The following is a 57671-nucleotide window of genomic DNA, read 5'->3' on the forward strand; positions in this document are numbered from 1 at the left end:
CGTAGACAACAGGAAGACAGGAAGCTGCGAAGGCGCGGCCTCACCAGTCGCTCGACAGACCGCCGGCTCACGCGTTTTTACACGGCCTCGGCCAGAACACGGCAAATACCCGAGTTGTTCGAGCGGGTTATGGTCGCGCACTACGATCCCGCCTATGCACGTTCGACACGGCGCAGTTATCCCGCACTTGCAGACGCACCAGTCGTTGACTTGCAGGAACTGTCGCCAGACAGTCTCCGCGCCGTGGCGCTTGCACTCATTCAGCGCTTCGGCTAAACGACCCTTATCTCAATCTCACTAAAACCGTGTCATTGCCCATCGCCCCAGCGATACGGGTGGAATAGGGCATATTTGCCATGTCGTCTATGCGAGAAGCATATGGACGCAGAGAAATTTCGCCTTGTAGCAGTGGGTACCTTTCTTCGTGTTTCCGTTTGTAACTGAATTGGCGGAGGGGAAGGGAGGGCGGGTATGGTCATATCTTATGAATTGATCTAATCGGGACAGATTGACTGATTGGGATTGCTTCAAATATGACCACGACGATCGAAGACCGCATGATCTTGCTCCTGAATGAGCAGGCACGCCTCGCGCCAAGTGAAGACGAAAGGCCAAAGGGCGCACTTCGCAGGGCGTTCGGTACTCTGCTCCCGAGGCCCGAGTCTGGCCGGGGTTACTTGGAGCGGCTGACGGAATACACCCGTATTTCCATTCAGCGCTGGCGTAAGGTGTTTCATCGTCGACAACGACCCGCGCCAGACATGATCGAGGCGCTGGCACGTCTTTTCCCGCACTATGCTTTCTGGCTTGTCACGGGCATTACAGACGCGGCCAATGGCCATGTTGCACCGGATAACGCGCAAACATTTCCGGAGCGCCTGTATGCGCAGTCAGATGGCGCATCCCAGTATTTCCGCAAATCACTGGTTCTATTTCGTCGCCTGTTCGAGGAGTCGGGCGTCAATCTGCAAGATGACCATCAGCGCATGTATGCAGCGGAACGCACCAGGCCGCTCGCTCACTGGCACGACAGCCCGCTTGTCGATGCGGCTTACCGGATTTCTCAATCAAGGGAGTACCGCGAGCTGCATGAGATCTGGGAATCCCGCGAGAAGTACCGGGTTGATGACCTGAAACGCATCTGGCCAACATCCCCTGACGATCGCCCGTGGGTGCAGCGTGCGAAGGAAGCAAAGGAGCAGGGGCATTCGTTTCCTATACTGGGCGTCGATCCCCGCACATCGCACCAGGACCACTGCGATCTTTACTACGTCCCGCGAGCGCCCTGCCCAACGCGCTTCGCATTGAGCGTTCTGAACACATCGCCGGCGGATCTGACTGACGAGGAGTTGAAGCGCCTGCGAACATGGTTGGAGCAGTTGCAGGACGATGACCTGTTCGTGTTCTTTCAGTATCTCGAGCATCACGGCATCGACCGTGAGTTAATTTTCCCGTTGGAGCCCGGAACCATACGATTCGCATGGCTCGGGATGGCCGACTCCGAGATAGAACAGTTCGTTAATTACGTGCAAAGCCAGCGTTCGAGTCGATCGCGCGACAAGTGTCCAGCGCGGATGGGCAGAAGGCTGGCGTAGCACCCGGGTGCATGAGGTGGCCCGGCGATTCGCCGGAGCGAAGATGATTGTTGGATTGGAAACTATGAGCGACTGTATCAGCATTGTGTGCCCTTCTTGTGGGGCCGATCACGGTGATGATGGATGGGAAGTCTTGCAGGAAAACGAAGTCCATCAAATGAAGTGCGAATTCTGCCGCGCGGAATTTTTCGTATCGATCTTCGAGTGCGAAAGATGCGTGGCAGACAATGTGATTTCGTCTCTGTCTGAGCATGAAGTCAAGAATCGGACGTGTCGTGCGTGCGGGCATCGCCCCGAGATCGAAGGCGAGGATTATGAAGAACCTTGTCTATGAACGAGCCGTTAGTGCCGATGTCGAGCAGGTGGGCATTCGCCTCTATCAGGTGCCAGGCGGTTTCATTGCGGAAAGGTATCTGATTCAGGGGGACGAACTTATGCTGGTTCAGATTATGCCGATTTCATCAAAAGGCGAGTTTGAAAAGTTCGCGCTTTCGGACCCACATCATTCGGCGATGCGGGCAATTTATATGGAAGTGCGAAACATTGTCTGGGCGGATGGGGTTGGTGAAGTAATCTAGATGGATCGACCGTAATGGAACTGAGCTTTGATGCCGTTATAAATGCAGCGGATGAATTGGAGTTGACGCCGCTTGTTAGCGACGCAATTCGATCGAAGGGAGCGGAATGGTTTGTGTTCGTTTCGTTGCATCCTACCGATCATTCAGCCAGCCGCTCTACCCATCGATTCTTGATCGGTTGTCGCCCTGAATGGTGTCAACTGTACAACGCGAATCGATGGTATCTGACGGACCCTTGTCTCGATTACGCACGATCGAACACTGCGCCAGTGTTGGGCTCGGAGTTGCCAGTCCGGACTGCCGGGCAAAAGCGGATGCTTGAGGTTGCCGCGGAATACGGGTTTCTCAGCACGTTCCTCATTCCTGCGCACGCTAGCGAGAAAGGCCGGATTGGAGCTCTCTACCTTGGCTCGAGCGTGAAGCCCGAGGAAGGTGAGCCGAAACTCAGAGAGGGGCGGGCATTTTTCCGGGCCCTGGCGTTGGAGCTCCTCGATTGGTCATCGCGGGGAGTGCGCGAAGATGCGATCAGAAAGTGTGGCCTTTCACAACAGGACGTGCAGTTGATTGGACTCGTAAGATCTGGCTTCAATGCAGGTGCGATCGCCGATGAGCTGAAGGTGTCTTCGACGACTGTCTACAGGCAGTTCCAACGGATCAACGAAAAGATTGGCGTTTCGCACATTACCGCGGCGGTGTGGTTTGCGGAAGAAAATGACATCTTTGCGCAGCAATAAGGGCGGGTTCTGGCTGTCGACGCTATTACCAGCGACCGCGACGGCATTCTTCTTTTACCGGCATCCCTGGCTGTTTTTGCTATTCCTGGTTGCGGTGGTTCCTGCCGCTGACGCGCTTATCGGGCAGGACGTGGAGGTCACGAACCAGAGGGCGAGCCAAGCGCCGAGCGGTCCTGTAGTCCCGGTCACTTATATTTGCGTGTGGAGCGCTGCGGTGCTTGTTGCCCTCGAAAGAGCGATGATCGCGAGGCCACTGGAGTTTGCCGGGCTCGTTGTTGCCTCCGGGGTGGTGAGTGCATTCGCGATGGCGCATATTCACGAGGTAATGCACCGCGGCGGCCGTGCATCCAGGTTGATCTCCGACGTAGCGCTAGCAGTCGCTGGATACCCTCACTACCGAGTCGTGCATCAACTCCATCACGGGCATGTCGGCGATCCACGATTTGGCTCAACGGCCCATGTTGGCCTGTCGGTTTGGCGTCACGTCGGCCGCTCCTTCTTCTCGGCGCTGAGATCCGCTATTGCTTACGAGCTAAGTCAGACCCGCAGTTGGAGGGGAAGCCGGCTCCTGCAGATCGTCCTGGTCAGCGTAGTGGTCGTGGGTCTTTTCGCGTGGTTTGGTGGGTGGCGTGGGGCGGTCTTCTACGCGGGGCAGGGCATAGTCTCTGTCTTCGTCGTAGAGGCGGTTGGCTACCTACAGCACTATGGCCTGTGTGGTAGTCCTGACGACCTGGGCAATCAAATTGCGTGGGACGTTAATTTCTGGTTGTCCAATCGCCTATTCGTAAATAACGGGCTTCACACCCACCATCATCTTGAGCAAACGCAGACCTATGATCGTCTGGTTCACGCCGGGAGAGCGCTTCCTGGCGGCTATCTGCACATGTTTGGCCTGGCGTTAATTCCACCGCTATGGTTCTCAGTCATGAACCATAGGCTACCAAAGACAAACGACTAGCATAAAACACTGGCGGCTGCAAGGCTAAGTGGGCCTCTTGAATTCGTCACATCATCTGTTGGAAAGTGTCACTACGGTGTTGTCTTGGTAGTGCGCTTGCGTGTGGCAAGAGCGAGCATGCGTTCGGCGAACATCGTTATCTCGTCTGGGGTCATGAGCTCGGCGAGAGACATCGTAGTGACGGTTTCGCGTAATTCGTCGACTTCGGTATCGTCGCGGACCCTGAGTTGGGGATAGGTCGACTCCAAACGCGCGACCAGCTCAGCGTTGAGTGAGCGCTGATTCTTCGTGGCGGATTCGTTCAGCTGGTGGTAGAGGGGCCACGGTAGCCGGAATTGTGAGCGGTAGCTGTCTTTCATAGTGACATTTGACACTACGTTGGCGCTGGAATATAGTGACATTGTGTCACTGCATCGTAGTGACTATAAAGCACCAGAGGAGAGAGAATGGGTGACATCGTTCGCTCGCAGTGTCGACTCCCCCGAGAGCTAAATGAGTGGCTCATCGATCGGGCAAAGCAGGAGGCACGGTCAAAAAATGCGCAGCTGATTGTTGAGCTTCGTACTCGTCGGGCCGAACTGGAAGATGAGGCGGTCAGCAACGAGTGCGCGTCGGATGCGCTCCCCGCGTCGCCCACGTCGCGACAGGAGGCGGTGTCAGAAGGAGATTTAATTGGCTCGCATCGCGCGGGCCGGATCTTGGCGAGGTAACGCCAGACAGGGAAGGGCAGGCGTGGAGGTACGGGTAGTAGAAGCGGTCAGCGTCGATGTTGCGAGCATTGGCGCCGACCTGACCGGTTGTTGAAACCTGAGAGGTCGACAATGGCTAAAGCCATTATATCGTTCCGGCGCAGCCAACGATTGAGCGTTGGTGAAGGGGAAAGTCATGCTTGATTTCAACTCCCTGGCCCAGCAATGCGCGCCGAACGTCCACCCCATGACACTTCAGGCGGTCGTGAGGACTGAGTCCGGCTTCAATCCCTACGCGATCGGCGTCGTTGGTGGCCACCTTGTTCGCCAGCCGCGCGATCGCGCTGAAGCGGAGACGACGGCAAAGGCGCTCAGTGCACAAGGCATCAATTTCAGCATGGGGCTTGGACAGGTGAACAAGGCCAATCTTGCCCGCTACGGATTGACCTACGAAACGGCCTTCGATCCGTGTGAGAACCTGCGCGCGGGCAGCGCGATACTGCGCGACTGTTATGAGCGGGCGACTGCGGCAATGGGGCAGGGTGCGCCGGCATTGCGTGCTGCGATCAGCTGCTACTACAGCGGCAATTTCACGCGCGGCGAGTCAGCCGACGCTGGCGGCACCAGTTATGTACAGCGCGTCGTTGCCAACGCCCAGATGGCGGCAGGTTCAAGCGCCGTCGTTCCTGCGATTCCTGTTGTGATGGACAGTCAGTCCGGCAGACCAGCACACGCTGCAGCGCCCGATGCCAAAACATCTTCCGCGCGCCGCAGTGGCCCAAAACAACGGCAGGACGTACCGCATCCGCCATGGGACGCATTCGGCGATTCCGCTTGTGACAACGACTGCAACTGACCTGAGCCGCGACGACGCGGCCTGATCTCAACCACGTGAAAGGAGAAGACATGTATTGCAATACGAAGCTCGCGACCATGATATTAGTACAACTGAAAGATTATTCATATCGCATATCAATGCGGCGAATCGCAACCCATATGCGCCAGACGATAGCACTCGGCACCGCAATCGGTCCGGAACTTGCATTCGCGGGTGGTGGGCTCGATTCGGCGACGCAGGGCGCGACCACCTTCAAGATCTGGCTTTATTCGTTCCTTGGCGTCGTCGCGGCCTGCGTGCTGATGTGGAAAGGGGCGGAGTGCTGGGCCGATCGCGCGCACTGGAGCGAGTTTGTGACGATGTGCGGCAAGGTGGCGGCGGTGGGCTCGGTGGTCGGTGTGCTCGCACCGTATCTGTGGAACATGTTCAGCTGAGCACGCCATGTCGGACGAAAAAACCCGCTATCCCGGATTCAACGGCCTTGGCCGCACGGCGGCCATCTGGGGCGTTCCTTATATGGCGATGCTGGTTGTCGTCGTCGCGTCGATGTTTGTCGGCGTGCTGATTTCGTTCTTCGTCGGACCAGGCGGTCTGCTGTTTGTCTTCCTGGGCTTTCCGGTGCTGCTGTATTTCAAGCACATCTGCGAAACCGATGACCAGGGCCTGCGGATCATGTGGCTCGAACTGCGCTGCCGCTTCTACTTCTGGCAGTTGCGGGTCCGCGCGCGGCTAAATGCCGGGCGAGCCGCCCCGCGCTTCGGCAATACCGCTACGCTCGCGCCGCTGAGATACGGACGGCAACGCCGCGTCTACCGCGATTTCCTCAAACCGTTGTCCAGGGGTGAGCGCCGGCTGCGTGAACTCGATCCGGAGGCCTGATGCAAAGCAGACCCGCCGTCACCAGCGAAATCCTCGGCGCGATCGGCGCCGTGGAAGACTGGATTCCGAAGTACGGGCATCCGGTCACAAAACACGTACAGCACCTTGAGGGCAACCGGTTCATGGTGACGCTGGCCATGCGCGGCGTGCCATTCGAGGTGCACGAGAACGTCGCGATGGAGCGCATGTTCGATCGTGATACGGAAGCGTACAGCAAGCTGGGTCGCGACCTGGGTGGCCGCCTTGGCTATCACGCAACGTTCGTGCGCCAGCGCGTGAGTTTCGATCGCGTGTACCGGTTCAAACAACGCTTCCTGCAGTGGTTCGTACGCGAGTACATCGGGCGACGTTTCGGAGACGAAAAGTTCTTCGAGAACCGCTACTACCTGTCGCTGATTCTGAAATACGAGGAGTTCGATGACGGCCTGAAAGAAATCGGGTCTCTCGCCCAACAGGCACTGCTGCAGTTCGCCGAGTATGAAGCCGAGTTGCTTGAAGTGTACCAACGCAAGCACATGAACGGCACGAAGATGCTGTTCTCGCCTTTGTATGGGCTCGTCAGCTATCTCATCAATGGGAAGACCGGCGATCTGCCGGTCGCGGCGGAACCCGGCACCGATGTCATCCCGTCGAGCCATCTGCACTTTGGGTACAACACGCTCGAGATCGGGGCGAGCGACGTGCCGGCGTACCGGCGCGTTGCAACCTGCCTCGACCTTCGCAGTTGCCCGGAGAAGCCTGGCTGGGGCCAGCTCGACCCGCTGATCACGTTGAACATGGAATTCACGATTACGCATACGTTCAACTGCATGACGGGCTTCGAGTCAAACCGGACTATCGATTCGGCAATCAACAAGCTGGAGTCGGCCGGTGACAAGGCGAAGCATCAGGTTAAGGAATTGCGCGACGCACAGGGTTACGTGAACACGGGTGAACTGTCGTTCGGCGAGTATCACGGCGCGGCGGTTATCTACGGCGAAACAGCGAAAGAAGCGCTGGAGAACGCCGACAGGTTTGCGTCCCGTTCGCGCAACGAGTGTGGCGTTGAATGGTCGCCCGCGACGGGGTCTGCTCCGTTCACGTACTTCTCACAAGTCCCGGGCGCGCGGCGCAAACCGCGACCGAAAGTGCAGTCCTCGCGCAATTTTGCGGCGATGTACACCTGCCATGACTACTCGTCAGGCAAGGCGGAGGGCAACCCGATCGGTGACGGGTCGGCCGTCATCCCGTTTCGCTCGGATTCCGGCGTGTACAACTACAGTTCGCACGCCAGCCGGCTCGGGGACGTCAATGTCTCCGAGAAGGTGGCCGGCCATTTTGAAGGGAAAGGCACGACGGGCAGCGGGAAATCTACGGTCGTCACCGCGATGACAGGCATGCTGTACCGCTTCGATCCGATGCTGTACGTGCTGGACAAGGGCCGGGGCTGGGAAGTGTTCATTCGTGCGATGGGTGGCGCCTATGTCTATCTGGAGAAAGGCAAGCCGACAGGATGGGCGCCGTTCGAGCTCGCCGACACGCCAGACAATCGCGAATTCCTGTACGGGCTTGTCGAACTGTGCGGCCGCAAGAACGGTGTCGACCATCAGGGCAAGCCAATCAGGATTGACCTGACGGCCGCCGAGAAGATTCACTGCCGCAACGCAGTCGATGCGGTCATGGGGGTCGATGACGTTCGGCTGCGCCGCTTCAGCCTGCTACTGGACAGCATTCCGGACGAAGGCGACGACGGCCTGCGCGCACGTCTGTCGATCTGGTGCAAGTCGGAGGGCGGCCGGTTCTGGTGGGTGTTCGATAACCCGCCCAATCTTTCCCTGAACATGAGCGAGCAACGCTGGATCGGTTTCGACGTTGAGGCATTTCTTGTCGAGAACTATGAGCCGTCGGAGCCTGCATTCGCCTGGCTCTTCCATCTCAAGAAACTGATGCGTCGGGAGGGCACCCTGATGCAGACCGTGATCGAGGAGTACTGGCTGCCGCTGCGCTTTCGCACGATCCGCGAGCAGATTGAGGAAACGCTCGCCAGCGGGCGTAAGGAAGGGGAGTTCATGGGACTGATCACGCAACAGCCGGAACAGGCGCAGCGTGCGGCAGACCTGTTTCCCGCGTTGCGCAGTCTGGTCGCGACGAAGCTCTGGCTGGCCGATCCGGCGGCCGAAGAAGAAGCCTATCTGCGCGACGGCATGACCCGCAAGGAGTTCAGGGAATTCAAAAAACTCACGCCACAGTCGCGTCGATTCCTGATCAAGCAGGGCAACCAGTCGGCCTTCGCCAGCTTTGACCTGAGCGGCCTGGACGATGCGATTGCGGTGTTCTCTGGCGATCGCGAGAACGCACTGATCTGCGACGGGGTGCGCGCCGAGTTTGGCGACGATCCGGACGTCTGGCTGCCGGTCTATCTGGAGCGCGTGTTCGAACGCAAGCTGCGCACGCGGCTCGCGGCGAAGCACGGCGCAGATGAGCGGCTGTGGTCCGCCGAACTGCAGCGCGGCCTCGAGCGCAAGCGTGCCGAGCTTGCGCAGATTTATCCGCCGGCACATCAGCCGGTGGACGACGAAGTTTTTGCCTGATGTGTTGCAACCCATGGAGGGAATAATGAACAGCACCGATGTCTATCCGGCCGTAGCCCGTGCTGCCGATCCGGCGCTCGCCGAGCTTCGCCTCACGCTACGCGAACGCTCAACGCGTGGCGGTATGAGTCTCACATTCCGACCGCAGTGGCTGCGGCCGCGAAGCTCTCTCATCGCACTTCTGTGTGCGTGCGCGTTTTCGCAGGCACGGGCGCAGGGTGTGCCGACCATCTCACCGGCGGAGCTCGCGCAACAGATGATGCAGGTCGAGCAGCTGGGGCAGCAGATCCAGAATCAGGAAGACCAGTACCGTGCGCTCACAGGCAACAGCAGCTTCGGCAACATCATGAACGATGCGTCGCTGCGTAACTACCTTCCGGAACAGTGGCAAAACATTTACGACCAGGCGAAAAACGGCGGGCTCTCGGGTATCAGTTCGTCGATGCGTTCGATCGAGCAGCAGGAAAGCATGACCGGCGCGAGCACGCCCGGTCAGCAGCGCTATTACGACACGCTCGCGGCCAACAAGGCGATGAATGAGCAGGCGTACAGCGCGACGATGGCGCGCCTGAACAACATCCATGCGCTGATGCAGCAGTCCAACATGACGCAGGATCCGGCGCAAAAGGCTGATCTGCAGAACCGGATGGCCGCGGAAGAGGCGATGGTCACAAATGACCAGACGCGCCTGCAGCTCACCGCGCAGTTGCAGAAAACAGAGCTGCAGCTTGCCGAACAGCAGCGCGACCGTGAATTCGACAACGCATTTCTGGGGAAAACCAATGGTCAATAAGACACTTCTCGGCTCAATCATCGCTTTGCTGGTCGCGATCGCTGGCTATCTCGGATACCTCGCGTGGGATCGTCACCAGCACAACGTGCAGGAAGAGCAGCAGCGGCAGCAGGATCTGAAGTTCGATGCGGCGTTTCTCGGCACGACTCCCGAGAAGCTGGCCGCCGAGCGTAAGGCCAAGGGTATCAACGCTGCAAGCGACGATGCCGAAGCGCGCGCGGCCGGGCTGAAGTAATCCGGCTCGTCCATCAATCACTGACCGAAGCAGGAGCTATCCGTGGCAGACGTCCAGCTTTTCACCTCAATGACCAATTCGTTCGACAAGAACGTCTTGAACACGATCTCGACCGGATCGAGCAACATCATTGCGCTGATATCGCCATTGATGGCCACCTGCTTCAGTATCTATGTCCTGTTGATTCTCTGGACGTACTGGCAGGGGCGCAATGACGAGCCGATCAACGATTTCCTGATGCGCATGGCGACGTGGGCTCTGATCCTGACCTGCGGGATGAACATCCAGTTTTACAGTGAGTACGTCGTTCCATTCTTCAATGGTTTTGGCGAACAGGTTGCCGGCGCGTTGACCAACGGTAGCAACCCGGTGTCCGGCCTCGACAACCTGCTCAATGCATACATCAACGCAGCGCAGGCGATCTATGCACAAGCGTCCGGCCTGAAGGTTATTGCGGCCATCTGGACGATCGCGCTGATGATCATTTTCGGTGGCCCGTTCATGGCGATAGCCATTGCGTACATCATTCTGGCGAAGTTTGCGCTTGGGCTTCTGCTCGCACTCGGTCCGTTGTTCATCTCAGCGGCGCTCTTCCCACCATCGAGACAGTTCTTCTGGAACTGGGTCGGTCAATGCATGAACTACACCCTGCTGGTCGCGCTCTTCGCGGCTGCATGTGCACTCGAAGTCAATTTCGCGATGGGCGTGGTACCGCTGAACGGATCCCCCTCTATAGCGCAGGTTATTGACCTTGACATCATGGGCCTGGCCTTTTGGGTTATCTCGCTTAACCTGCCGGGTTTGGCTTCGTCTCTCGCGGGCGGTGTCGGTATCTCGACGATGGTGGGCAAGCTGGGCAGCGTCGCGAAATTTACCGGCTTGCTGGGAAAAATGGGCGGCGGATCGCCGAAGACCGGCGGTAGCTTGAGTGAGGCGTAAAAAATGATCAGGTTATTCAGGACAATCGCACGTTGGTGGCTGATCGCGGCGGTGGTGGCAACGATCGGCACGATGGTATCGATCACGCTGTTTTACTAGATGCCACGCAATACGCCTGTTTTGCTCAATCCAAAGGAGAAACGGAGACCATGAAATCTCCTGTCGCTATTTTACTGATGGTCTTCGCGCTGCAGGCGTGCAGCTCGGCGCCGAAGCCACCCGAGCCGACTGGCCAGTGGGTACCCGTCAATCAACCGTTGGCCCAGCAGTCGGGCCATACGGAACCGAAGTGAGGACCAGGATGGCATCGACTATCAGGCAGTGGTTTGCGTCGGGAGCGAACGCGCGCAAACGTAAAGGAAGCCCGGCCGGGTCGACCACGCGCGCGGAGGCGCCGGTGAGCGGTGTTGAGTCAGGTGAGCGCGATGCGGTCAGCTGGTACCTGAAACAGGCGCAGGCCTTCGAGAAGTCGAAGGTCGAAGCAGCGGAAGAGAAGGCCCGTATCGCCGACCGCCGCTCAGTATTATCGGGCGTTGTCGCGCTCGCCGCTGTTTCTGGCATGGGGGCTTTAGGACTCCTAAAGCGGCCGACCCCCCCCGCTGTGCTGCGCGTGAACGACACGACAGGGAAGGTGGATGTGTTGCCGACAACCGCGAACGGACACGTTACGTTTTCGGAGAAGACCGATCGGGCGGATCTGCACCGTTACGTCGAACTGCGGGAGAGCTACGACTGGGAGACGATTTCGGACACGCATGCCGCGGTGATGTTCATGAGCGACGACCACGAGAAGGAAGCCTATGACGGGCTGGTGCGCGGCCCGGTGGGCCCGCTCAAGCTGCTGAAGGATCAGGCGCGGGTCATCGCGCACGTCGGCTCGATCACGTTCGTGGGAACGACGGCTCAGGTGTTCTTCTCGCGTCAGCTGGTGCCGCTGAATCCCGCAGCGAAACGGCCGGATCCGACGTACTGGATTGCGACGGTCGCCTTCGAGCGTGTGAACGTGCCGGAAAAGCAGGACCAGCAGGATCTCAACGCGGACGGTTTTCGCTGCACGAGCTACGAGGTCACGCGAGACTGGACCCGGGCGCCCGCCGATGCCGGGGCGACGTCGGGACCGGCGTCGGCCCCGGCTGCAGCCGGAGGTGGAGCATGAAAGGACGAACGATCCGGATGTCCGCAGGCGCGGTCGCACTGGGCTTCGCGTTGGGGCCGATCCACGCGCGAGCGCTCGAAACGCCGCGCAGCTGCGGTTCAGACCCGCACATCCAGTGCGCGACCTACGACCCAGACCAGGCCTATCGTGTGGCCACCATGCCGGGGCGTGCGGTAATGATCCAGTTCGAGCCAGGCGAGCACATCATCAACAGCGGCGAGGGGATAGGCGACGGCAAGGCCTGGCACGTGGCCATCAACGACAGTGGCGCGATGCTCAAACCGGGTGCGCCGCAACCGGAAACCAATCTCCTGCTGGTCACCAACCGGCGCACCTATCCGCTGTCTCTTGTCGATGTGTCGGCTGCACAGCCGGCGACATGGATCCTGCGGTTCGACTATCCGGACACGCGCGCCAGAGCGGCGAGCGCACAGCTGCGCCGCCAGCAGGCGGTAAGCGCTGCGCTGGGCAGTCAACAGGGCAATGGGCCGGCCATTCCCGCCTCGATTGTGAACAGCGTGGGCACTGCGAAATCCACGCCTGTGGCGTCGGTTCCCGCAGCAGCCAATATCCAGTACATGATGCGCGGCGATCGCGCACTCGCGCCGACCGCGCTGTGGGACGACGGCCGTTTCACGTACTTCAAGTATTCAACCGCGCGTGACCTGCCGACGATCTTCACGAAGCTTCCCGACGGTGGCGAGGCGACGGCGAACTTCCATATGGAAGGCGATACGGTCGTCGTGCACGAAGTGTCGAAGTCGTTTGTCATCCGCTACGGCCAGTCGGTGCTGGGTATCCGCAACGACGGCTATTCGCCTGATGGTCATTACAACCGTGCGGGCTCGTCGGTACCGGGCAGCGTGCGCATCGCGCGTGACCATACCGATGCATCGACGAATTGATCAAGGGAGCGAACAGGGTATGACTGAACGAAACGAAATGGAACCTGCGGCGTCGACCGACGTCGGCCCGCAGCCATCGCTCGACCTGCCTGGTCGCCGGAAAACGCGTGTGGGCAAGCTGCGTCTGGTACTGGTCGCGCTCGCCGTTATTGCGCTGGGTGCGTCGGGCGTCACGATCTATCTGCAGCGCCTGTTCCAGCAGCATCAGGATGCAAAGCAGGCGGTGCTGAACAAGCCGAAGGACAGCGGCGCGAGTGATGCCGGTGCGGATCTGGAGACGCAGAAGGATCGTATCAAGCACGCAGAGGACGAGCAGGCCCGTGCAGCGTCGGAGGCTGCGGCCGCGGCGGCTGCGTATTCCCACCTCGCGACGCCGTCCGGCGCGGCATCGCAGACGAACGGACAGGCTGCGGCCGTGAGCAACCAGCCGCGGCCGCTTACGCCGGCCGAGCGCCGCCTGCAGGGCAGCGTGCTCGTCGCGGGTAGGGGCAATGAGGGGAACGACGATTCTGGCCAGAGCAACGATGGCCCCGTGGCCGCCAATGAAGCTGCTGGTGACAGCGGTGGCAACACCGGCAGCGGCAACGCCGGGGTCAGTGGCCACGATGCGTCAGGTCTGGCAGGTCTGGCGAAGTCGATGGGGCTGTCGGCGCTGCGCGGCCGCAATGCAGGCGGCACGTCCAGCCCGCCGGGCAGGACGGACAGCGGCGACGGCAACGGTTCGTCGATCGACCAGTCCTTGCAGCCGTCAAAGCTGCAGCCGATGCAGGCCTCGTTCCGGCCGAACCGGCATTACCTGCTCAGTCGCAACACGATGATCCGCTGTGGTCAGTCGACGGCGATCCGCACCGACCGGCCGGGCCTGATCGGGTGCCCGATCGCGCAGGACGTGTGGTCCGACGATGGCACGACGCTGCTTGTTCGCAAGGGTGCGATGGCAAAGGGCGAGCAGCGCGATGCGGTGATCCAGGGGCAGGGCGTGATCGGCGCGATCTGGGACGAGATCGACGACGGCGACGTACACATTCCACTGAACTCGCCGGCTACCGATCCGTTGGGTGCCGCGGGCATTCCGGCCTACGTCGACGAGCATTTCTGGCAGCGCTTCAAGGGCGCGTTGATGGTCAGCCTGATTGGCGACTTCGGCCAGGCGCTGGCGAACAAGGCAACCGGGTCCGGCCAGCAGATCACGTTCTCCAACAGTTCGAACGCCACGCAGGATGTGGCTGCGGAGACGCTGCGTAACACCATCAACATCCCGCCGACAGCGTATTCGAACCAGGGCTCGGTCATCAATATCTTTGTGGCGCGCGACATTGACCTGAGCGGCGTGTACGAGAACGTCGACGCGCAGGGCGAGCCGGTTGGCCAGAGCGGACAGCAATGAGGAACGGATCCATGAACCTGAAAGTCACCTACCCCGACGACTTCCCCCTGCACGGCCTCGATCGCGACATGTTCGAAACAAAACTACGGAGCGCACTGCGCTTCTGTTTCTACGGCAACACGGTCCGGCAACTGGCCGAGCGGGTCGATGCGCGGCGTGTGCAGATGGTTCCCGATGCCTTGCCACTGCGTCAGATCGCCGACGAGCACGCGTTCGAGGATTGCATGGCGCTCGATGGGTGCCGGATCGACGACATGTCAGCGCCGCTGCGACGCAACCTGCTGCGTAGTGTCGGGGCGCGTATGGGGCTGACGATCTCGGAATGGAGCGACAACGCCTTGCCGTCGCTCGATGACGAGGTCAATCCCGCAGCCGCTCACGCAACGGACGTGCACGCAACTAACCGTCAACCCATCGAGACACCACCAATTCACGATCGCCAGGCGCCACTCACATCGCGCATCTGGCTTGCAGCGGGGCTGTGCGCGGCTGCGGCAATCGGCGGTGCGGGCTGGAAATTGACCCGACCGGCCGCGCCCCTGAGCGCAACCGTCGTTTCCACGTCGCCGGCGCAAACGCTCCGCGAGCTTGCCAGCAGCGTGCCAGACGACCGACGCCCGTATCGCGTGTCAGTGCTGATCGAGCCGCAGGATCCGGGCACCATGCCGCGCTGAACCTGTGAGGCACTTTGATTAATGAATGTGACCCTAAAACAGGAAGGAGTGCGAATGAGCGCAGTCGTAATCGATGTGATCGAGAAGGGTACGATCGCCCGCAGTTTCCTCAAGCAGATGGGCATCTCGAACTTCTTCGACGGTAGCCTCACCGAGGTCGCGATCAACCGTCCCGGTGAGATCTGGACAAAGGGCGGTGGTGGGTGGAAACGGCACGACGCACCGGCCTGCTCACTCGATGCGTGCTTCAAGCTCGCGAACGCCCTGACGGTGATGAAGGGCGGCAAGTTCTCGACGAAGGAGCCGATTCACCCGGTCGTCCTGCCCGATGGACAGCGCGGGCACGTGCTGATGCAGCCGGCCTGCGAGCAGGACACGATCTCCATCACGATCCGCATCCCGTCAGACCTACGCTTTTCGGTTGCCGAGTACGAGCGCAACGGCTGGTTTGAGGGATATCGCGACGTCTCACCGCGCCGTGAGATGCCAGCGGGGCTCGACCTGCAACCGTTTGAGCTCGGGATGCTCGAGGCGGAAGGTCAGCGCAACGTCACGCGCATGCTCGAGCTTGCGGTCGCCAACCGGTTGAACATTGCTCTCGCCGGCGGTACCGACTCAGGCAAGACGACACTGAACAAGGCGCTCTCCGACCTCGTGCCGGCCGATGAACGGATTGGCACGATCGAGGACACGCCGGAGCTGTCGCTGCCGAATCACCCGAACCGCGTGCACATGTTCTTCAGCGACACGCTGCCGGCGAAGGATCTGGTGCGCTCTACGCTACGCATGACGTTCGATCGTGTGTTTCTTGCCGAACTGCGCGGTGACGAGACATGGGACTACCTGACGCTGCTGAACACGGGCAAGCCCGGCGGCATCACGACTGTGCATTGCAACGATGCGCGTTCGGCCCATTCGCGCATCGCGACGCTGGTCAAGCAGAGCGTGGTCGGCCAGACGCTCGACTGGCAATTCATCATGGACCAGGTGCGGGTAACGGTCGATCTCGTCCTGTTCATGCGCAACAGGCGACTGGCCGAGATCTGGTACGACCCGATTGGCAAGGCGCAACTGCTGGGGTGTGTCTCATGAGCGCCGATGCCGCGGCGCAGATCATCGAACAGATCGTGATCGGCCTGTGCGGTGCGCTCGCCGTTTTCCTGTCGCAGGACCGGCGTGTGCACTGGCGGCGCTGGGCCTGCATCTTCGGGCTGGCCGCGCAGCCGTTCTGGTTCGACATGGCGTGGCGAGCGCATCAGTACGGCGTGCTCGCGCTGTGCCTTGTCTACGCGGCGTCGTGGGCCCGCGGTTTCACGGCGCACTGGCTCGTACGCAGGGAGGACCATGTATGAACTTCACAATCAGCGATATCGAGGCGGCGATCGAGGGGTGGCGCATGCGTTCGCCGTCGGACGAAGCATTTGCTGCCAGCACAGAAGCCCGCGCGCTGGCTCGGCTCTACGGCGCCGTGATCGTGCACGGCTGCGAGGGTGTCCCCGACGCCGGGCTGGACGACGCGCAGCGCGACGCCTTGCGGATCCTGTCCGCCGCTCCACTCGGAGAGTTCCCGCAATGAAGGCAGATCATCCTGTTCCGGCGACTGCCGATGCCGCGGACTCGCACGATGACAGCCAGTGCAAATGGCGACCGTCCGGCGACTTTGCGCTGGTCCACCCGTCGGGCTGGACGATCGCGCGGTACTCAGTCTATGACGAGTGGCACTACCTGCTGTGGGAGCCGATCAATCGCTGTACGGCGGACAACAGCAAACAGTTCCACGGACCCTTCGGTAACGTGCGCCACGCGATGCGCCTGCATCGCGACCTGAGCGCGCATCTGCAACAACGGGAGATGGCCGCATGACAACGCATCTGATATTCCAGGCCGCTATCGACGCGGCCGCGCACTGAGGACCGACCATGCCAAAACCCCTTCGAATTCTGATCCCCGTCGTGGTCTTCCTGCTGATCCTGTGCGGCTTCGCGTTCCTCGGCCAGTTCGCCGGCGGCCAGCTTTTCGCGAAGATGCAGAAGCTGCCGCAGGGCAGCGTGGGCGTGTTCACGCTGTACGACTACTGGCGTGCCTACGGCGATGTGCCTGCGGTGGTGCGAGCGCTCAAGGTGTGCTCGCTGCTGTCGGTCGTCATCACCGGCCTGCCAGTGGTCGTGATCACGATGGCGCTCGTGTCGGGCCGCAAGCGCCTCGCGCAGTTTGGCGAGGCCCGCTTCGCAACCCGAAACGACATTGTGAAAGCCGGCCTGCTGGAGAGGAAATCACCATGACCACTTCACAACACCTGTATCCGCCGTTCATTGTCGGCAAGTACAAGGGTGAATACCTGAAATATTACGGCCAGGATTTCCTGATGGCGGCCGCCGGCACCCGCTCCGGCAAAGGCACGTCGCTCGTGATCCCGAATCTTCTCACCTATCCCGATTCGGCCGTGGTCGAGGACATCAAGGAAGAGAACTACCTGTATACGTCCGGCTACCGGCGGGCGTGCGGTCACGAAACCTATCTGTGGGCGCCGTTCTCGGAAGACGGCCGCTCGCACGCGTACAACCCGCTCGAATACATCCAGCGCCGTGCGCCCTACACGCGCGTGGGCGACGTGATGACGATCGGCGAACACCTGTATCCGTCGAACGTCGACGCGCGCCTGAAGTACTGGAACGACAACGCACGCAACCTGTTCATCGGGATCGTGCTGTATCTGCTGGAAACGCCCTCGCTGCCGTGCACGTTCGGCGAGGTGCTGAGGCAGGCTTCAGGCAAGGGCAGGGCGATCCGTGAACACATCTCGTCGATCGTCAGCACGCGCGCCGATGCAGCGCATGCGACTGAGGGGCTGCCGGCGCTCACGTTCGAATGTCTCGACGCGCTGAACCGCTTCCTGTCGCAGTCGAAGGAAGCCTTCGCGAACATCGTATCGACGATGACCGCGCCGCTGAACGTCTTCAGCAATCCGGTGATCGACGCGGCAACCAGCCGCTCGGACTTCGATCTGGCCGATGTGCGCAAAAAGCGCATGTCGATCTATGTGGGCATCAAGCCGGGCGACCTGAAGGCCGGCGCGCTGCTGGTCAATCTTTTTTTCTCGCAGCTGATCGACCTGAACACGCGCGAGCTGCCTGCCGAGAATCCTGCACTCAAATACCAGTGCGCACTGATCCTGGACGAGTTTGCAGCGCCCGGCAAGATCGACATCATCGATACGGCCAACCCGTTCATCGCGGGCTACAACCTCAGACTGATGCTGATCTTCCAGGGCATGTCCCAGATCGAGGATCCGAAGCTGTACGGCAAGCACGGCGCCGAAACGCTGGCGATCAACTGCAAGATGCGCAGCCTGTATGCGCCGCGTACGGTCAAGGAATCGGAAGAGTACTCGAAGATGCTGGGGACCTTCACGTACATGGCGCGCTCGCGTAACCGCAGTCGCGGGCGGAGTTCGTCGACGAGCACCAATGAGTCGGAGCACGGCAGGGCACTGATGATGCCGCAGGAGCTGCGGGCGCTGAAGCACAACAAACAGATCATCACGATGGAGGGGTGCGAGCCGATCCTGTGCGAGAAGGCATTTTTCTATGAAGACGCCGAACTCGTCGACCGGCTCGTGCAGCAGAGCCCCTATCTGCAGGCGGTGATGGCGAAGCTGGAGAAGACCAATCGCCGGCGCGCCTGGTTCGGTTTCGGTCCGAAGTTTCCCAATGAAGTACAGATGAAACACGCCGCGTTCGTCGCGCGTGAACTGTGTGCACCAGTGCCAAAGATCGACGTCGAGCAGTGGTGGCAGACGCAGAACGCGGCCCGACGTGCGCAGCAGGCCGCCGAGATAGCACGCCAGTCCGCCGGCGCGGCACGCGACGTCCGCGAGCACGAGATCGGCGTCCTGAAGCCCTATCACCTGGACAACCGCAACAGCATCCGTGCATCGCTCTTCCAGCTGATGCCCTATCTGCGCGAAGTCCTGCCCGAAGCAGCCGCTGCGGCCCAAACCGCAGCCCCTCAATCACAGCCTGAGCCGCAAGGAGTGACCGTATGAACGAGATCAAATTCCCCGCCGACCGGATCGACTACCGCGAGCGCGGTGCGGCCAACGCTGACGATGCGTCGACCATCCGCGCGCGCGTCACGCCGCCGGCGAACGAGCCGGATGCGGGCGCCGTGCCAGGCAACCCGGAAACGCCGGTCGATGACGCAACCGACGAGCGCCTGAAGAAGATTCGCGCAGCCGATCGGGGGAAGGTCGAGAAGCTGCTCAGGCGTGACCCGTCGACAGACGCAGCGAACAGCACAGCCACCGACGAGTCGGTGAAGCCGGCCGCCGGCACCGGCAAGCCGCTCGGGATGAAGGGCGGTGAACCGGAGAACACTATCCGCCCGAAGCCGGTTTTCGAGAAGACCGGCTATGACGTGCCGAAGTCGGTCAGTAACCGCTATGTGGCGCATGAGGGCAAGTTTCTCGATCGCAAAAGCGAGACGGTGCACTTCGAGGACAGGGGCCGCTCGCTGTCGACGGCCAGTGAAGACCGCGAGGTAATCGCGCACATGGTCGAAGTGGCGAAGGCGAAGAACTGGGATGAGCTGCAGCTCAAGGGTAGCGAGGAATTCCGGCGGCAGGCGTGGATTGCGGCCGAGCTCGCCGGCGTGCCGACGCGTGGCTTCAAACCTGGGGCGCAGGACCGGGCGGCTCTGACCGCCGCGCGCGAGGCGATGCGTATCGGGGCTGGCGAGAGATCGAATGATGAGGACAAGGCGCGCACGAATGAGATGGGGGCCGCAGACGCCGCAGGGCAAAAGCAGCCCGCTGCGCCGGAGCCAGCGAAAACGGCCACAACAGGGCGGGAAAACGCCGCGCCCGGCGGCCGGGCGAACGCCGCGCTGCCGTCTGCGGCTGCGCCGGCGAGTCCCGTTCAGGGCACGCCAACGCCGGCCAGTGTCACAGCGGGGGTACTGGTGGCACACGGGCCCGCTCCGTTCAACCACGACGACAAGCAGAACGCCAGCTACTACGCGACCGTGCGGACAGAGGATGGCGAGCGCATCGTGTGGGGGCTGGACCTCGAACGCGCGATCGGCGAAAGCGGTGTGCAGCCCGGTCAGCGGATCGAGCTGGAAAAGGGCGGCAGCAAGACGGTAACAGCGCAGCAGCGCCAGTTCGACGAGAAGGGTACCGAACTCGCTCCGAAGACGGTGACGAGCCGGCGCAACGAGTGGCTGGTGTTTTCGCCCGATGTGTCGGGCCTGCCCACGCGCGAGCAGCGCGAAGCGCTGGCCAGTGTGCGCCGCGAAGTCGATGAGCGCCATAGGATCGATGAGGCGCGGGAGCGGTTCCTGAACGGAGACTGGAAATACTCGAAGGAACAGCAGAAGACGCTCGAGGAGGCACGCGAACGCATCAAGGCGCAGGCCGCGCGCGAGGTGTTGCGCGACGAGATCAAGGGTTTGCCGGAGCAGCAGCAGGAGAAGCTGATGGGGGAGTTCGAAAGCGCCGTGGCCGAGGCGCGCGCAGCTAGCCGGCCACTGGACGTGCCCATGCCTCAGGTAAGCGAAGCAACGATCGAGGCCGTGCGCGAGCAGATCGAGCGGGAGCAGCGCAGCCAGGCTCACGCAGCCCAGCAGGCCACCCAACAGGCGACGGCGGAGCGCGGACAGGACCCGCAGTCGCAGACCGCCGAACACGATGGACCGACGCTCGAATTGGAACCATAAGGCGGCGGGCAACGCCGGGCGGCCGCGATCGCCTCGCGACCGTATCGTCAAATCGAACAACAGGAGTAAACCATCATGAAGATCGCTGTAATCAACTTCTCGGGTAACGTTGGCAAGAGCACCGTTGCACATCACCTTCTCGCGCCACGGCTCGAGGGTGCCCAGGTGATTCCGGTCGAGTCGATCAACTCGGACGACAGCGAAAAAGGATCGGCGATGCGTGGGAAGGAGTTTGGGGAACTGCAGGACAAACTCATGACCTTGCGGCATGCCGTGGTCGATATCGGGGCATCGAATGTCGAAGACTTTGTCTCGCTGATGCGTGACTATCAAGGTTCTCATGAAGACTTCGATGCCTTTGTGGTACCGACCGTTCCTGCGCTTAAACAACAGGTCGACACAATTTCGACATTGCGCGCACTCACCGGAGAAATCGGTGTACCGGCAAACCGCATTCGCGTCGTGTTTAACACAGTCACCCCGAAAGACGACGTGTCAAAGATTTTCTCTAAAATTTTCGACTACTACGCGGAAAACCGCAATTTCGTCCTGAATCGCGACGCGGTGATGTATGAGAACCCCATCTACGAAAAGATCAAGGCTTTCGATCGCACCATCATCGATATTCGCAACGATCCGACCGACTATGTCGCGATGAATGCCGAAGCAATGGAGAGCGGGGAGCCCGAGGAACATCTTGCACAGATTCGCCAACTGGTTGCAATCAAACGTCTGGCCACACGGGTAATCACCGAACTGGACGCAGTCTTCAAACTCGTGGTGCATTGATGGGTGCATCGGACGATTCGATCCGCGAGGAACTGATCGGCGCAGTACTGGGTGAGCTATCGCTGCTGCGACGGGACGTGAAGGATCTGTCCCAGCTGCTCGATACCACGGGCAAGCAGTTCAAGGACGACGGTGAACTTACGCTGCTGCGCTTCACGTCCCGCTACGAGCAGTTCCTCAACCAGTTCGCAGCATCGAGCACCGATGTGCTGGCCGAAGCAGGACGGTTTTCGGAGGCCCGCGATCAACTGCTTGGCGAGATCTCGCTCAGGCAGTACGACGAAGCCAACGGCCGAAGCCGCGATCTGCTGCGCGACGTCCTGCGCGAAGAGCGCGGCCGCGGTCGTGGTATCGGCCGAATCGAACTGGCTGCATGGACCGTGTGCGCCATGCTTGCCTCAGCGGCGCTCACGGTCGGAGCCCTTGCGGCGCTGCGACTGCTGTCCATCTGACAGGAGATCTCATGAAACGATTCCTCGCTGCATTGATCTGCTGTGCGGCGGCCGTCCCGACGATGGCGGCAGCCGACGACGACAACAACTCGGCCTGCGGTGCGGTGCTGTGCCTGGCAGGGCTCATGGACGGTGGCAATGGCGGCGGCCAATGCAATCAGTATGAGCGTGACTATTTTTCGATTGTGCGCTATCACCACGGGCATTTCGATCTGAGTGGCACGTCGAGCGCCCGGGGCGATTTTTTGAATCAATGCAAATCCGTTGGGAGTGACCAGAAGGGTTCCGTGAATTCGAAATACGGCGGTGTCGAGAACGGCCCCTGAAGTGCGCCTCTCAGCCCGGCACGTGTGTCCTCGTGGGTGCCGGGATTTCACCGTCGTCGGCAAGCTGACCTAGCGCAATCGAACTCAGTGCCATCGACACAGGGTGGACCCTGGCGCGTTTTCGAAAGGCTGGGAGCGCCAGTTTGAGCCACTTGCAAAAGATTCGTGGATTCCCGCTCGCGGGCCGACAAGAGACCTTCTTCGGCAATGCAGAATTGACCTGTGATCGAGCGGCATACGGTGGGAACCTATGCGCTCCCACCGTATGCCGTTATCTTGTCGCGCAACTCCAGCGTCAACGCTTCGACACGTTCGCTCATCTGCTTTGTGAGAGCAGTGAGCTGGGTGCTCCGTTCAAGCAATGCAACCAGCGGATCGGTCTGCTTCGCCGCCAGTGCTTGCCGTTGTTCGCTTGCATTCGCAAGGTCTTCGCGGTGGCGAGCATCGGCGTCAGAATGAACCTTGTCGCGATCCGCCTAACGTGTTTGTCCGAGCAGAATTAGCGGCGCAGCGTAAGCTGCCTGAAGACTGAAGGCAAGGTTCAGAAGGATGAAAGGATAAACGTCGAACTCCGTAAAACCAAGCATGTTCACAGCAATCCAGACCGCAACAATCACTGTCTGTGCAATCAGAAAGGTTGGCGTTCCAAAGAAACGCGCGAATCTTTCGGCCTTGAGCGCGAACCAATCGTCGCCGAAAACCGAGTTGAGATGGAAGTACGGCATGTGGAACCGATAATGATGATCGGGATGTCCATTGGGTTCGCGGAGCGGGGCCTGGTTGTGATTCGCATCGCTCATGATGGTGACTGTTCATGAAAGGTGATTTTGGCGCCCGTCCTGACCGACCTCTTGGATGGGCTGGCCCGATGCCGTGGATGTCACGTTTGGCGGTTACCGCGGTGTCGGGATATCGGGTAGGTCGTCTGACGCCCGCAGCGCCGCGTTGGCCGTGACAAGCAACCTCGCATCGTGTTCGCGCAACACCGCATCAACCGTGTCGAACGCCTTCTTCAACTCCTTCCAGTCTGACTTCGTCGCATTGTCAGCTTCTAAAATCGCTTCGGCCTCTTTCTTCATGCGTTTCACGAGCTTCGCGGCGAACCGGCTGTCGAGGGTCCCTTCGCGGACAAACCCAATGATCTGCGTTGTCAGGGCCGTCAGCGTTGCCGGGGTCGTCTCGTTTGGGTCGCGGGTAGAGTCGGAAAAGGATTTCTTGCTCATCAGGGTTCTCCAAGGTGAGCTTGCTTGCGTGGACATGAATTACTTAACGTCGAGCGTAGCATGGCTCCGTAGTTGCTAAATGACGGTCGCTCGCGCCAGAGACAGCAACTGGAGGAGCAAGGGTTGCTGATGCGGGCGGCGATGCGGACATCCCGGCGCGTGAGCACTTTGAGCTATTTAGCGCCCACGGGTTGGCAGGACCTTTGGCTGTCGCTTCTGACGGGGCGCGATCGGCCATCAAGCGACCGTCGCGGCCTTCAACTGAACGGCCGCTGTTTCGACCTCACCAGCCATTCGTGACAGGCAAATGACGCCTGATCCGTGTGGCGTCGCGACAGGCGAGTTACTGCAGATTTTTCGAGAGCTGTCCGCGCAACGTATCTGTCAGCTTCTGCAAGATATCCGGCAGGAGAACCTGCGCGTCAAGTGGACCCACAACTGAATAGCCCGATCCCGACTCGCCGTCGATCACTATCACGGCTACGCAGCGCGCCTTCGTAATCTCACGAAGCCGATTGCATGCGGAATCGAATAGTCCGGCCGACTCCCCGCCTGGCATGACCGTTGGCTCGAAGTTTGATGTCATTTTGTCCTCGCAAAAACAAAAAATCCGGCGATGAGGCAGGTTTGCCGCGCAGTTGGCCCGACGCCGCACTTTCGAAAAGCTTTCGATCGGATCTAACAGTATGGCCTTCGCGTCGCCCCGGCGTGAAATTTGTATTGAATCGTGTATAAATACGGAGACCACAATACGACATAAACAGCCAATTTAATTGCGCACAGGACGATGGGCAAACCGATTGACGATATCCCTCTCGCACAACGTAGGGCTCTTGCCGCCAGGCTTCTGTTAAATGGTGAGGGTATTAGCGAAGTGTCCCGGAAGGCCCGGCTGAGTCTTCCGACCGTGAGCAAATACAAGGAACTGGTTGAAAGGGGTGGAGCTGACGCCCTTGCTCGCCTTCGCATCCACGGGGGCCCCTCGCAACTGGATGATGCTTCGCAAAGCTGGCTCGTTAGCGCGATCAAGCATTCACCTGGGCTCCACGGCTATCCAGGGCCAACCTGGACCATAAGCCAACTGCGCGAACTGATCTTTCGGCGTTTCGGCGTCCAGTTTTCAGCTTCGCACGTTGGTTACCTGGTTCGGGGTTATGGCCTCGCATACCGGCTCACCTATTCAACGTCAGAAAAAACGTCGCCGGCTACTTCCCAGAAATCGCAGAGCGACGTCTATGCCGCGCGCCGGAAGATTGCTGCGAAAATGCTGCTGGACGGGGACAGCGTCGAGCAGGTCTCGAAAGCGCTCAACATCAGCGTGCGCACCGTTAAGAAATACAGATCGTTGGTAATTGCTGATGGAGTCCAGGCCGTTGAACAGTTCAAGTCATCCGGGCGCAAGGCGACGCTCGGCCCCGAAGCTCTTGAGTGGTTGCGGGCGACATTGGAGGGTAGCCCCATGGCTCACGGCTACGAAACCGAGCTCTGGCGAAACGGGGATGTTCAGAAGCTGATCAAGAAGAAGTTCGGCGTTTCACATTCCGCTGGACACGTGAGAACCGTCGTCGGGAAGCTTGGACTGGGCCATCGGATGCGATCGCCGAAGCAGCGCACGGACAAGAAGCCGTCCGCGATGAATGACGAAACGCTGGCATGGGTTGCCGCGACGCTCAGACAGTCGCCTCGAGCGCATGGCATAGAGTCTGATCACTGGACCAATGCACGTTTGCGCACCGTGCTTCATCAGCGGACAGGCGTTGATTATTCTCGCGGATATATCTGGGAAATTGCCGCCCGCGCCGGGGTGGCGGACCTGCTTACAAGGCGCCGTAGCTGATCAATTCAGGGCAGCAGGCGACAGATGGACGATTCAAGCAATCTTGGCCGAACTCGAAACGTCGACTTCGGCTGACGAAGCACTTCTCTCGTGGTTTCGAGATTTGGTGGAATTCGCCCAGAGCTATAGGAGCGTCGTCGCCATGATGCCGGCGGCCCACACGAACCAGGACTCCGCTCTTTATGCTTCATGCGCGGCGGTGCGCTCGTAAGCGTCATGGCAGTACCGTCTAGACAGGGTGCCGGGGGATACGGAGCAGTCGCGCTCGTTCTATCGCACGCGGCGATTGCGACGGCGTATCGTCGCGCGAAGGCATGGATCGACCTCACATGTGGAGGGCTCATGATTGCGCTGGGAATCCGGCATCGCGAATGGCGAGTTGACAAGACCCTCAACAGACCTAAACGCTTCCTTGAAGAGATATTTCTCTGTCGAATACACCTGGTTCTGTCCAATTTTCCCAGCCTAATTTTTCAGCTCGAACACCGCGTATCGAGCGCGGCACTCCTTCAGCACGAAGTCCCAGAATGCCGTTCCTCCTCTTACTCGGCAATCCACTGCATAAAAGTTACAGCAGGCAGACTTGACTAAAGTCTACAGTCCGACGGTAGACGTTCCTGTTCAGCCAGGGCACAAACGTGTATTCGTCGTATGCGTTGCTGCCGACAAAAATCCAATTGCTGAGAATGTTGAACATCACCGTCTCCCACTCCATTTGCCGTTAACAGGCACCGCCCCAGCTTCGCTGCGAAAGCCGCTCCCAGCCACCTCACGCCTTCCGATGCCATGGAGCCCGGCTGCTGCTCGATCGTCTGCAGCACGTCGTTACCAAAAGCCAGGACCACTCATTGCATCCATGTCCCATTTTGCTCAAAGCCCACGCGAAGCTGGTGCTCGCGGCCGTTATCCGCCTCGTGGATGTATGCAGGTGAGCGCTTTTGACGCGACACCGCACGTGCGCCACCACTAGCAAGGTGCAGGTATACGAAATGGCTGGCCATGTAGTACATAAAGACTAAGATAGGTATGTTTACAAATTAAATCAAGAGGATTCGAGCGCCGTGCCCATTGCCATCTGTCCCTGAAGACGGGCCTCGATCGTCCGGCCTTCTTGCAGGCACAGGGGCCGCGTTCCGCTTCGGACCATAGCTGGGAAACCCTGGTGTCGACTTTGCGGAGGCAGGGAATTCCCTCTCTTTTTTCTTTTTTTATTTTTGTATCATGACCTAACTTTGGTAATATTTTCTACGAAAGCGTGTCTGGAGGTGTTTTAACCAGATCGCCGATTGACGATTCAGGAGTTCGGTCATGGATGAATCCACGCGCAAGGCTTTTGCCGAGGACGGCGCCGTTCTGGTCAAAGGTCTTCTCAGCGAACAACAGTTGGCTCGGTGCCGGCAGGTCTTCGACTGGGGCATAGAGAATCCCGGGCCTATGGCCTGCAGCCTGTTCGAAGGGACGGTACACAAGACCCACAACGACAACGCCAATCCGTATGCGAAGGGGCGTCTGGACGAGCTGGTTGGCGAACTGCCGTTCGGCCGACTGTTCGCGGACCTGTGGGCCTCGGATCACGTCTGGTATTTCGCAGAGGAGCTGTTCCTCAAAAGTGGAGGCAGGAGCGGTCGCTCGCCGTGGCATCAGGACACGTCCTACTTGCCATGGGAGGGAATGCACTTCGGCAACGCGTGGATCAGCTTTGAGGCCGTCCCCAAACAAAATGCGCTTGAGATCGTGCGGGGATCTCATCGAGGACCGCGTCACGACGGCACAACCTTTCAGAATGCTGAAGACCCAACAGATCCTCTGCATGGCGGAGACATCTGGCCACGCCTGCCGGATATCGAAGCCGAGCGCCGCGCCAACCCGGCTGCCTACGACATCATCTCGTGGGCGACGGAGCCAGGCGACGTCCTGCTACTGCATCCGGGTGTGCTGCATGGCGGCGGAGCGGTAGACGCCGCCTTTGCTGATCGCCACACGCTCGTGCTGCGCTTCTTCGGTGACGACGCGGTTTTCAGTCCGCTGCCGCAACCGAGCGTCTCGGGGTTCACGCCGGCCGGTGTTCTGTTTCTCGATGAACTTGCCGCGTTGAAACAAGGTGATCCGTTTCGTGCGCAGTGTTTCCGTCAACTCATTTAAGCAAAGGAATCCACATCGTGACCCAAGCGACTACGCGGCAATCAATCGTCCCGCCGCCGTTCCAGGCGTTCTATGACGCTTACCATTTTTCGCCCGCGACCCGCGTAGGGGACATGATCTGGGTCTCCGGACAGGTCGGCATCGGCCCGGATATGAAAACCGGCGAGGGCATGCAGGCGCAGGCCCGTATCGCCTTCGAGTCCCTGAAGGCCGTCCTCGAGATGGCGGGCGCGAGGCTCGCCGATGTAGTGGAGCTGACCACTTTCCATACGGACCTGCGCGGTGAAATGGAGGCTTTTTCTGCGGTGAAAGATACGTATTTCCCGGCGCGCTATCCGTCGTGGACGGCGGTCGGCGTAACACAACTGGCACTGCCCGAGTTGTGCATCGAGATCCGGGCGGTGGCGGTGGCAGGGTGCGGCGAGGGCTGAGTGGTTCAACTCCAGTGCGCCAGCATCGAATCCAACAATACGTACTACGAATCAGAGTCGAATAGGAAGGAGAGTCATGATGAGGAAGCACACCATCGGAGCGCTGTCGGGCATTGCGGCCGCTTTGTTGCTCGTGGCCGGGGCGGCCGTTGCCGACGACCTCACGCCGGTAGGCGCCGAGCGCGCGGCCAGCAAGGACGGGCTCGTGCCGGCGTTTGCCGGCAGGGAAGCGACGCCCGCTGGCTGGGCGTGGGGCAAGGTTCGCGGCGACTTCTGGCAACACAGGAGCGAGAAGCCCCTCTACTCGATCGACGCGTCGAATGTCGACAAGTATGCGGACAAGCTGTCACCAGGCCAGATCCAGCTCGTCAAGCAGTTGAAGGGCTACCGCATGGATGTCTATCCGTCACATCGCGAATGCCAGTTGCCGGATTTCGCGGAACAGAATTCGAAGACTAACCTCACGGCGGCGAAACTCGCGTCGGATGGCCAGACGGTGCAAGCCGCGACGCTTCCCGGCGTGGCCTTCCCCCAACCCAAGACCGGAGCTGAGGCGATCCTCAACTACGAGACGCGATATCGCGGCGAGGGCATCGAATGGGCACCGGTCGTCACGACCATTTCTCCGCGCCCCGGCAGCAGCGACTGGATCGATGCAGTCGGTCCTCAGGCCTTTTACCTGCCGGCGGGCAAGGAAGGCAAGGCCGCGCCGGCAGACGTCGACCAGTTCAGTCTTGGCGCCTACTTCACGATCGACTCGCCGGCGGCACTGGCCGGGCAGGCCTTCGTGCAGCGGCAGTACTTCGACAAGGATTCTGAAACGTACTACTACTTTCCCGGCCAGCGCCGCGTGAGACGCATGCCAGCCTATACGCACGACGCACCGCTGATCGGCTTCGAAAATCAGTATCTGATCGACGAATCCAACATGTTCAATGGTTCCATCGACCGGTTCAACTGGAAGCTCGCGGGCAAGAAGGAGATGATCGTCCCCTACGACGACTTCGGCATGTACACCTTCAAGGACAAGCTGCACGACGTCGCCACACCCAACGGCATCGCGCCCGATCATCGTCGCTACGAGGTGCACCGCGTCTGGGTCGTGGAGGCGACACTCAAGCCCACGGCGCGCCACGTCGCGTCGAAAAAAGTCTTCTATCTGGACGAGGACAGCTGGCTGGCACTGGTGGGCGAGGACTACGACGCTCAGGGCAAGCTATGGAAGGTGCGCGAGAGCTACCCAATCCCGGTGTGGGAACTGGGCGGCGCCTGCGACAACGAGCCGTTCGTGCAGTACGACGTCAACAACGGACGCTATGTGTTCGACGCCTCGTCAATTGGGCAGGGCAAGGACATTCGCTGGTACCAGCAGATCAACGACCCGCGCTTCAAGGCGGACTTCTTTACGGCCGAATCTTTGCGGTCAGTGAGCGAGCGCTGAAGTTCGGCAAGGTACCAGGGGACTGGCGCGCGCCGGGGGCGTACGTCGGAATCAAGGGTGACGGCAGGGGAGATCCATGAAAGCGAACCTCATCGGAAGATATGTTGCGGCGTCGCTGGCCATGTTCGGCGTGGCTGTGACGAGTGCGTACGGTTACGAGTTCACAACGGGTCTGGGAGATCTCACGGGCTCGTGGGTGACCAACCTCACGGGAGGCGCGGGCATCCGCACCAAAAACCCGAGTTGTTCGCTTACTGGCGACCCGAGCTCGTTCGGTTGCGGTGCGGCAGCCAACACCAACCAGTGGGGCGTGGGTGACGACGGCGATCTGAACTACCGCAAGGGTCAGCCCTTCACCACCTATATCAGCGCGACGAGTGAGCTGCTCTTCAAGATGCCCAGCGAGGGGCTGAAGTTCATGATCCGGGGCACGGGTATGTACGACTTCCTCGCCGGCGACACGAACCGCACGCCGCTCTCGAGCACCAATGCGGCGCAGGTCGTCTACAACGCACAACTGCTCGACCTGTGGGGCGAGAAGGACTTCACCATCAACGGGCAGAGCGCGCACGTGCGCCTCGGCAACCAGGTGATCAACTGGGGTGAGAGCATGTTCGCGCAGGGCGGCATCAATGCCACCAACTCGCTCGACGTGCAGAAGCTGCTGATTCCCGGCTCGCAGCTGAAGCAGGCGCTGCTGCCCGCGCCGATGATCAGCTTTGCAGCCGATCTTTCTCACGGATTCAGCACTGAGGATTACTATCAGTTTTCGTGGAACGGCAACCGCTATCCACCCGTGGGCTCGTTCTGGTCAGTATCGAACAGCCTGGGCCGCGGAACGGACCCGTATACGGTGAGCACCACGAATCTGAACGTGGCCGGCCCCAGTGCCGGCACGATTGCGGGGGCGAGCAGTGGCAACCGGAATGTGCTCAACGGGATCAACTCCGGCCTCGTCAACGGCGCCTATGCGGGGCCGCCCTGGAACGATATCGGCCTGCCAGTCGACTGGCAGGCACCCTCGAAGTACCACCCGCAGTTCGGCATGAAGTTCAACTATTCGCCGCGCTCCTTCGATGCGAACTTCGCGTTCTACTACGTCAACTATACCGACAAGTCGCCGGTGCTTTCTTCGCTGGCCAATGGGACGCTCGACTGGTCGTATCTGCAGAACCGCCAGCTCTTTGGCGCCAGCGCGAATTTCGGGATCGGCAACTGGGCGATCGGTACCGAACTCTCGTACCGGCCGCACGATGCCGTGGCGCTGTCGAGCTGCTATGGCGCGGGTGGCCCACTGGACCTGAACACCAACGGCGTGGCCGGGGTGAATTGTCAGCAATGGGCCGACATGAAGAAGTTCCAGTACGACATCAACGGGCTGCTGGCGCTCACGCGCAGTGAGTATCCGTTCCTCAAGCTGCTTGGCGCAGATGAAGCGACGCTGACCTGGGAACTCACTTGGATCTACTACCCAGGTCTGAGCCAGCGCGGCGTCACGCGCTCGGTGGATGGCCAGACCGTCACGCAGGTTCCTCAGGCGGGCTACCTGCCCTGGCTGAACAACGGATCCAGCCTGGGCTACCCGATCGGCATGGCGCAGGGCACGTCGAGCTCCGTGGGTGCAACCATCGATTTCAACTGGACCTACGACGGCACGCTGATTCACGGCTGGCAGGTGACGCCGGGCGTGACGTTCGCCGATGGACTCTACGGCTATACGCCGACGCTTACCGCGAACTACCTGCAGGGTTCGAAGTCGCTGAACCTCTACGTGCTGTTCAACCAGAACCCGACGGTCTGGCAGGCGGGCATCAATTACACGCTGTTCTGGGGCGGGCACAACACCGTAGGCAATCCCTACGCGGACCGCAACTTCGTCGGCATGTTCGTCACCCGGAACTTCTGATGGCCGAAGCATCGGTGTGGGGTCCGATGCCGCTTGTCGCCGGAGCTGCCGAAACATTTGAAGGAAAAATGCCGTGTTAAATCGTCTGGTAAAAACGCTGGAAAGGGAGTTCTTCGGTCACCGCATGGCGGTGCTGGTGAGCATTGGCCTATTCACCGCGGTCATGGCATTTTTCGCCGTCCAGTTGCGGATGGATGCGGGCTTCGAGAAGCAGATGCCGATCGGCCACGAATACATTCAGACCTTCCAGAAGTACCGCTCCGACCTGCTCGGCGCGAACCGGATCACCGTAGTCGTGCGTGCCCGCAAGGGCTCGATCTGGACGAAGGCGGGCCTTACGCGGCTGTACAAGGTGACCCAGGCCGTCACGTACCTGCCGAACGTGGACCGCATTGGCGTGCAATCGCTGTGGACCCCGAACGCCTACGTGAACGAGATCACGGACGAGGGTTTCCGCGCCGAGCCGATCATCTCCGGCACGATCACGCCTGACCAGCTTTCGCCGGACGTCGTCGCGAAGATCCGCCGCGCGACCACGCTCGGTGGCTATATCGGGACGCTCGTTTCTCACGATGAAGACAGCGCCATGATCACGGCCGAGCTCAACGAGCGCGATCGCAACGGCAAGGTGCTCGATTACGTGGCGTTCAATCATCTGCTCGAAGCGCAGATCCGCAAGCCGTTTGAAGATGCCGGCTATGAAATCCAGATCATTGGTTTCGCGAAGCAGATCGGTGATATTGCCGATGGCGCAACGGCCGTGCTCGGCTTCTGCGGTATTGCACTGCTGCTCACGGCGCTCGCGGTCTACTGGTATTGCCATTCGGTGCGCTTCACGGTGCTGCTGATTTCATGCTCGCTGACATCGCTCGTCTGGCAGTTCGGCACGCTGAAGCTGCTCGGCTTCGGACTGGACCCGCTCGCGGTGCTGGTGCCATTCCTGGTCTTCGCGATTGGCGTCTCACACGGTGTGCAGCAGGTCAACTTCATCGTGCGCGAAATCGCGCACGGCAACAGCTCGTTCGATGCGGCGCGCCACAGCTTCAGCGGCCTGCTGATACCGGGCGTGCTGGCGCTGGTCACCGCCTTCGTTTCATTCATCACGTTGCTGCTGATTCCGATTCCGATGGTGCGCGAGCTGGCCATCACGGCGTCGCTCGGCGTGGCCTACAAGATCGTGACAAATCTCGTGCTGCTGCCAGTCGCAGCTTCGTGTTTCAACTTTACGAAAGCGTATGCGGAAAGCGCGCTCAAGCGCAGCGAACGGCGCTCGTCGTGGCTGCGCGGGCTTGCGCGCATCGCCGAACCCCGCTATGCGGGCGTGACCGTGGCGCTGACGCTCGTGGTGTTCGCGCTTGCCGCCTGGCAAAGCCGCGACCGCGTGATCGGCACGCTGCAGCCGGGTGCGCCGGAGTTGCGTGCGGACGCGCGTTTCAACCGCGATGCGACGTCGATCGCGAGCAACTACGACATCGGCCTCGACTGGCTCACGGTCGTGATCGAGTCGGCGCAAAAGGGCTGCGATAACCCGGCAGTCGGCCTGTACGAGGACGACCTCACGAGCGCGATGCGCACCGAGCCAGGCGTGGTGTCGGTCGAGTCCTATTCGGCGATGCTGCGCCGCTACAACCAGGGCTACAACGAGGACTACCCGAAGATGAATGTCGTTCCGATCGACCCTGGGAACTACGGCGCGGTCTCGGTGGATGTGGGCCGGGTGAAGGGCTTCATGAAAGCGGACTGCAGCATGACGGCCGTGCACCTGTTCCTCACCGATCACAAGGTCACCACGATCAGCCGGATTCTGGACGACGTGAAGACGTACCGTGCAACGCATCCGTTCCCGGGCATTACGGTACGGCTCGCGGCGGGCAATGCGGGCGTGCTGGCGGCGACCAACGAGGAGGTGGCCGCGAGCGAGTTGCCCATGATGCTTTACGTGTACGCGGCCATTCTGATTCTTGTGTGTCTTGCTTACCGCGACTGGCGCGCGATGCTGGCGTGTTGCCTGCCCCTCTCGGTGGCAACCTTCATCGGCTACTGGTTCATGAAGGAACTGCAGATCGGGCTAACGGTGGCGACGCTGCCCGTGATGGTGCTGGCCGTCGGCATCGGCGTGGATTACGCGTTCTATATCTATAACCGGCTGCAGGTGCATCTGGCGGGCGGCCAGAACATCGTCAAGGCGGTGCAGCACGCGATGCTGGAAGTGGGGGTGGCGACGATCTTTACAGCCATCACACTGGCGATCGGCGTGGCGACGTGGAGTTTCTCGGCGCTGAAGTTCCAGGCCGACATGGGCAAGCTGCTGGCGTTCATGTTCCTCGTGAACCTGCTGATGGCGATGACGGCGCTGCCCGCAATGGCTTCGGTGCTCGAGCGCTGGTTCCCGCGCCGCAAACCGGCGCGCGCGCCTGGTCTCTTCAGTCACTGAACATGGGAGACACAGTCATGATCAAGATGCTTGTTGCCTGTGCCGCGCTGTGCGTGAGCGCTGCAGTCTGGGCCCTGCCGCCCGGAACCGTTGCGAACTGGGCTGCCAAACCCGCCCATGCGTGGCCCGCGCCGGCACACATGATGTTGATGGATGCGGCGCGCGCCGGGTCGCGCATCGTCGCGGTGGGTGAGCATGGCGTCATCGTCATTTCGGATGACGAGGGAAAGACGTGGCGCCAGGCGAAAGGAGTGGCTGCTTCGGCGACGCTCTCGGCCGTCACCTTTACCGACGCGCAGCACGGCTGGGCGGTCGGCCAGTGGGGCGTGATTCTCGCAACGGCCGACGGCGGCGAGACCTGGCAGAAGCAGCGCATGGACCTTTCGGTAGACCAGCCGCTCTTCTCCGTGCTGTTCACCAGCCAGAGAGATGGCGTGGCCGTAGGCCTGTGGTCGCTAATGCTCGCCACGCACGACGGCGGCAAGACGTGGACGAAGGTAACTGTGCCGAAGCCGCCAGGTGGCACGAGGGCCGACCGCAACCTGTACCACATCTTTGCCGACCGCAAGGGCGCGCTCTATATCGATTCGGAACAGGGGATGGTGCTGAAGTCCACGGATGGTGGCGCGAACTGGAGCTATCAGGCAACGGGCGGCAAGGGCACGCTGTGGACGGGCGTGGCGCTGCCCGACGGGCGGATCGTCGTGGGTGGGCTGCTGGGCAGCCTGTACCAGAGCAGCGACGGCGGGGCGACGTGGGCGGCGCTGAACGCGGGCACGAAGAGTTCGATCACCGACCTCGTAGCGACTCGAAACGGACTGATGGGCGTCGGGCTCGATGGCCTTATGTTCCGGCAACGCGAGGGCAGCACGTCGTTCGAGGTTCATCAGCGCGACGATCGGGCAACGCTCACCGCTGCATTGATCGACGGTGCCGGCAAACCGTTGCTGTTTTCGCAGGACGGGGTGCTGACGGCCCGCTGAGAAACATCAGTCGCTACCTTGTTGGATCGTTATCCTTACGAGTTGATAAGATAAACAATGAAACCGGATTGGGCATCAAGGATGAATCGGAAACGTAAGCCGGATACGCAGACCCGGCGACAGTTGCTACGCGTTACGGCGATGGGCGCGGCCTCACTCGCGGCCGGCGGCATGTCGCTGGCACAGGCCGCCGTAACGAAGCCCATGAACGGCGACATTCTGGATGTCGCGATCATCGGCGCGGGTCTCGCTGGATTGACCGCGGGCCGTGACCTCAAACTGGCCGGATGCGACTCGTTCGTCGTGCTCGAGGCACGCAACCGCGTCGGTGGGCGGACCTATAACCATGACCTCGGACACGGCGTCGTTTCCGAAGCCGGAGGGCAGTGGATCGGTCCAGGCCAGACCGCGATCTTCGATCTGGCACGTCAACTCGAGATCGATACGTTTCCGAGCTGGTACACAGGCAAGACCGTCGTGATGGCGCAGGGCGCTACGGTGGCCCAGGATTTTCATGGCGGCACCGGGGGTGACGACATGATCGGCAACCGGCTTGCCGAACTGTCGCGCGGCGTGCCATCTGGCGCGCCGTGGAAAGCACCGCATCTGGCGGAACTGGATAAGCTCTCTTATGGCGAGTGGCTCCAGCAACAGGGCGTGAAGTACGAGGCCGGCTACTTTCTCGCGCTAGCCGCGAAGCTGACCACGGGCGGTGCGCCGGCCCAACTGGGCCTGCTGCACTACCTATCGATGATCAACAGTGCAAGCTGCAACTACACGCAGCTTGAAGCATTCAAGGGCGGTGCGCAGGAAACGCGCATCGTCGGCGGCTCGCAGCGTCTGAGCATCAAGATGGCTGAGCAACTTAGCGACAAGGTCCGGTTGTCCTCGCCGGTGCGCAAGATATCAGGCTGGGATCGCGATGTGGTCGAACTGTATACCGATCAGGGCGTGGTCAGGACGCGTCGCGTGATCGTGGCGATGAATCCGGCGTTATGCGATCAGGTGGTTTTCGATCCGCCGCTGCCCGGCGGGCGGGTGCAGCTCCAGCAGAACTGGCCCACGAATGCCCCCATGCGCAAGACGGTCCACGTCTACGACAAACCGTTCTGGCGCGACGCAGGTTACTGCGGAACGATCTTCCAGGTCGGTGGCCCGGTCTTCATGGCGTACGACAACTCGCCTCCCGATGCATCGCTCGGCGTGATCGCCGCATTCGTCGCGCCGGGGATGTTGCCGAACGATCCCGCGCTGGCCGAAAAGACGCTGTCGGCCACTTTTGCGAAGGCATTCGGGGACCGCGCACTGCATCCAACGCAATTCCACGACTACGACTGGGGCCGGGTCGATCCATGGACCCTGCATTGCATCAATCCTATGCCGCCGGGCTTCTGGACGAAATGGGGCAAATATCTGCATCCCGAAGTGGGGCGCCTCATCTGGTCAGGGACCGAAACCGCCGACATCTGGGCCGGCGCGATGGACGGTGCCGTGCGTTCGGGCCACCGCGCTGCCTTGCAGGCGCTGGGCGGTTTCACTCGACGCGGCGAGGTGGCGTGAATGAAACGGGCATGGTTCATAAGCGCAGCCGTTGTGCTGGCAGGCGTTGTGAGCGCGGGAGCGCTCTTCGGACGCGATTACCTCGACGGTATGCGTTTCGAAAAGGCGATGAACGAGATCGACAGGTCGGAGGTGGCAAACAGTGGCCCCTGGCCGCAACCGCAGGAGACCTGCTACTTCTGCCACGGTGCGCACGGGCAGTCCGTCAATGGCTGGTACCCGGCGCTGTCCGGACAGCCAGAGGCTTATCTCGTCGCCCAGTTGCGCGCGTTTGCCGGCGGCCGGCGACCTAACCCCTACATGGGCGCGATCGCAAGAGCGCTCACGGACCAGCAGATCCAATCGCTGGCTGCTTATTTCGCGCGGCAGACGCCGGCCCAAAGCGAAGCAGTGTACGGGGAGGCGGCGCTCGAAAAGCGGGGCATGGCGCTCGTAGCGGCGAAGAGCTGCCAGACCTGCCACGGGGCTGCGTTCATGGGCCGGGATCAGGCGCCGCGTCTGTCGGGCCAGGGCGAAGCCTATCTCGCGAAGCAGTTTGCCGCCTTCAAGACGGGCGAGCGTCATGACCCAAGCGGCGCAATGAACGGGATGGCGGCCACCCTGTCGGGCGAGGACATCCAGGCAGTGGCCGGCTATCTTGCCAGCCTGACACCGGGTGGCAGCGCCACAGGCATGCAATAGCTGTCATCGTGTAACTGGCAGAAGCGTTGGGGAGACAGGGAATACTCTGTCTTTCTCCGATTCCAAAAGTTATGTAATAGTGACTAAGTTTGGTATTGTGTTCTATAAATAAGGTGGCCGTGATCGCAGTGTTGCCGCGATAGCGGAGCGAATGCAGCGGCTATCGAATCGAGCTTGTTCGAAACCACTTTCACAACTCACGTTTCAGGAGACAAACATGGCAAAGCACCCCGTCGTCGTTTATGGCGCAAGCGGTTACACTGGCATGTTGATCATGGACTGGCTTATCGACCAGGACATTCCCTTCACCGCCGTAGCGCGTAATGCCAAGCGTACGCAGGAGATGATGGCGCAGCGGGTCGTGCGCCTCGAATCGGCGAATTACGAAGTCATTGAGGCCGAGCACAACGTGGATTCGCTCGTGAATGCCTTTCGCGGTGCAAAGGTCGTGTGCAATACGGTCGGACCTTTCTTCAATTTCGGCCTCACTGCCGTGGAAGCGGCGCTCAAGGCAGGCTGCCATTACCTCGACACCACTGGTGAGCAGCACTACATCCGTCAGGTCCGCGAACAGTTCGGCGAGCAGTTCCGGCAGGCCGGGCTGCTGGTGTCGCCGTCGAATGCCTACATGTACACGTTCGCCGAAATCGCCGCCGAACTGGCGCTCGAAACACCCGGCATCGATGCGCTGGAGACCGCCACGCTCACGCGCGGCCCGCGAGGCGCCGGCGCCGGTGTGAGCGTGGGCTCCACCGCGACCATCTTCGAAGGCTATCGTCAGGAAGCCTGCTACCTGTGGGAGAAGAAGCTGATGCCGCATGACAGGCACGCTTCGTTCAGCATCGCCTCTCCGGATTTCCTTCAGCCCGTGTTCGCGCTGCCGTGGGGCGGTACGTCGCTGCCGGTGTCTTTCGAGCACGATCCGCGCGTGCGCAGCTGCGTTTCCTGCGTGGGCTTCTACGACAACAATGCGATGCAAATGGTGCATGCGCTCGGACAGAAGTGGGACGCCGAGTATGCGAACTTGCCGCGCGAGCAGCAGGATGCGGTGCTTAAACAGCTCGTCGATTCGACCACGCCGGCCATGCCGCCGCGCGAACGCACGTCGCTTCATCGCACTGTCGACTTCGCGATCGGCCGTGGCCAGCTTTCGGCCGTTCGCGCGACCGTGCACGGTATTACGCCATACATCGCGACTGGCGCCATCCAGACGGCCGCGGCCATCAAGCTCCTCGACGGTGAGAACGCGAAAGTGGGCTTCGCTTCGGGTTCCAAGGCATTCGGGCATCGCTATCTGCTCGGGTTCCTCGAGCAGCGCGGGCTCGCGCGCGCGACCGTCGCGCCGCTGTAGGCGCCGCGACGAGAAGATCCAGCACAGATTCAGGGAAACATGGGATATGGCAATCATTGATTTCTTCGACCGCGGTTGGCACATCAACCCCAACGGTATCGCGTATATCCAGGACGAGCGTGGTTATTCGTTCGATGAGGTGCACACGTTGTCGTGCCGCATCGCAAACGGCCTGCTCGCCGCCGGCTTCGAAAAGGAAGCGAAGGCAGCGGTCTGGGCCGACAACGACGTCACGGCATGGACCTGCACGCTGGGGCTGTGGCGTGCGGGCGTGGTGTGGATCCCGGTTAACGGGCGCAACGCGCCGCAGGAGAACCAGTACCTCCTCGACGCGTTCGATTGCGAGGCGCTGTTCTTTCATCAGGCATTCGCGCGGGAGATTGAGGCGCTGCGTCCCAGCTTGCCTAAAGTCAGGATCTGGGTCTGTATCGATGCCGATCTGCCGTGGGCGCCGTCGCTCGAGAAGTGGAGCGCGGCGCAACCTGCGAACGAGCCACGCATCACCTACGACATGGACGACATCGTGACGCTTTCGGCCACGGGCGGAACGACGGGCCTGCCGAAGGGTGTGATGAACACGCACCGCGCGTTTCAGACCTACTTCGCGCAGTTCATGATGGCGTTTACGTACGGCGTGGAGCGTCCGGTGAATCTCGCCGCAGCGCCCATGACCCATACCGCGGGGATGCTGTCGCTGCCTTGCACTGCGCGCGGCGGCACGGTGGTCGTGCTGCCCAAGCCGGAGCCGGCGCGTCTACTCGCGGCGATCGCGAAGCATCGGGTCACGGAGTTCTTCCTGCCGCCGACAGTCATCTATCGCCTGCTCGATATCCCCGGGATTGAAGACCAGGATTTTTCGTCGCTCAAATACTTTCTGTATGGCGCCGCGCCTATGTCAGTGGAGAAGCTCAAGCGCGCAATCGAGGTATTCGGGCCGGTCATGGCCGGCGGCTACGGCCAGACGGAAGCCCCGGCCTCGATCTCGTATCTCACGCCGGCCGAGCACTTTGTGAACGGCAAGCTTGCGCCGCAAGTGCGGCTCTCCTCGGTTGGCCGCCCCAATCCGCTCGTGCGCGTCGAGAGTATGAACGAGCGAGGCGAGATCCTGCCGCGGGGCGAGACCGGTGAAATCTGCGTGCGCGGCGACCTCGTGATGAAGGGCTACTACAAGGCGCCCGACAAGACAGCAGAGACGATCGTGGACGGCTGGCTGCACACGGGTGACGTCGGCCATCTTGATGCCGAAGGATATTTGCATATCACCGATCGCAAGAAGGACATGATCATCAGCGGTGGCTTCAACGTCTATCCGAGCGAAGTCGAGCAGGTGATCTGGATGCATCCGGCGGTGCAGGATTGCGCGGTGATCGGCGTGCCCGACGAAAAGTGGGGCGAGGCGGTGAAGGCGGTGGTCGAGCTCAACGCGGGTCAGAGCGTCAGTGCCGAAGAGCTGTTGGCGTTGTGCAAGGAGAAGCTCGGCTCGGTCAAGGCACCGAAGAGCGTGGACTTCATCGCGGCACTCCCTCGCAGCACGGCCGGCAAGGTGCTGAAGAAGGATCTGCGCGAGCAGTACTGGCAGGGCCAAACCCGCCGGATCTGATTCAGCCACGTTGAGATAAAACACCATGAGCGACATTTACATCGCTGGCATTGCTATGACCGTGTTCGGCCGGCACTTCGAGCGCAGCATCGACGATCTCGCGGGTGAAGCGCTACGCGAAGCATTGAAGGATGCGGGCTGTGGCGCAGAGGCGATCGGCGCGGCTTTTTACGCCGGCATCACCAACGGGCCGCTGCAGGGGCAGTTGTCAATTCCGGGGCAGGTCGTGTTCAGCAAGATCGGGATTGAAGGCATTCCGGTCTACAACGTTGAAAACGCCTGCGCATCGGGGAGCACCGCGGTGCATCTCGCAGCGCAGGCACTTCGGTCGGGTGCCTGCGACGTGGCGCTCGCACTCGGCGCGGAGAAGATGAACGTCGCGGACAAGGCGAAATCATTCGCCCTGTTCGAGGCGGGCTGGGACGTGTCGCGCGTCGACGAGAACTTCGCCAGCCTGATGAAGCTCGGCGAAGGCGTGCAGCCGCCGCCCGGATCGGAGTCCGATCGGCCCTATAGCCGCTTCATGTCGGTCTACGCCGCGCTGTGCCGGTATCACATGAAGACTTACGGCACCACGCAACGCCAGATCGCCGCCGTGTCGTCGAAGAACCATCTGCATTCGGTGCACAACCCGTATTCGCAGTTCCGGCAGCCGTTCACGATCGATGAAGTGCTTGCGGCACCGCCGATCACGTATCCGATCACGCTGCCGATGTGTGCGCCAGTTACGGACGGTGCGGCAGCGGCGATCCTCTGCACCAAGGAGGGACTGCGGCGCATCGGCGCCGACCACAAGCGTTGCATCCGGATCGCGGCGAGCGTGATTCGCAGCTTCACGCGCCGACACGTCGACGAGCCGGAAAGGAACATCGGCCGCCTGGCGGCGCTGCAGGCCTATGAACAGGCAGGCCTCGGCCCCGAGGACATGGATGTCGCAGAAGTGCACGACGCGTCTGCGATGGGGGAGATCATCCAGGCCGAAAATCTGCAACTGGTCCCGATAGGCCAGGGCGGCCCCGCAGCCGAGCGCGGCGACTTCACCCTCGGTGGGCGCGTTCCAATCAACACATCCGGCGGCCTCGAATCGAAGGGACATCCACTGGGTGCGACGGGAATTGGTCAGCTATACGAACTGGTCACTCAACTGCGCGGCGAGGCGGGCGCGCGTCAGGTATCTGGCGCGCGGCACGCAATTCAGGAAAACGGCGGCGGATTTCAGGGTATCGAAGAGGCGGCGCTTGCCGTCCACATTCTGAGCAAGGCTTGATGGAGCATGTATGAGCGAGACAACAGAAGCACAGGCAGGTCAGCAAGAGGGCTCGCGTTCCGGAGTGAGCCGCCGCACTTTCATCAAAGGCGCGGCGGCCGCAGCCGTAGTGGTGCCGGCAGTGGCGGCTACGCAATGCTCGCGCGTCGAATCGCCTGGACCCGTGGAGGAGGCCAGAATGACCGCTGACATGGAGAAGTACCGCGCGCTTGGCGGCTGGGTGGAAAGGCCGGGCGATCTGCAGCCGGAACTCGTCGGCGACGTGAGTGCGGATGTGGTCATAGTCGGCGCCGGTTTTGCCGGGCTGTCGGCTGCGCTGGAACTGGTCAGGCACGGAGCGAAAGTAGTCGTGCTCGAACGAGAGTTCGCCGGCTTTGGTGCAAGTGGACGCAACGCGGGCTATCTGGCCGGCGCACTCGCGCTCGAGTACGATCTTTTTCTCAAGAGCATCGGCAACGAAAAAGGGAAGGAGATCGTCCGCTACTACGAAGACGCTGTTCCTTTCGTGGAGGGCAAGCTCAAAGAGTACGAGATTGACTGCGACTACAACCAGACCGGCATTATCCGTGCAGGCATTGATCCCGCACAGGAAGAGAAGGTGCGCGAGGACATGCGAACCGGCGCCGGGTTGGGCTTTCAATCAGAGTTTCTCGATCAGGCTGAGATGCATGCGCGTGGCATTCCGCCGGCGTTTCTGTTTGGCAACTACGTGCCGCGCGGCGGCACGCTCCATCCCGGCAAGTACGTAATGGGACTCAGGCGCGCAGCGTTGCGCGCAGGCGTTAAGATTTACGAAAATACGCCGCTGCTGTCTTACACGGAGGGGCCGGTCGTCAAGGTGCAAACACCGCGAGGCAGTGCGAGCGCCCCGGCTCTGATGCTGGCCACCAACGCTTATACGCCGCAGCTCGGCCTGCTTGCAGACAAGGTCGTGCCGTTGCGAGTCTCGGCGATTGAAACCGAACAGCTTTCCGATGCTCAGCGCAAGGCATTGGGCTGGCCGCGACGTGAAGGTATCGTGACGGCGCACTGGACCATGGAAAGCCACCGCCTGACCGTCAACAACACACTCGTGGTGACGACGAAGCGTATCCATTACCCGTACGGCTCCAAAACGCCGAACGTGCCCGACTACGAGTCGTATCGCGAGCTACGCACGGCTCTGCATGATCGCTTTCCAATCCTTAAGGACATCGCCCTGCGGGCATGCTGGAGCGGCTATATCAGTTTGGCCAATGACGCGCTGCCAGTCGTCGGGACAACGGGGGCACATCGGAACATCTTCTACAGCGCTGGGTGCTCCGGGCATGGTGTGGCCGCGCAGTCGATGGTGGGCAACATGATCGCCGGGCGGATTCACGGCACCGAAAATCCGCTCCTTTTGGCGCTGGATCACAAGACGCCATCCACGCTGCCCGAGCCGTTGCGATGGTGCGTCATTAATGGGGCGTTGGGCGTGACAAACGCGCTGGACGACCGCGTGAACGACAAGGCGCGCGCGGCGAAGGCGTTGCGTGCATAACGCGCGTAGCGCTATGGGACGCCTGCAGCGAACATACCTCGACCCGGCCCGCTTGGGGCATTGGGCGAGTGGCTCGACGATTGGCTACTGTAAATGGAGGCGATGAGGAGGGGGCTCGAACCCTGCGGCGGGCCATATGGATGTTCAGCCTCGTGTAAGGTATAGTCATGTTTACCTAGGAAGCGGTTCGTGTGACCGCGTTGCCTCTCCTCGGCGAGGCGTCTACCTCACTCAAGGCGGAAAGCGATGACAGTGCCAAAAGAGCCAAGCGCCCGTAAGCGGCGCACGTCGGGCGCAGCGCCCTCCACGGGAACCGCACCCGACGGTTTGCGAGCCCAGGGCGTGCGTACGCGCAATGCCATTATTCGTGTGGCAAGGAAGCTCTTGCTCGAGAGCGGCCCCATGGACTTCTCGCTGCGTGCCGTCGCCCTGAAAGCGGGAATCAGTGTCAGCAATCTCCAATACTACTTCCCGACGCGGCCCGCCGTCCTGCGGGCGGTCATGGCGCCCGTAATCGACACGTATCTCGACGCGCTAAAACAGGCGCTCCAGAGCAATGCCTCGCCGCGCGCGGCGATCGAAGCCATTCTCGATCTGGGGCTACAGGACGCGAAGGACGCGAAGAACATCCCGCTGTGGTGGCATTTCTTTTCGTTTGCGTCTACCGATCCCGAATGCGGACAGATGCGGGACGAGTGGTACGACACCTTGACGAGCGAACTTGCCAAGCTCATTCGTGCCGTGAACCCGGAGCGTGGCGCGGCCGAGAGTGCACATATTGCCGTGCTGCTCATTTCGATGGTCGACGGCATGACACTTCATCTGGGCACCACGCGCAGCAAACGCGCGTACATGCGAGGGTTCGAGGCGATGTACCTCGAGACCGCGCGTAACCTGGTGTGGGGGAAGACGGTGGCCGCCGAGACGGCCTAGCAGCCACAGCGCAATGCCGGCTAAGAAAGGACGGGGGAATACCCTGTCTTTTTTTTTCACCTTTTGTTTTGTATTGTTACCTATGTTTGGTATGTTGATCTACAGGCTGGGTGACTGGGTTGCGAGGCAGTCCGGTCGACATGCATCTACGAGAGGAGGAGTACCGAAATGATTCGACTGCATAAGTCTGTAGGGTTGCCGCTGGCCGGATTGAACGGCTTCGAAACGCCGATGAGCGAGGAGGAGCGTGCCATCCAGGACACGGTTCACCGTTTGGCGCGAGATGTGCTGAAACCCGTCGGCCGCGAACTCGACCGCATGACGCCGGAGGAAGTGATCGCGCCCGGCTCGCCGTACTGGGCAGCCATGATGGAGAGCGCGAAACTCGGCCTCGATCCGCAGTTGCTCGCGCAGCTTCCGCCAGACATGGCGGTGCGCATTGAATCGCTGATCGGCGAAGAACTCGGCTGGGGCGATGCAGGGCTTGCCGTTTCGATCGGCGTGGCGCCCGCTCCGTTGATGATGGCGCAGTCGATCGGTAATCAGGAACTGATCGACATGTGCACCGGCAAGATTGGTTGCTGGATGAACACGCAGCCCGACCGTGGCACCGATGCCGCGATCCTCTACCGCGATGAGATCAGCGCGGGCGGCAAGCAGCCGGTGGGTAACCTCACGGCAAAGGTGGGCGCGGACGAAATCGTCATCAACGGGCAGAGTTCCGCGTGGATCTCGAACGGTTCAGTTGCGCAGGTGGCGCTCGCGTACATGGCGGCGGATTATGGCGATGGGTTCTATGGTACCGGGGAACGAAGTGCATTCACGAACGGCATCGGCATGATTCTTCCGCTCGATCTGCCGGGTATCTCGCGCGGCAAGCCGCTTGACAAGATTGGCCAGCGCTCGCTGCCGCAGGGCGAGATCTATTTCGACAATGTGAAGGTGCCCAAGCGCTTCGCCATAGCGCTGCAGGACGAATATCTGGGCAATCTTGCCTCTACCTGGTCGTTCGCCGGAACGCACATGTGCCAGGTGTTCGTGGGCGTGGCCCGCGCCGCGTTCGAACTCGCGCTGGCGTATTGCCACGAGCGCAAGCAAGGAGGGGCGCTGTTGATCGACCACCAGATGACGCAACTGCGCGTGGGCGAGATGCTGCGGCGCCTCGAGATGGCGCGTGCGATTGCGCGACGCAGCCTCGCATTCTCGCGTCTGTCTCCAAAGAGTCATCCGTATGCGACTGCACAGGCCAAGGTCAGCGTGACCGAAGAAGCGATGAAGATCACGCACGAGGCGTTTCAGCTTTTCGGTGGCAACGGCACTACCCGCGAATTCCCGATCGAGAAGCTGTTCCGCGATGTGCGCTCCGCGCTGATCGAAGACGGCGAGAACTACCACCTCACGTTGCGTCTGGGTGTCCTGGCAGGAAAGCTCTATCAGAACGGGTGGACGAAGGAGTAACCAGACCGTCGGCGCCGATGTATTGGCTTCGCGTTGATGCACCGTCTATCTTGGCTCGAATTAATTTATTGCTTAGAAGTGCGACGTGAATGCTACCGCTTATATTGAGCCGTGCAGTTCTGGCGGCTGGCCGGGGGCTGGGCAGCGGCGAGAACTACACGAAGGTTTTGGAGCCGCTGGCGAACAAGCTCAACGCGGCTCTTGGCGGTTCGCGTGCTGCAGTAGATGCCGGCTACGTGCCGAACGATCACCAGGTCGGTCAAACCGGCAAGATCGTGCCTCCGCAGCTCTACATCGCGGTGGGCATCTCGAGCGCGATCCAGCACCTGGCGGGCATGAAAGACTCGAAGGTGATCGTGGCGATCAACAAGGACGAAGAAGCACCGATCTTCAGCGTGGCCGACTACGGCCTAGTGGGCGATCTGTTCGCTGTCGTGCCGGAGCTGGCGTCGTCAATCTGGGCGCTCAGCCGGAGGTGCGCCCGTGATGCCGGGCGCACGCTGGTGTAATCCCGCTCACTTGCCAGGATCGTCGAAATTTTCTATGACGCGGTGCTTCGGTGCCCAGCGGGGCGTGCGAAAGTGAAACATCGCGAGACATTTTTGAAGATACAGAGGAAATCTCTTTATTTTTTTGCCAATTTTAATTGGTATCATGACCTATGTTTAGTCGTATGTACTATTAAAAGTTCGCTGAGACAGCGGATCTCACGGTCCCCGAAGAGGTTCGCGCATGGTTATGAATAGGAATACCAATAAGCTGCGCAGCACGGTGTATCGACCGGATATTGGGTCTGGCGCCTGAGCGGAGCAGGTTCGGTGACCCGCGAGCAGCGGGGACCTTCATCACGTAGACAGAGACACTATGGCAAAAAAATCTTCCCCTGGCGGCACTGCAAACCTGCAGCGCAGGCAATGGCTCAAATATGCTGGAGCCTCGGCTGCCGTGGGCACGCTCGCGATGGGCAGCCAACAGGCGTATGCCGCAGTCACCAAGGCCGCGCCCGGCGCGGACGGCGTTCTCGACGTCGCCATCATAGGAGCGGGGCTGGCCGGACTGACCGCCGCGCGAGATCTGCGCCAGGCGGGCTGCGAATCCTTTCTGGTGCTGGAAGCACGGGATCGCGTGGGAGGGCGAACATTTAACTACGACATCCCCGGCGGGTACGTTTCGGAAGTCGGCGGGCAATGGATCGGGCCCGGCCAGACCGCCGTCGCGGATCTCGCACGCGAACTGGGTGTCGGAACCTTCCCGACCTATTACGACGGCAACACGGTCATTCTGGGCGGCGACGGTCGCGTGACAGTCGATCTGAAGGGTACGTTCGGCACCGACGAGGCGATCGGGGCAAAGCTCAGCAAGCTCTCGCGCGACGTGCCTTGTGGTGCACCGTGGACTTCCCCGAAGGCCGGCGAACTGGACAAGCTCTCGGTAGGTGACTGGCTGGAAAAGCAGGATATCAAGCCTGAAGACCAGGTTGCATGGAATGGCAGCATTACTCTTTCGGGTGGCGCGGCGCCAGCAAAGATGGGGATGCTGCACTTCCTTTCGATGGTTAATTCAGCCGATTGCGATTACTCGCAGCTCGACAGCATCAAGCACAGCGCCCAGGAGACCCGCTTCGTCGGCGGCTCGCAAATTCTCAGCATCAAGATGGCCGAGCAACTGGGTGACAGGGTGCGCCTGTCTTCTCCGGTCTACCAGATTTCCGGATGGGACGGCGACGTCGTCACCCTGCACACAGACCTTGGCGAAGTGCGGGCACGGACCGTCATCATGGCCCTCCATCCGGCTTTGTGTCATCAGATGCAATTCGATCCACCCCTGCCAGAAAAGCGCGCTGCCCTGCAGCGCGCCTGGCCCGCGCATTCCCCAGCGCGGAAGACGGCCATGGTCTATCGGCGCCCATTCTGGCGCGACAAGGGCATGAATGGCAGCATCTTCCAGGTCAATGGCCCGATCCTCTGGGCCTACGACAATTCCCCTCCCGCCGGCGAGATCGGGGTCATCAATGCGTTCATCCAGAATGCGATGGTCCCGTCCGAGCGGGACGCGGCAATGGCCATGCATAAGCAGTTCTACGCGCAGGCATGGGGCGACGAAGCACTGTCGCCCATCGCCTACCACGATCAGGACTGGGGCCGGGTCGATCGCTGGACCTTGACCTGCGTTTCCGCCATTCCGCCGGGTTTCTGGAGTGCTCACGGCGAGGCGCTGCGCCCGTCGTGCGGGAAGCTGATCTGGTCGGGGACGGAGACTGCGAACATCTGGGCCGGCTACATGGATGGCGCCGTGCGCTCGGGCCACCACGGGGCGCTTCAGGCGCTCAATGTCCTGCGTCGGGCGTAGGAGGGCAACGATGAAAAAAATTCTATTGATTAGCATTCCTCTGGTTGTTGTCCTGCTGCTGGCCATTTTCGGCGCCGATCTGCTGGGTCTTTACCGTCTTCAGAGCTATCTCACGACGTCGACCAGGGCTTACCTGGCTGATGGCGGCGCCTGGCCGCATGTGACCGATGTCTGTATGGGTTGTCACGGAGTCAAAGGCAATTCGCTACATCAGGGGTATCCGAGCCTGGCGGGGCAGCCATCGCCTTACCTGGAAACCCAGCTCCACAATTTCGCGAGTGAGGCGCGGCGCAATCCGAACATGGGGCCTCTCGCGATGACGATGAGCGATCCGCAGATCAAATCGCTGGCTGAATATTTCGCCAGTGCGACCCCGGTCGCGAACCACTACTTCAAGCCGGATGCGAGGCTGCGCGAGACGGGACAGCGCCTGGTGGCCGCGGGCAACTGCGTCGCATGTCACGGCGCCCAACTGATGGGCCATGACCAGTTTCCGCGTCTGGCTGGTCAGGGATACGACTATCTGCTCGCTCAGTTCGACGAGTTCGCTTCCAGCACCCGCAGCGAGCCCACCGGCGTCATGAAAAACCTTGCGACAAGTTTTTCGCCCGAAGACCGGAAGGCCATTGCCACCTATCTGGCAAGCCTTGACCCGAAGAAAAATTGACCAATCAATTGCAACCGGAGTTGGGAGTTTAGCGATGGACCTCAGATCTTTAGTTCTTATGCTGTCTAGTGCCTTGCTGGCGGTGAGTTCATTTTTCTACGGCTGGAAAATCATCAGGAAACGAAACTATCTTCTCGGGCTGGAGATGTGGATCGTCGGTACCTCGGCGACGAACGCCATCGGATTTTTTGCCACCGGCAATGCAGTGTCCTATGAGATTTCGCACTTTTTTGATGCGTTTTCTCGCGGATTCGGTATGCCGATCATCGCCGTCGCGGGTCTGATGGCGATTACGCACGGCTACAAGCCGTCAATTCGCCAGGACGTCGCGGTATTCGTCGCTTCCTTTGCGCTCACCTTCGTTCTCGTGGGGGCGGATTTCATCGCCGGCGTTTTGCCTTACTACTATCTGGCGATGTGGATCTGGCTGTCGATCTATCTCGCTTATTTCGTCAAGCGATTGCTGAACATCGGCGCAATGCTTGAGGCGTTGGGGGTGGCAGTGGCGCTGGTGACATCACTCACGATTGCCGGCATTTACGACTTCTACAAGATCCCTGGAGAGGAAACCAACGTCGTACTCAATTTCTTCACGCTTGCGCTGTGCACGTGGGCCTACTTCATGCCAGCGGTCTATTACGGCTACTGCGCCCTGGAGCGTGCCCGAAGCGGGAGTGTCGCGTCAAATAACCCCGTTCCATACGGTAATTGAGCCAAAGCCCTCGCTGTTGCCGCGCTCCAGATGCAACTGGACGTCCAACGCGGGCAACGCTGAACGTTTCCCACGGAGATTTGTGATGAATCAGACCTCGCGCAAGGTAATGCGCTTCACTGCCTGGAGTGCCATCATCGGCGGCCTGCTGGCGTACGCGAATGTTGGATTATCGGTGGCGGTGACCGGCCCGGATGCGGATATGGTGCTGCACGGTGCATCGATGCTGGCATTGCCTCCGAACACCCGCGACCTGTTTCGCTGGTGCATGGCTGCCGACGTGTTCGGCTTTTACCTGCCCTTCCTCGCCATCGGTGGATACTTTGTGCACGCATTTCGTGAGGAGTTGGGCGCACTCGGCAACATGGTGGCGATGGCCGTCGTGCTGTACGTCGTGGTGGGCGTGACCGGCGCTGTCATGCAGTTTGCAATTCTTCACCCACTGGCACATCTATATGCGGGCGGCGACGATGTCACGAGAAACGCCGCGGCGGCGGTATGGACGGCGTTAGCCAATGGGACGCAAAACGGCCTCTGGTGGATTGAGGGTCCCCTCGTGTTCTTCTGGACATCGATTGCCGCCAACGCGCTCAAAAAGGCGGGTTGGAAGGGATCATTTCTGCTGAAAATCGTCAGTTGGGCTTTCGGGGTCTTCTTTCTGTTCGGTTTTTTTCCGAATCTCGACGCGCTTTCGAATGCGAGCGAGATGGTCGTGGTGCTGGTTCTGCCGCTGTGGATGTTGTTGTTCGGCTGGCAATTGCTGCGCCGCGCACGAACGGTGCCGGCAGGCTTGCAAGGCGTTGGCGCAACCACCTGAAACAACAACTCTCAAACACATCTCAACGCGGAATTGAATATGACTACCCTGATCGTGAGCTACCCGAGCGCAGGAGGTGCGACGTTTGACCGCGAGTATTACCTTTCGACCCATGCCCCGCTTGTCCGGGTGGCTTGGAGTGAGTTCGGTCTGCAATCAGCCGAGGTGCTGTTTCCATCACCAAAGCCGCAACCCTTTGCATGCGTGACGATACTGCGTTTCAACGATCAGGTCGGGATCAATATGGTCCTCTCATCCGCCAAAACGGCCGAGGTGATCGGCGACGTGAAGAACTTTACCAATATCACGCCGACGATTTTCTGCGCGGACGACTGACCAATCGCGCGGCTGGCCTGACTTCACCATTGCCGCGAGGCGTGCATCGCACCACCGCGCTTTCTGATGCCTGAACTGGCGGTCGACGCAGACTGTGCGGTGGCTATTGGTGGCGGTTCGACGATTGGGCTCGGCAAGGCGATCGCGCTCGAATCGTCGTTGCCGATCATCGCGATACCTACGACGTATGCTGGGTCGGAGATGACTCCCATCTACGGGATAACTGAAAACGGCCTGAAGAAAACCGGTCGCGATGCCAAGGTCATTCCCAAGACGGTCCTGTACGACCCGGAGTTGACCATCGGGCTCCCGGTTCGCCTCTCGATTGTCAGCGGTCTCAACGCTATCGCTCATGCTGCGGAGGGGCTGTACGCAAAGGACGGAGATCCCGTCATGTTGCTATTGACGGACGAAGGTATTCGCTCACTAGCAAATGGCCTGCGTGGCGTGATGAACAGCAAGGACAAAGCGGCGCGCAGCGAGTGCCTCTATGGCACGTGGCTGTGCGGAAAGGTGCTCAGCAATGTTGGCATGGCTCTTTATCACAAGCTGTGCCATACCCCTGGGTGGAACATTTAACCTCCATCATGCTGAGACGCACGCAATCGTTCTGCCTCATTCTCTCGCTTATAACAGTATCGTTGCGGATGAGGCGATGGGCCGAATCGCCAGAGCGTTGAGCGTAGACTCAGCGCCAGACGGTCTTTATCAACTCAACGAAGAACTTGGCGTTCCGCGAGGCCTTCGCGAGATTGGGTTGAGCGAGTCCGACCTTGATTACGCGTGCGAAGTGGCGTCGTCGAACCCATACCGGAATCCGCGATTGATTGAGGAGGAGCCGCTTAGAGCACTGCTACAGCGCGCCTGGGAGGGCGCTCCCCGTCCGCGTAGCCGTTGAAAAGGGATGTCTAAGGGAGGTTCGCAGGCACGGTGCTTCGATATGGTTGAAAAAGACGATCGCTCTCCGCTGACATTGTTGATAAGCATCGTTCCGGTGGTGAGGTGCGACCAAACATATCCTGCAAAGCGGCGAGCGTGCCGGATGTGCTCAAATACGGAGGTCTGTTGTACCTCAAAACCGGTCACCGGGCAGTTGCGGATTGAGAGCCCGCTCCGGGTCGAAAGTACGCGTTCGCCGATGTCACATCGGCCGTTCGCGATTCGCACTGTCGAACGACTGCTTTGCTGGGGGTGAGCGGGCATGCCGGCGTCAACATGCGAACGGTAGCATCGGCCGATGATTTGTCACACCCGGTGCTCAATGGAACGGCCGTTGCGCCCAAAAAGAGCTGCCGTTGACGTTATGCGTGCTTGAAGGGCGGTTCAGGGTGGATCAGCTACGTTGGCGTATCCGACACGCTCGAACGGCCGGGCCATTAGGATAGTCCTGAGCAGGTCGCATCAACGCGCCTGGCGAGTACTTGCGCGAGGGTTGAGGGTGGCAACGAACACTGAAGAACTGGTAGTGGCGCTGAATGCAGCCCTGGAGGACAAGAATCAACGACTCTATGCAGCGATGTCGGCAGGCATCGCCCGATTACGTCAAACTGAAAAATCTGATCGACCTCGCGCCGCAGCAGGGTCACATATTGCGGACTGCCGTCGCCACGCAGGCAGCAAGCTTGATCGTCAATGTCATTCTTTCCTCGTCTTCGGTTGTTCGGGCTGCGGGTCATGTCCGCGTTGCGTCGGCGCTCTCGCGCACGCATCCGGAGGCGTCATGGAGGTCACGTCATTGCAGCAGCACGCATAGACCGGAAACCCGAATGAATTCGTGCGGATTACGGTCGTTGGTCCGTGCAGCGGACACACCGCGTTCGCGTTCATGTCGCCTCCCGAAACTCAAGATTAACCGCTTATATCGTACACGCGGCTTGTCAGTTCGGTACGAGCCAAACACCGATGTGTCGCTGAGATGCAGGCTAACCGGTGCACGCCGGCGCGATCGGCATCTAAGCCGTCGCGGCATCGATAGTCCAGCGAAGTTTTTCCCGAGATGGCGATTCGCGTGATCGGGCTATCAGTTTTAGGCCCAGATTCCGGGGGAGGGTGTTCACGGGCGAGTGATCAACATCGAGTTTAGCCCTCCGTGTGACCATGTATGCGCAACGGATGCCGGTCGGAAAACTCGATTGGTTGTCGAACAGAAACTCCGGCTACCCACTCACTCCCGTCGCGTTTGCCGCAGCTTTTCAATCCCGGAAAAGCTCGCCATTCGAACGGATAGCACGAGATCAAAAATGCAACTAACTGTCTGCCGCAATTCTGCACGTGGCAACGTCACATCCAGCTTTCCAGACTGCCCGGCCGGGTACGCGAGGCAATCTGGCTTGCCCATGCCAGAAGGCCGGTCGCGATGCGACCTCGCGAGGGATTCGTCCGTTCTCAAAAAACTGGCCTCGTTCACAGCGGAAGTCTGTTCAGCCACGCTCCATGGTCACCCAGTGTGCGGAGCAGTTGCCGATCGGGTTACGAAATCGTGCACGTTCAGTGTCGGCGGAACAGTTTCGTGCGCTACACGCGGTGCAGGACTTGTTCTTTCGTTAATGTCGGCGCTTTGCCGTGCCCGAAATTACAGGAACAGGTCTATGCAGGGCAGCCCTAGAGTAATATTATTCGGTATCCTAATTAGTTGACATAAAAGAAATGATCAACGATGGAGAGACATTTCAGAATGGAGTGGACAGGAGCGGTCGTACTTTTTCCTGTCTACTTACGATGGCCCGTGATTGAAATGGTTCTGGTGCAAATAGGATCGACGAATCGGTTAGAGTTGTTGGAGCAGAACGAACCGATGACCTGCGATGCGCAAGCTGAAAAGTCTGGAGGAGTTGTTCGGTGGACGTCATTTTGATCGGGAGATCATCATTCTGTGTGTTCGGTGGTACCTGCGCTACAAGCTCAGCCTACGCGATCTGGTCGAGATGATGGCCGAACGGGGTTTGTCGCTCGCTCACATGACAATCCTGCGCTGGGTGAGGCGTTATGCGCCCGAACTGCCAAACGCTGGAACCGTTTTGCTATGCCTACGGGTCGCTCGTGGCGTGTCGACGAGACCTATCTGAAGATTTGCGGCGGGTGGGTCTACCTGTACCGGGCGGTGGATCGGGCTGGCCAGACGGTGGACTTCAAGCTCAGGGCGAGGCGCGACGTGGCTGCGGCCAAAGCCTTTTTCAGCAAGGCTATCAGGCATCAGGGCCAGTAGCCTGAGACCATCACGCTCGATGGCTACGCGGCCTCGCACCGCGCGGTGCGCGAGATGAAGGCCGATGGTTTGCTGCCTGAAAACACGAAGGTCCGGTCCTCAAAATATCTGAACAACGTGATCGAACAGGACCATCGCCACATCAAGTCCAGAACGAACGTGACACTTGGATTCAAGCGGTTCAGGAGCGCCGCGACCACAATTTCAGGTATCGAATTGACACATCGCATTCGCAAGGGCCAGTTCGATCTCACGGAGCTCGGCCTCAAGGAGGCTACTGCGCCCGCCGTATGGAATACGGTCCTGTCCACGCGATAAGCCACCCTTTCTGTAGGCAACTTCTCAACCTGCTTTCCTATTTGCACCAGAACCAACGTGATTACGAACGACTACCCGAATCGCTTGCCAGACTTCATTTCGTGGTCTTCGCAATCCTTATGCTCGTTCACGCGGAGCCAGTTCTTCAAAGTGCCTAGCGCGCTCTAGTGGCGCAACGTCTGGCCGTGGCAAATGCGGATTTTGCGCTGCAGGCCATCGAATGACCGGAACCTTGCTGAATACAATTCAGCTATGCGTATTGATTCGTTGTTTTTATTTTCCTATCAAAACGGATAGGTAAGCGCGGCATCGTTCTTCGATAGAATTAAAAAACACAAATGCCGGCCATAATAACCCGGCAGTACCTCGAGGATTGTCATGTCATCGTCTATTCGACTCCGCACCTCGTTGTTGCATGTGATGGTGCTGATAGCGGGATCGGGGTTCCTCGCAATTTATCCAGAAGTCGGGGCGTGTGTTTGTCCAGTGCCGGATAAGACGCCAGTTACAGTTCCAGTTGATTACGTTACGCCCGCGGATATTAACGTAAATGGGCATGCCAATTCGCCCTGCGCGACATTGCAGCAGGCCGCGAGTTTCGCGTGGCAGGAATTCATCTCTCTGAATTGGCCGGCTGCCACCAGCATTCAGAATAAACCGGCGCGCGACACGCCCGACACGACACGATTTTTCGGCGATTCGTCGTTCACAGGCCCGCTTGTTTGGCACACATTCCGCGGGAAGGTCGAGATATTTCCTGTGAAAAATATGCTGGCCGACAGCGGGAAAAAAGATTACGGCTACGATCAACCGCCTTCGTACAGCTACCAGGGCGCTGGCGTCAACGTCAATCTGCCACCCGGTGCAAAAAATCCTGGTTATCAGACACCGTGGATCAACCTCGATGAAAATAGCCAGATCGGATTGAACAAAATCTACGCCGGTATCGTCTCGAGCATCCCGCAGGATACCAATGCCCAGATACTTTTTATGGCAAAGGCCAATCGGGCCGAATATACGTACGTGACGTCCAACAAGTGGTGGCATCCGCCGCCTGAATTGTTTTCCCGAACCAACGCCTTCGTAAAGGAAAGCAAAGGCGACCCGACGCCGGGATCGAACAACTGCGACAATCAACTGCCGACAGGCCAGTGCGTCAGCTTTCCGAACGGCACGATCGAAGTAAAGGCAGGATGGCGCAAACTGACTGCCGACGAGGCGAAGTCCGGCCGTTTTTATATCACGCAGGTTCGCCATTATGTTTCCCCTGATAACAGCGCTGCCAATATCCTCGCCGTTGACGAGCCAATGGGTCTTGTCGGGCTTCACATCATCCAGAAGACGCCCACTGCGCCGTACTTTATTTATGCGACATTCGAGCAGGCAGACAATATCACCGACGCGAATGGCACGCCCATTGAAGACGTTGACGGCAACTACCGGGTGCTGACCAATACGACGCCAATGACGCCAAATATCGTCTCGCAAAACGCCGGGCCAGGTACGCAGCAACAGTTCACAGTTAAAGGCAGCTATCCAGCTACTCCCGGCAAACAGCTTTATTACCAGAACATTACCGGCAGCGAGCACGGCCTTCCGGACGGCGGAATTATCCTCGTCAATAAACGAATCAACGAAATACCGCGGGAAATAGTCGATGTCAACCAGATTGCGCATAGTGCGATCGCGTTGTATGCCACACAGAAAAAGCTACAGCGAACCCCGGTTTGGATGTACTACAAGCTGGTGAACGTGCAGTACGTGCCCATTACGGGAAAAGTGTCTGGAATCGATGACTATCCGCGCTCGACCTATTATCAGTCCAACAGCGTTATTGAGACCGACTATAACCTGCAAAAATTCAGCGGAGAATTCGTTGACTTCAATGGAAAGCAGTTCAACATCACTGACTTCACGGCGGAAAACGGCGATCTACATAACGTCGCCTATTTCAATACCAGCCACATTGGGGTGGGCGTGAACATGGGCGGCTGCATGGGTTGCCACGGCAATTCACAGGCTGCCGGCGGAGATTTCAGTTTCATCCTGTTCGATGCGCCGGTCCAGGCGCCGGAATGGGACAGCAAGTCACTGAACGACAAATCATTCGCTCGCTTTGCAACGTATTTAAGACGTCCCTGAGACGTCACTGATTGCTGCGCTTCTGCATTCATCTCAGTTTCGAATGCCGTTTGTGATGCAAGCCCAGAGTTCACTTCACTTTTAAATGGAGCGTGTCATGTCACAGGTCAACATTCTGATAGCGGTCAACGTAGCTCAGGCCATTAACACCGGGCGTCTTGGGGACTATGTCTATATGGTGGACGATTCGCTGACGGGAAAATCGTCCGGTGAGGGTGGCGATGAGCTAAGCACGGTCTGCGAGAACGGCGATACGGTCGTGTGGAGAGTCGAGTCCATCGATCCCGATCAGGATGTTTCAATCAATCGCTTCGACGGCGACATCATAGCCATGGGCATGGTCAATCCCGCTCCGTATCCGCAAACGGATAGCGACACTTGGGGCGGGAGAATAAATAGCGTAGGCACCCAAGTCGAGTACCGGATGTATCTGACGCTGAACAAGAATACCGTTCAGAGCTTTGATCCGTTCATCACCGCCACTAACCCAGAGCGGTGAACGACAGCAAAAAAGCCTGAAAACCTGCGACTAAGCGGCTTTCAGGCGACGAGAGACCGCCGCGGCAAAAGCGCCGCGGCAAGAATCCCTTCGAATCAGATAAAGACGGCGCGGCTCTGAATCGCGGCCGGCGCCGACAGGAAAGTCTGCACCGCTTGCGCGTGCGCGCCGTCGAGCAGTTCCCTCATCGCCTTTTGCATTGGGTGGCTGCTGCGGCCGTAGCTGAGCGTCACGCGCCGCGCGTCGTCGGCAGTCAGCCAATACGTGTCGAGTGGCTGCAGGATGTTCCAGCGGCATGCGATCGCGCGGTTGTCATGCACGCCGTACTCGACGATCGACGACACATTGCCAGGCGTTCGCCTGAGCCCCGCGAGATCGGCGACGCAGGTGAAGATGTCGTTGGCCGGAGTTTCCGGGTCGTTGACCCTGAAGCTCCACGCGTCGACCCAGTCGGGTTCGAAAACGGATACGTCGGCTTTGCGTACCGGATTGAACGACGGCAGGTTCACACCGAACGTGGTCTTGAACTTCGGCTCGCCGAACAGTTCGATGCCGGCCTGAATCGCGTTGTCGCTGTCGCACGGCACGAACACGCGATGATTGCCCATCAGCTTGCTCTGCTCGTCGCCCATGACCCATTGCTCGAAGCTCACTTCGGGCAGTAGCGCTGCCTGCGCGGCCGGGTAGGCCACGATGTTCAACTCGAGTTCCTGTGTGACGCCGATGCAACTGGCCGGCCACTGCGCGGCCGGTGCGCCGCGACCGCCGGAAAACTGCGCCGAGTACGCCTGGAAGTTGAACGCAACCGACGCGCGGTCGCCGAACAGCGCAGCCTTGAGCGGCGTCTTCGCAAGGAATGGCTCGACGCGCCGCGCTTCGACCAGGTAGTGGACGACGCAGTTGACGAGCGACGCGTAGTAGAACGGCAATGCGAGCGGCGCGGACACTGAAGGAAGGGTGATCGGCATGGTGATTTCCTGTCAGGAGGGGGGAAGTAACCAAGCGTCAGCGCGCTGCAGACACAGACGGCGGCGCATATTCGAAGGTCGGCGCGGCATGACGGCCTTGCGGGTCATCGGGCAGCGGCGTGTTGACGAGCCGCTGGAACAGGTCCTTCAGCCTGAACATGCAGCCGATGCCTTGCTGCAGGAGCCCCGGCTCTCCGTCGAACGCGCGTTGAATCATGCGCAGGAAATCCCAGTACGCGACGTTGAACGCCGCGGCGCTCTCGTGAAGCTCCGGCGCGTGCCGGAAATCGGCCAGCTTGCAATTCGGCTTGACAGGGATCGCGGCCGACCAGTCGACTTCGAAGGGCGCGCCGCGCGGGCCGGTCTCGACCGTGTCGTTCCATTGATACTGGCGTCCCGCGAGCAGCTCGCTGAAGCGGAAGTAATGCGCGACTTCAGGAAAGCCCTTGAACTGTTCGCGGTTGCCTGTCCAGATTCTGTCGGTGACGCCTTCGCCCTGGTTGCGGATGGTCTCCAGCGCGAGCAGCGCCGACACGATACCGGTAACGGCAAACGCTGCGCCGGCGCCGTCGTAGTAATAGTCTGCAGTGACCTGACGCGACGGATGTCCGCTGAACACGAGCGCTTCGCCGTAGCGTTCGACAAGCGCACGCAGCTTCCCTTCAATGCGCAGATAA

Annotated in this window: 53 protein-coding genes and 6 pseudogenes (1 of these 59 running past the window's edge); 54 read left to right on the plus strand and 5 right to left on the minus strand. The window is 60.2% G+C overall.

The features are described 5' to 3' along the window. The 5 genes and pseudogenes from BM438_RS45925 to BM438_RS38265 all read left to right on the plus strand — a co-directional run. Window positions 1-276: pseudogene (locus BM438_RS45925) on the plus strand (hypothetical protein); the annotation flags it as partial. A gap of 257 nt (window positions 277-533) precedes the next feature. Then, the gene (locus BM438_RS38250) at window positions 534-1595 is read left to right on the plus strand and encodes a hypothetical protein (protein WP_208620747.1); all 1062 of its coding nucleotides are present in this window, start codon (window positions 534-536) and stop codon (window positions 1593-1595) included. A gap of 314 nt (window positions 1596-1909) precedes the next feature. After that, window positions 1910-2173: a hypothetical protein gene (locus BM438_RS38255; protein WP_093645416.1), complete on the plus strand. Its 264-nt coding sequence runs from the start codon at window positions 1910-1912 to the stop codon at window positions 2171-2173. 14 nt (window positions 2174-2187) lie between these two features. Further along, window positions 2188-2907 carry an autoinducer binding domain-containing protein gene (locus BM438_RS38260; RefSeq protein ID WP_093645419.1) on the plus strand — a complete coding sequence of 240 codons (720 nt, stop codon included), beginning with the start codon at window positions 2188-2190 and terminating at the stop codon, window positions 2905-2907. Then, a complete protein-coding gene (locus tag BM438_RS38265; RefSeq protein WP_093645421.1) occupies window positions 2885-3865 on the plus strand; it encodes a fatty acid desaturase in 981 nt (326 codons plus the stop codon). Before BM438_RS38260 ends, BM438_RS38265 begins: the two co-directional genes overlap by 23 nt. Before the next feature lie 71 nt (window positions 3866-3936). Here BM438_RS38265 and BM438_RS38270 read toward each other — a convergent pair whose 3' ends face one another. Next, window positions 3937-4224 carry an Arc family DNA-binding protein gene (locus BM438_RS38270; RefSeq protein ID WP_093645588.1) on the minus strand — a complete coding sequence of 96 codons (288 nt, stop codon included), beginning with the start codon at window positions 4222-4224 and terminating at the stop codon, window positions 3937-3939. Between the two features lie 526 nt (window positions 4225-4750). Between BM438_RS38270 and BM438_RS38280 the strand changes: the two genes are divergently transcribed. The 22 genes from BM438_RS38280 to BM438_RS38380 all read left to right on the plus strand — a co-directional run bounded on the left by BM438_RS38280 (window position 4751) and on the right by BM438_RS38380 (window position 22212). Beyond that, the gene (locus BM438_RS38280; protein ID WP_093645425.1) at window positions 4751-5410 is read left to right on the plus strand and encodes a lytic transglycosylase domain-containing protein; all 660 of its coding nucleotides are present in this window, start codon (window positions 4751-4753) and stop codon (window positions 5408-5410) included. 140 nt (window positions 5411-5550) lie between these two features. Then, a complete protein-coding gene (locus BM438_RS38285) occupies window positions 5551-5826 on the plus strand; it encodes a hypothetical protein (RefSeq protein ID WP_244179544.1) in 276 nt (91 codons plus the stop codon). Between the two features lie 7 nt (window positions 5827-5833). Then, window positions 5834-6271, plus strand: a complete 438-nt coding sequence (locus BM438_RS38290) for a VirB3 family type IV secretion system protein (protein WP_093645429.1) — start codon at window positions 5834-5836, stop codon at window positions 6269-6271. Continuing rightward, entirely contained in the window at window positions 6271-8841 is a 2571-nt protein-coding gene (locus BM438_RS38295) for a VirB4 family type IV secretion system protein (RefSeq protein WP_093645431.1), read from the plus strand. Before BM438_RS38290 ends, BM438_RS38295 begins: the two co-directional genes overlap by 1 nt. A gap of 25 nt (window positions 8842-8866) precedes the next feature. Then, on the plus strand, window positions 8867-9634 hold the full coding sequence (locus BM438_RS38300; RefSeq protein ID WP_093645433.1) for a TrbJ/VirB5 family protein: 768 nt from the start codon (window positions 8867-8869) through the stop codon (window positions 9632-9634). Next, window positions 9624-9869 (plus strand): hypothetical protein, encoded by a 246-nt coding sequence (locus BM438_RS38305; protein WP_093645436.1) that lies wholly within the window; start codon window positions 9624-9626, stop codon window positions 9867-9869. The genes BM438_RS38300 and BM438_RS38305 overlap by 11 nt, the downstream gene beginning before the upstream one ends. 69 nt (window positions 9870-9938) lie before the next feature. Then, complete coding sequence (locus BM438_RS38310) at window positions 9939-10808, plus strand: TrbL/VirB6 family protein (RefSeq protein ID WP_093645439.1); 870 nt, start codon at window positions 9939-9941, stop codon at window positions 10806-10808. Between the two features lie 149 nt (window positions 10809-10957). Next, on the plus strand, window positions 10958-11101 hold the full coding sequence (locus tag BM438_RS45755; RefSeq protein WP_167378518.1) for a hypothetical protein: 144 nt from the start codon (window positions 10958-10960) through the stop codon (window positions 11099-11101). Between the two features lie 8 nt (window positions 11102-11109). Continuing rightward, window positions 11110-11964, plus strand: a complete 855-nt coding sequence (locus BM438_RS38315; protein WP_093645442.1) for a VirB8 family type IV secretion system protein — start codon at window positions 11110-11112, stop codon at window positions 11962-11964. Window positions 11965-11981: 17 nt separating this feature from the next. After that, on the plus strand, window positions 11982-12869 hold the full coding sequence (locus BM438_RS38320) for a TrbG/VirB9 family P-type conjugative transfer protein (RefSeq protein WP_425270759.1): 888 nt from the start codon (window positions 11982-11984) through the stop codon (window positions 12867-12869). Window positions 12870-12888: 19 nt separating this feature from the next. Then, complete coding sequence (locus BM438_RS38325) at window positions 12889-14256, plus strand: TrbI/VirB10 family protein (protein WP_093645448.1); 1368 nt, start codon at window positions 12889-12891, stop codon at window positions 14254-14256. Between the two features lie 11 nt (window positions 14257-14267). Next, window positions 14268-14930, plus strand: a complete 663-nt coding sequence (locus BM438_RS38330) for a hypothetical protein (protein ID WP_093645451.1) — start codon at window positions 14268-14270, stop codon at window positions 14928-14930. A gap of 54 nt (window positions 14931-14984) precedes the next feature. After that, window positions 14985-16022 (plus strand): P-type DNA transfer ATPase VirB11, encoded by a 1038-nt coding sequence (gene virB11, locus BM438_RS38335; protein ID WP_093645454.1) that lies wholly within the window; start codon window positions 14985-14987, stop codon window positions 16020-16022. Further along, window positions 16019-16282 (plus strand): hypothetical protein, encoded by a 264-nt coding sequence (locus BM438_RS38340; RefSeq protein ID WP_093645457.1) that lies wholly within the window; start codon window positions 16019-16021, stop codon window positions 16280-16282. Before virB11 ends, BM438_RS38340 begins: the two co-directional genes overlap by 4 nt. After that, complete coding sequence (locus tag BM438_RS38345; RefSeq protein WP_093645459.1) at window positions 16279-16506, plus strand: DUF3717 domain-containing protein; 228 nt, start codon at window positions 16279-16281, stop codon at window positions 16504-16506. Before BM438_RS38340 ends, BM438_RS38345 begins: the two co-directional genes overlap by 4 nt. Beyond that, window positions 16503-16793, plus strand: coding sequence for a hypothetical protein (locus BM438_RS38350; protein WP_093645462.1), 291 nt, complete (start codon window positions 16503-16505; stop codon window positions 16791-16793). Before BM438_RS38345 ends, BM438_RS38350 begins: the two co-directional genes overlap by 4 nt. Window positions 16794-16849: 56 nt before the next feature. Further along, complete coding sequence (locus tag BM438_RS38355) at window positions 16850-17212, plus strand: hypothetical protein (RefSeq protein WP_093645464.1); 363 nt, start codon at window positions 16850-16852, stop codon at window positions 17210-17212. Next, complete coding sequence (locus BM438_RS38360; RefSeq protein WP_093645466.1) at window positions 17209-18975, plus strand: type IV secretory system conjugative DNA transfer family protein; 1767 nt, start codon at window positions 17209-17211, stop codon at window positions 18973-18975. The genes BM438_RS38355 and BM438_RS38360 overlap by 4 nt, the downstream gene beginning before the upstream one ends. Then, the gene (locus tag BM438_RS38365; RefSeq protein WP_093645468.1) at window positions 18972-20645 is read left to right on the plus strand and encodes an LPD7 domain-containing protein; all 1674 of its coding nucleotides are present in this window, start codon (window positions 18972-18974) and stop codon (window positions 20643-20645) included. The genes BM438_RS38360 and BM438_RS38365 overlap by 4 nt, the downstream gene beginning before the upstream one ends. Window positions 20646-20720: 75 nt before the next feature. Further along, window positions 20721-21434, plus strand: coding sequence for a StbB family protein (gene stbB, locus BM438_RS38370; protein WP_093645470.1), 714 nt, complete (start codon window positions 20721-20723; stop codon window positions 21432-21434). Further along, a complete protein-coding gene (locus BM438_RS38375) occupies window positions 21434-21886 on the plus strand; it encodes a hypothetical protein (RefSeq protein WP_093645473.1) in 453 nt (150 codons plus the stop codon). Before stbB ends, BM438_RS38375 begins: the two co-directional genes overlap by 1 nt. A gap of 11 nt (window positions 21887-21897) precedes the next feature. Then, on the plus strand, window positions 21898-22212 hold the full coding sequence (locus tag BM438_RS38380; protein ID WP_093645475.1) for a TrbM/KikA/MpfK family conjugal transfer protein: 315 nt from the start codon (window positions 21898-21900) through the stop codon (window positions 22210-22212). A 476-nt stretch (window positions 22213-22688) separates the two neighbouring features. Here BM438_RS38380 and BM438_RS46435 read toward each other — a convergent pair whose 3' ends face one another. Then, complete coding sequence (locus tag BM438_RS46435; RefSeq protein ID WP_244179545.1) at window positions 22689-23012, minus strand: DUF1003 domain-containing protein; 324 nt, start codon at window positions 23010-23012, stop codon at window positions 22689-22691. Between the two features lie 93 nt (window positions 23013-23105). Next, window positions 23106-23435, minus strand: a complete 330-nt coding sequence (locus BM438_RS38390) for a hypothetical protein (RefSeq protein ID WP_093645477.1) — start codon at window positions 23433-23435, stop codon at window positions 23106-23108. Between the two features lie 907 nt (window positions 23436-24342). On the opposite strand from BM438_RS38390, the gene BM438_RS38400 reads away from it, so the two are divergent. The 27 genes and pseudogenes from BM438_RS38400 to BM438_RS38540 all read left to right on the plus strand — a co-directional run bounded on the left by BM438_RS38400 (window position 24343) and on the right by BM438_RS38540 (window position 56026). Then, on the plus strand, window positions 24343-25272 hold the full coding sequence (locus tag BM438_RS38400) for a winged helix-turn-helix domain-containing protein (protein ID WP_341865804.1): 930 nt from the start codon (window positions 24343-24345) through the stop codon (window positions 25270-25272). 249 nt (window positions 25273-25521) lie between these two features. Beyond that, window positions 25522-25635: pseudogene (locus BM438_RS46440) on the plus strand (LysE family translocator); the annotation flags it as partial. A gap of 945 nt (window positions 25636-26580) precedes the next feature. Further along, the gene (locus tag BM438_RS38415; protein WP_093645484.1) at window positions 26581-27414 is read left to right on the plus strand and encodes a phytanoyl-CoA dioxygenase family protein; all 834 of its coding nucleotides are present in this window, start codon (window positions 26581-26583) and stop codon (window positions 27412-27414) included. A gap of 17 nt (window positions 27415-27431) precedes the next feature. Next, window positions 27432-27845, plus strand: coding sequence for a RidA family protein (locus tag BM438_RS38420; RefSeq protein WP_093645487.1), 414 nt, complete (start codon window positions 27432-27434; stop codon window positions 27843-27845). A gap of 76 nt (window positions 27846-27921) precedes the next feature. Beyond that, window positions 27922-29286 (plus strand): DUF1329 domain-containing protein, encoded by a 1365-nt coding sequence (locus BM438_RS38425; RefSeq protein WP_093645490.1) that lies wholly within the window; start codon window positions 27922-27924, stop codon window positions 29284-29286. 76 nt (window positions 29287-29362) lie between these two features. Continuing rightward, a complete protein-coding gene (locus BM438_RS38430) occupies window positions 29363-31192 on the plus strand; it encodes a DUF1302 domain-containing protein (protein WP_093645493.1) in 1830 nt (609 codons plus the stop codon). A gap of 73 nt (window positions 31193-31265) precedes the next feature. After that, complete coding sequence (locus tag BM438_RS38435; protein ID WP_093645496.1) at window positions 31266-33626, plus strand: efflux RND transporter permease subunit; 2361 nt, start codon at window positions 31266-31268, stop codon at window positions 33624-33626. Window positions 33627-33643: 17 nt separating this feature from the next. Continuing rightward, entirely contained in the window at window positions 33644-34609 is a 966-nt protein-coding gene (locus BM438_RS38440) for a WD40/YVTN/BNR-like repeat-containing protein (protein WP_093645498.1), read from the plus strand. 81 nt (window positions 34610-34690) lie between these two features. Then, window positions 34691-36169 carry a flavin monoamine oxidase family protein gene (locus BM438_RS38445; protein WP_093645501.1) on the plus strand — a complete coding sequence of 493 codons (1479 nt, stop codon included), beginning with the start codon at window positions 34691-34693 and terminating at the stop codon, window positions 36167-36169. Beyond that, on the plus strand, window positions 36170-36850 hold the full coding sequence (locus BM438_RS38450) for a c-type cytochrome (RefSeq protein WP_093645503.1): 681 nt from the start codon (window positions 36170-36172) through the stop codon (window positions 36848-36850). 217 nt (window positions 36851-37067) lie between these two features. After that, entirely contained in the window at window positions 37068-38201 is a 1134-nt protein-coding gene (locus BM438_RS38455; protein ID WP_093645506.1) for a saccharopine dehydrogenase family protein, read from the plus strand. Between the two features lie 46 nt (window positions 38202-38247). Next, window positions 38248-39801, plus strand: coding sequence for a class I adenylate-forming enzyme family protein (locus BM438_RS38460; protein WP_093645508.1), 1554 nt, complete (start codon window positions 38248-38250; stop codon window positions 39799-39801). A gap of 25 nt (window positions 39802-39826) precedes the next feature. Continuing rightward, entirely contained in the window at window positions 39827-41068 is a 1242-nt protein-coding gene (locus tag BM438_RS38465; RefSeq protein WP_093645511.1) for a thiolase family protein, read from the plus strand. A gap of 178 nt (window positions 41069-41246) precedes the next feature. Continuing rightward, on the plus strand, window positions 41247-42590 hold the full coding sequence (locus BM438_RS38470) for an NAD(P)/FAD-dependent oxidoreductase (RefSeq protein WP_093645591.1): 1344 nt from the start codon (window positions 41247-41249) through the stop codon (window positions 42588-42590). Between the two features lie 246 nt (window positions 42591-42836). Beyond that, window positions 42837-43523 carry a TetR/AcrR family transcriptional regulator gene (locus BM438_RS38475; protein WP_093645514.1) on the plus strand — a complete coding sequence of 229 codons (687 nt, stop codon included), beginning with the start codon at window positions 42837-42839 and terminating at the stop codon, window positions 43521-43523. A gap of 168 nt (window positions 43524-43691) precedes the next feature. Beyond that, window positions 43692-44981: an acyl-CoA dehydrogenase family protein gene (locus BM438_RS38480; RefSeq protein ID WP_093645516.1), complete on the plus strand. Its 1290-nt coding sequence runs from the start codon at window positions 43692-43694 to the stop codon at window positions 44979-44981. Window positions 44982-45106: 125 nt separating this feature from the next. Continuing rightward, window positions 45107-45490 (plus strand): annotated as a pseudogene (locus BM438_RS38485) (electron transfer flavoprotein subunit alpha/FixB family protein); the annotation flags it as partial. A gap of 355 nt (window positions 45491-45845) precedes the next feature. After that, entirely contained in the window at window positions 45846-47330 is a 1485-nt protein-coding gene (locus BM438_RS38490; protein ID WP_093645519.1) for a flavin monoamine oxidase family protein, read from the plus strand. Window positions 47331-47340: 10 nt separating this feature from the next. Then, window positions 47341-47997: a c-type cytochrome gene (locus BM438_RS38495; RefSeq protein WP_093645522.1), complete on the plus strand. Its 657-nt coding sequence runs from the start codon at window positions 47341-47343 to the stop codon at window positions 47995-47997. A 34-nt stretch (window positions 47998-48031) separates the two neighbouring features. Further along, the gene (locus BM438_RS38500; RefSeq protein WP_093645524.1) at window positions 48032-48709 is read left to right on the plus strand and encodes a hypothetical protein; all 678 of its coding nucleotides are present in this window, start codon (window positions 48032-48034) and stop codon (window positions 48707-48709) included. A gap of 85 nt (window positions 48710-48794) precedes the next feature. Beyond that, a complete protein-coding gene (locus BM438_RS38505; RefSeq protein WP_093645526.1) occupies window positions 48795-49526 on the plus strand; it encodes a hypothetical protein in 732 nt (243 codons plus the stop codon). A 39-nt stretch (window positions 49527-49565) separates the two neighbouring features. Then, on the plus strand, window positions 49566-49862 hold the full coding sequence (locus tag BM438_RS38510; protein WP_093645528.1) for an EthD family reductase: 297 nt from the start codon (window positions 49566-49568) through the stop codon (window positions 49860-49862). An 81-nt stretch (window positions 49863-49943) separates the two neighbouring features. After that, a pseudogene (locus BM438_RS38515) lies at window positions 49944-50760 on the plus strand (maleylacetate reductase); the annotation flags it as partial. Window positions 50761-52666: 1906 nt separating this feature from the next. Continuing rightward, a pseudogene (locus BM438_RS38525) lies at window positions 52667-53385 on the plus strand (IS6 family transposase). A 56-nt stretch (window positions 53386-53441) separates the two neighbouring features. Beyond that, window positions 53442-53543: pseudogene (locus BM438_RS46445) on the plus strand (IS5/IS1182 family transposase); the annotation flags it as partial. A 220-nt stretch (window positions 53544-53763) separates the two neighbouring features. Beyond that, window positions 53764-55527, plus strand: a complete 1764-nt coding sequence (locus BM438_RS38535) for a RagB/SusD family nutrient uptake outer membrane protein (protein WP_143131832.1) — start codon at window positions 53764-53766, stop codon at window positions 55525-55527. A gap of 97 nt (window positions 55528-55624) precedes the next feature. After that, on the plus strand, window positions 55625-56026 hold the full coding sequence (locus BM438_RS38540) for a hypothetical protein (RefSeq protein ID WP_093645537.1): 402 nt from the start codon (window positions 55625-55627) through the stop codon (window positions 56024-56026). A 95-nt stretch (window positions 56027-56121) separates the two neighbouring features. On the opposite strand, the gene BM438_RS38545 is transcribed toward BM438_RS38540, so the two are convergent. After that, window positions 56122-56994, minus strand: coding sequence for an acetoacetate decarboxylase family protein (locus tag BM438_RS38545; RefSeq protein WP_093645540.1), 873 nt, complete (start codon window positions 56992-56994; stop codon window positions 56122-56124). 37 nt (window positions 56995-57031) lie between these two features. Continuing rightward, window positions 57032-57671: the 3' portion of a ferritin-like domain-containing protein gene (locus tag BM438_RS38550; protein WP_093645543.1), read on the minus strand. Its footprint extends 587 nt past the window's final position; the window shows 640 of its 1227 coding nt (coding positions 588-1227); its start codon lies beyond the right edge, outside the window; it ends in the stop codon at window positions 57032-57034.

The sequence above is a fragment of the Paraburkholderia aspalathi genome (genome assembly GCF_900116445.1).
Classification (GTDB): Bacteria; Pseudomonadota; Gammaproteobacteria; order Burkholderiales; family Burkholderiaceae; genus Paraburkholderia; species Paraburkholderia aspalathi.

Coding starts and splice junctions, on each gene's coding strand:
- BM438_RS38250 (WP_208620747.1), top strand. CDS start 534: ATGACCACGACGATCGAAGACCGCATGATCTTGCTCCTGAATGAGCAG.
- BM438_RS38255 (WP_093645416.1), top strand. CDS start 1,910: ATGAAGAACCTTGTCTATGAACGAGCCGTTAGTGCCGATGTCGAGCAG.
- BM438_RS38260 (WP_093645419.1), top strand. CDS start 2,188: ATGGAACTGAGCTTTGATGCCGTTATAAATGCAGCGGATGAATTGGAG.
- BM438_RS38265 (WP_093645421.1), top strand. CDS start 2,885: ATGACATCTTTGCGCAGCAATAAGGGCGGGTTCTGGCTGTCGACGCTA.
- BM438_RS38270 (WP_093645588.1), bottom strand. CDS start 4,224: ATGAAAGACAGCTACCGCTCACAATTCCGGCTACCGTGGCCCCTCTAC.
- BM438_RS38280 (WP_093645425.1), top strand. CDS start 4,751: ATGCTTGATTTCAACTCCCTGGCCCAGCAATGCGCGCCGAACGTCCAC.
- BM438_RS38285 (WP_244179544.1), top strand. CDS start 5,551: ATGCGCCAGACGATAGCACTCGGCACCGCAATCGGTCCGGAACTTGCA.
- BM438_RS38290 (WP_093645429.1), top strand. CDS start 5,834: ATGTCGGACGAAAAAACCCGCTATCCCGGATTCAACGGCCTTGGCCGC.
- BM438_RS38295 (WP_093645431.1), top strand. CDS start 6,271: ATGCAAAGCAGACCCGCCGTCACCAGCGAAATCCTCGGCGCGATCGGC.
- BM438_RS38300 (WP_093645433.1), top strand. CDS start 8,867: ATGAACAGCACCGATGTCTATCCGGCCGTAGCCCGTGCTGCCGATCCG.
- BM438_RS38305 (WP_093645436.1), top strand. CDS start 9,624: ATGGTCAATAAGACACTTCTCGGCTCAATCATCGCTTTGCTGGTCGCG.
- BM438_RS38310 (WP_093645439.1), top strand. CDS start 9,939: ATGACCAATTCGTTCGACAAGAACGTCTTGAACACGATCTCGACCGGA.
- BM438_RS45755 (WP_167378518.1), top strand. CDS start 10,958: ATGAAATCTCCTGTCGCTATTTTACTGATGGTCTTCGCGCTGCAGGCG.
- BM438_RS38315 (WP_093645442.1), top strand. CDS start 11,110: ATGGCATCGACTATCAGGCAGTGGTTTGCGTCGGGAGCGAACGCGCGC.
- BM438_RS38320 (WP_425270759.1), top strand. CDS start 11,982: ATGTCCGCAGGCGCGGTCGCACTGGGCTTCGCGTTGGGGCCGATCCAC.
- BM438_RS38325 (WP_093645448.1), top strand. CDS start 12,889: ATGACTGAACGAAACGAAATGGAACCTGCGGCGTCGACCGACGTCGGC.
- BM438_RS38330 (WP_093645451.1), top strand. CDS start 14,268: ATGAACCTGAAAGTCACCTACCCCGACGACTTCCCCCTGCACGGCCTC.
- virB11 (WP_093645454.1), top strand. CDS start 14,985: ATGAGCGCAGTCGTAATCGATGTGATCGAGAAGGGTACGATCGCCCGC.
- BM438_RS38340 (WP_093645457.1), top strand. CDS start 16,019: ATGAGCGCCGATGCCGCGGCGCAGATCATCGAACAGATCGTGATCGGC.
- BM438_RS38345 (WP_093645459.1), top strand. CDS start 16,279: ATGAACTTCACAATCAGCGATATCGAGGCGGCGATCGAGGGGTGGCGC.
- BM438_RS38350 (WP_093645462.1), top strand. CDS start 16,503: ATGAAGGCAGATCATCCTGTTCCGGCGACTGCCGATGCCGCGGACTCG.
- BM438_RS38355 (WP_093645464.1), top strand. CDS start 16,850: ATGCCAAAACCCCTTCGAATTCTGATCCCCGTCGTGGTCTTCCTGCTG.
- BM438_RS38360 (WP_093645466.1), top strand. CDS start 17,209: ATGACCACTTCACAACACCTGTATCCGCCGTTCATTGTCGGCAAGTAC.
- BM438_RS38365 (WP_093645468.1), top strand. CDS start 18,972: ATGAACGAGATCAAATTCCCCGCCGACCGGATCGACTACCGCGAGCGC.
- stbB (WP_093645470.1), top strand. CDS start 20,721: ATGAAGATCGCTGTAATCAACTTCTCGGGTAACGTTGGCAAGAGCACC.
- BM438_RS38375 (WP_093645473.1), top strand. CDS start 21,434: ATGGGTGCATCGGACGATTCGATCCGCGAGGAACTGATCGGCGCAGTA.
- BM438_RS38380 (WP_093645475.1), top strand. CDS start 21,898: ATGAAACGATTCCTCGCTGCATTGATCTGCTGTGCGGCGGCCGTCCCG.
- BM438_RS46435 (WP_244179545.1), bottom strand. CDS start 23,012: ATGAGCGATGCGAATCACAACCAGGCCCCGCTCCGCGAACCCAATGGA.
- BM438_RS38390 (WP_093645477.1), bottom strand. CDS start 23,435: ATGAGCAAGAAATCCTTTTCCGACTCTACCCGCGACCCAAACGAGACG.
- BM438_RS38415 (WP_093645484.1), top strand. CDS start 26,581: ATGGATGAATCCACGCGCAAGGCTTTTGCCGAGGACGGCGCCGTTCTG.
- BM438_RS38425 (WP_093645490.1), top strand. CDS start 27,922: ATGATGAGGAAGCACACCATCGGAGCGCTGTCGGGCATTGCGGCCGCT.
- BM438_RS38430 (WP_093645493.1), top strand. CDS start 29,363: ATGAAAGCGAACCTCATCGGAAGATATGTTGCGGCGTCGCTGGCCATG.
- BM438_RS38440 (WP_093645498.1), top strand. CDS start 33,644: ATGATCAAGATGCTTGTTGCCTGTGCCGCGCTGTGCGTGAGCGCTGCA.
- BM438_RS38445 (WP_093645501.1), top strand. CDS start 34,691: ATGAATCGGAAACGTAAGCCGGATACGCAGACCCGGCGACAGTTGCTA.
- BM438_RS38450 (WP_093645503.1), top strand. CDS start 36,170: ATGAAACGGGCATGGTTCATAAGCGCAGCCGTTGTGCTGGCAGGCGTT.
- BM438_RS38455 (WP_093645506.1), top strand. CDS start 37,068: ATGGCAAAGCACCCCGTCGTCGTTTATGGCGCAAGCGGTTACACTGGC.
- BM438_RS38460 (WP_093645508.1), top strand. CDS start 38,248: ATGGCAATCATTGATTTCTTCGACCGCGGTTGGCACATCAACCCCAAC.
- BM438_RS38465 (WP_093645511.1), top strand. CDS start 39,827: ATGAGCGACATTTACATCGCTGGCATTGCTATGACCGTGTTCGGCCGG.
- BM438_RS38470 (WP_093645591.1), top strand. CDS start 41,247: ATGACCGCTGACATGGAGAAGTACCGCGCGCTTGGCGGCTGGGTGGAA.
- BM438_RS38475 (WP_093645514.1), top strand. CDS start 42,837: ATGACAGTGCCAAAAGAGCCAAGCGCCCGTAAGCGGCGCACGTCGGGC.
- BM438_RS38480 (WP_093645516.1), top strand. CDS start 43,692: ATGATTCGACTGCATAAGTCTGTAGGGTTGCCGCTGGCCGGATTGAAC.
- BM438_RS38490 (WP_093645519.1), top strand. CDS start 45,846: ATGGCAAAAAAATCTTCCCCTGGCGGCACTGCAAACCTGCAGCGCAGG.
- BM438_RS38495 (WP_093645522.1), top strand. CDS start 47,341: ATGAAAAAAATTCTATTGATTAGCATTCCTCTGGTTGTTGTCCTGCTG.
- BM438_RS38500 (WP_093645524.1), top strand. CDS start 48,032: ATGGACCTCAGATCTTTAGTTCTTATGCTGTCTAGTGCCTTGCTGGCG.
- BM438_RS38505 (WP_093645526.1), top strand. CDS start 48,795: ATGAATCAGACCTCGCGCAAGGTAATGCGCTTCACTGCCTGGAGTGCC.
- BM438_RS38510 (WP_093645528.1), top strand. CDS start 49,566: ATGACTACCCTGATCGTGAGCTACCCGAGCGCAGGAGGTGCGACGTTT.
- BM438_RS38535 (WP_143131832.1), top strand. CDS start 53,764: ATGTCATCGTCTATTCGACTCCGCACCTCGTTGTTGCATGTGATGGTG.
- BM438_RS38540 (WP_093645537.1), top strand. CDS start 55,625: ATGTCACAGGTCAACATTCTGATAGCGGTCAACGTAGCTCAGGCCATT.
- BM438_RS38545 (WP_093645540.1), bottom strand. CDS start 56,994: ATGCCGATCACCCTTCCTTCAGTGTCCGCGCCGCTCGCATTGCCGTTC.